The sequence below is a fragment of the Arthrobacter sp. TJ-217 genome (genome assembly GCF_058269255.1).
On the sequence record NZ_JBZCNJ010000005.1, the window covers coordinates 1 to 46,341 of the forward strand.

General features: G+C 64.2%; 39 protein-coding genes, 1 tRNA gene and 1 rRNA gene. 20 read left to right on the forward strand and 21 right to left on the reverse strand.

Going from position 1 to position 46,341, the window contains the following annotated elements; translation table 11 throughout:
* The 4 genes from AC4D2R_RS10050 to AC4D2R_RS10065 form a co-directional block, all read right to left on the reverse strand.
* Positions 1–64, reverse strand: a 16S ribosomal RNA gene (locus AC4D2R_RS10050); the annotation flags it as partial.
* 436 nt (positions 65–500) lie between these two features.
* The gene (gene glgB, locus AC4D2R_RS10055; protein WP_490939845.1) at positions 501–4,208 is read right to left on the reverse strand and encodes a 1,4-alpha-glucan branching protein GlgB; all 3,708 of its coding nucleotides are present in this window, start codon (positions 4,206–4,208) and stop codon (positions 501–503) included.
* Positions 4,208–5,974 (reverse strand): maltose alpha-D-glucosyltransferase, encoded by a 1,767-nt coding sequence (treS, locus tag AC4D2R_RS10060; RefSeq protein WP_490902412.1) that lies wholly within the window; start codon positions 5,972–5,974, stop codon positions 4,208–4,210. Before treS ends, glgB begins: the two co-directional genes overlap by 1 nt.
* The gene (locus AC4D2R_RS10065; RefSeq protein ID WP_490939847.1) at positions 5,974–8,013 is read right to left on the reverse strand and encodes an alpha-1,4-glucan--maltose-1-phosphate maltosyltransferase; all 2,040 of its coding nucleotides are present in this window, start codon (positions 8,011–8,013) and stop codon (positions 5,974–5,976) included. Before AC4D2R_RS10065 ends, treS begins: the two co-directional genes overlap by 1 nt.
* Positions 8,014–8,146: 133 nt before the next feature.
* Here AC4D2R_RS10065 and glgP point away from each other — a divergent pair, with 133 nt between their 5' ends.
* Positions 8,147–10,759: an alpha-glucan family phosphorylase gene (gene glgP, locus AC4D2R_RS10070; RefSeq protein WP_490939849.1), complete on the forward strand. Its 2,613-nt coding sequence runs from the start codon at positions 8,147–8,149 to the stop codon at positions 10,757–10,759.
* Between the two features lie 254 nt (positions 10,760–11,013).
* Here glgP and AC4D2R_RS10075 read toward each other — a convergent pair whose 3' ends face one another.
* From AC4D2R_RS10075 to AC4D2R_RS10105, 7 genes are all read right to left on the reverse strand, one after another.
* Entirely contained in the window at positions 11,014–11,526 is a 513-nt protein-coding gene (locus tag AC4D2R_RS10075) for a hypothetical protein (RefSeq protein WP_490939851.1), read from the reverse strand.
* A gap of 134 nt (positions 11,527–11,660) precedes the next feature.
* Complete coding sequence (gene glgX / locus AC4D2R_RS10080) at positions 11,661–13,745, reverse strand: glycogen debranching protein GlgX (RefSeq protein WP_490939853.1); 2,085 nt, start codon at positions 13,743–13,745, stop codon at positions 11,661–11,663.
* 13 nt (positions 13,746–13,758) lie between these two features.
* A complete protein-coding gene (gene rlmB, locus AC4D2R_RS10085; RefSeq protein WP_490939855.1) occupies positions 13,759–14,739 on the reverse strand; it encodes a 23S rRNA (guanosine(2251)-2'-O)-methyltransferase RlmB in 981 nt (326 codons plus the stop codon).
* Positions 14,740–14,847: 108 nt separating this feature from the next.
* Positions 14,848–16,293 (reverse strand): cysteine--tRNA ligase, encoded by a 1,446-nt coding sequence (gene cysS / locus AC4D2R_RS10090; protein ID WP_490939857.1) that lies wholly within the window; start codon positions 16,291–16,293, stop codon positions 14,848–14,850.
* Between the two features lie 39 nt (positions 16,294–16,332).
* On the reverse strand, positions 16,333–16,830 hold the full coding sequence (gene ispF, locus AC4D2R_RS10095; RefSeq protein ID WP_490939859.1) for a 2-C-methyl-D-erythritol 2,4-cyclodiphosphate synthase: 498 nt from the start codon (positions 16,828–16,830) through the stop codon (positions 16,333–16,335).
* A gap of 11 nt (positions 16,831–16,841) precedes the next feature.
* Positions 16,842–17,645 (reverse strand): 2-C-methyl-D-erythritol 4-phosphate cytidylyltransferase, encoded by an 804-nt coding sequence (ispD, locus tag AC4D2R_RS10100; protein WP_490939861.1) that lies wholly within the window; start codon positions 17,643–17,645, stop codon positions 16,842–16,844.
* 68 nt (positions 17,646–17,713) lie between these two features.
* Complete coding sequence (locus AC4D2R_RS10105; RefSeq protein ID WP_056546372.1) at positions 17,714–18,196, reverse strand: CarD family transcriptional regulator; 483 nt, start codon at positions 18,194–18,196, stop codon at positions 17,714–17,716.
* 267 nt (positions 18,197–18,463) lie between these two features.
* Here AC4D2R_RS10105 and AC4D2R_RS10110 point away from each other — a divergent pair, with 267 nt between their 5' ends.
* On the forward strand, positions 18,464–19,018 hold the full coding sequence (locus tag AC4D2R_RS10110; RefSeq protein ID WP_490939863.1) for a hypothetical protein: 555 nt from the start codon (positions 18,464–18,466) through the stop codon (positions 19,016–19,018).
* Positions 19,019–19,030: 12 nt separating this feature from the next.
* Here the strand turns inward: AC4D2R_RS10110 and AC4D2R_RS10115 are convergent, their stop codons facing one another.
* Positions 19,031–19,711, reverse strand: coding sequence for a response regulator (locus tag AC4D2R_RS10115; RefSeq protein ID WP_490939865.1), 681 nt, complete (start codon positions 19,709–19,711; stop codon positions 19,031–19,033).
* Positions 19,708–20,916 (reverse strand): sensor histidine kinase, encoded by a 1,209-nt coding sequence (locus AC4D2R_RS10120; RefSeq protein WP_490939867.1) that lies wholly within the window; start codon positions 20,914–20,916, stop codon positions 19,708–19,710. Before AC4D2R_RS10120 ends, AC4D2R_RS10115 begins: the two co-directional genes overlap by 4 nt.
* Before the next feature lie 170 nt (positions 20,917–21,086).
* Between AC4D2R_RS10120 and phoU the strand changes: the two genes are divergently transcribed.
* Complete coding sequence (phoU, locus tag AC4D2R_RS10125) at positions 21,087–21,746, forward strand: phosphate signaling complex protein PhoU (RefSeq protein WP_490939869.1); 660 nt, start codon at positions 21,087–21,089, stop codon at positions 21,744–21,746.
* Positions 21,747–21,845: 99 nt separating this feature from the next.
* On the opposite strand, the gene AC4D2R_RS10130 is transcribed toward phoU, so the two are convergent.
* Entirely contained in the window at positions 21,846–22,595 is a 750-nt protein-coding gene (locus tag AC4D2R_RS10130; protein ID WP_490939871.1) for a phosphoglyceromutase, read from the reverse strand.
* 73 nt (positions 22,596–22,668) lie between these two features.
* Between AC4D2R_RS10130 and AC4D2R_RS10135 the strand changes: the two genes are divergently transcribed.
* Positions 22,669–23,484 carry a class I SAM-dependent methyltransferase gene (locus AC4D2R_RS10135; RefSeq protein WP_490939873.1) on the forward strand — a complete coding sequence of 272 codons (816 nt, stop codon included), beginning with the start codon at positions 22,669–22,671 and terminating at the stop codon, positions 23,482–23,484.
* A 54-nt stretch (positions 23,485–23,538) separates the two neighbouring features.
* Here the strand turns inward: AC4D2R_RS10135 and AC4D2R_RS10140 are convergent, their stop codons facing one another.
* Positions 23,539–23,859: a DUF2516 family protein gene (locus AC4D2R_RS10140; protein WP_490902437.1), complete on the reverse strand. Its 321-nt coding sequence runs from the start codon at positions 23,857–23,859 to the stop codon at positions 23,539–23,541.
* 4 nt (positions 23,860–23,863) lie between these two features.
* The gene (locus AC4D2R_RS10145; RefSeq protein WP_490939875.1) at positions 23,864–25,039 is read right to left on the reverse strand and encodes a trans-sulfuration enzyme family protein; all 1,176 of its coding nucleotides are present in this window, start codon (positions 25,037–25,039) and stop codon (positions 23,864–23,866) included.
* An 83-nt stretch (positions 25,040–25,122) separates the two neighbouring features.
* Here AC4D2R_RS10145 and tmk point away from each other — a divergent pair, with 83 nt between their 5' ends.
* The 4 genes from tmk to AC4D2R_RS10165 all read left to right on the forward strand — a co-directional run bounded on the left by tmk (position 25,123) and on the right by AC4D2R_RS10165 (position 28,674).
* Positions 25,123–25,770, forward strand: a complete 648-nt coding sequence (gene tmk / locus AC4D2R_RS10150; RefSeq protein ID WP_490902439.1) for a dTMP kinase — start codon at positions 25,123–25,125, stop codon at positions 25,768–25,770.
* Positions 25,767–26,930: a DNA polymerase III subunit delta' gene (locus AC4D2R_RS10155; protein ID WP_490939877.1), complete on the forward strand. Its 1,164-nt coding sequence runs from the start codon at positions 25,767–25,769 to the stop codon at positions 26,928–26,930. The genes tmk and AC4D2R_RS10155 overlap by 4 nt, the downstream gene beginning before the upstream one ends.
* Positions 26,927–28,501 carry an alpha/beta hydrolase gene (locus AC4D2R_RS10160; protein ID WP_490939879.1) on the forward strand — a complete coding sequence of 525 codons (1,575 nt, stop codon included), beginning with the start codon at positions 26,927–26,929 and terminating at the stop codon, positions 28,499–28,501. Before AC4D2R_RS10155 ends, AC4D2R_RS10160 begins: the two co-directional genes overlap by 4 nt.
* Before the next feature lie 100 nt (positions 28,502–28,601).
* Positions 28,602–28,674, forward strand: a tRNA-Thr gene (locus AC4D2R_RS10165).
* A gap of 849 nt (positions 28,675–29,523) precedes the next feature.
* Here the strand turns inward: AC4D2R_RS10165 and AC4D2R_RS10170 are convergent.
* Positions 29,524–30,495, reverse strand: coding sequence for a DUF4365 domain-containing protein (locus AC4D2R_RS10170; protein WP_490939881.1), 972 nt, complete (start codon positions 30,493–30,495; stop codon positions 29,524–29,526).
* Positions 30,496–31,357: 862 nt separating this feature from the next.
* On the opposite strand from AC4D2R_RS10170, the gene AC4D2R_RS10175 reads away from it, so the two are divergent.
* Complete coding sequence (locus tag AC4D2R_RS10175; RefSeq protein ID WP_490939882.1) at positions 31,358–31,507, forward strand: hypothetical protein; 150 nt, start codon at positions 31,358–31,360, stop codon at positions 31,505–31,507.
* Positions 31,508–32,004: 497 nt separating this feature from the next.
* Here AC4D2R_RS10175 and AC4D2R_RS10180 read toward each other — a convergent pair whose 3' ends face one another.
* Positions 32,005–32,472 carry a hypothetical protein gene (locus AC4D2R_RS10180; RefSeq protein WP_490939883.1) on the reverse strand — a complete coding sequence of 156 codons (468 nt, stop codon included), beginning with the start codon at positions 32,470–32,472 and terminating at the stop codon, positions 32,005–32,007.
* Positions 32,473–32,809: 337 nt separating this feature from the next.
* Complete coding sequence (locus tag AC4D2R_RS10185) at positions 32,810–33,511, reverse strand: DUF3800 domain-containing protein (RefSeq protein ID WP_490939884.1); 702 nt, start codon at positions 33,509–33,511, stop codon at positions 32,810–32,812.
* Positions 33,512–34,444: 933 nt separating this feature from the next.
* Here AC4D2R_RS10185 and AC4D2R_RS10190 point away from each other — a divergent pair.
* From AC4D2R_RS10190 to AC4D2R_RS10200, 3 genes are all read left to right on the forward strand, one after another.
* Positions 34,445–34,993, forward strand: a complete 549-nt coding sequence (locus tag AC4D2R_RS10190; RefSeq protein WP_490939885.1) for a hypothetical protein — start codon at positions 34,445–34,447, stop codon at positions 34,991–34,993.
* The gene (locus tag AC4D2R_RS10195; protein WP_490939886.1) at positions 34,994–35,608 is read left to right on the forward strand and encodes a hypothetical protein; all 615 of its coding nucleotides are present in this window, start codon (positions 34,994–34,996) and stop codon (positions 35,606–35,608) included. It abuts the gene before it with no gap.
* Between the two features lie 445 nt (positions 35,609–36,053).
* A complete protein-coding gene (locus AC4D2R_RS10200) occupies positions 36,054–37,277 on the forward strand; it encodes a hypothetical protein (RefSeq protein ID WP_490939887.1) in 1,224 nt (407 codons plus the stop codon).
* A gap of 276 nt (positions 37,278–37,553) precedes the next feature.
* Here AC4D2R_RS10200 and AC4D2R_RS10205 read toward each other — a convergent pair whose 3' ends face one another.
* Positions 37,554–37,904, reverse strand: a complete 351-nt coding sequence (locus tag AC4D2R_RS10205; RefSeq protein WP_490939888.1) for a hypothetical protein — start codon at positions 37,902–37,904, stop codon at positions 37,554–37,556.
* Between the two features lie 710 nt (positions 37,905–38,614).
* On the opposite strand from AC4D2R_RS10205, the gene AC4D2R_RS10210 reads away from it, so the two are divergent.
* The 7 genes from AC4D2R_RS10210 to AC4D2R_RS10240 all read left to right on the forward strand — a co-directional run bounded on the left by AC4D2R_RS10210 (position 38,615) and on the right by AC4D2R_RS10240 (position 43,717).
* Positions 38,615–38,797: a helix-turn-helix domain-containing protein gene (locus AC4D2R_RS10210; protein WP_490939889.1), complete on the forward strand. Its 183-nt coding sequence runs from the start codon at positions 38,615–38,617 to the stop codon at positions 38,795–38,797.
* A 70-nt stretch (positions 38,798–38,867) separates the two neighbouring features.
* Positions 38,868–39,143: a hypothetical protein gene (locus tag AC4D2R_RS10215; protein ID WP_490939890.1), complete on the forward strand. Its 276-nt coding sequence runs from the start codon at positions 38,868–38,870 to the stop codon at positions 39,141–39,143.
* Positions 39,144–39,608: 465 nt separating this feature from the next.
* Positions 39,609–39,992 carry a hypothetical protein gene (locus AC4D2R_RS10220; RefSeq protein WP_490939891.1) on the forward strand — a complete coding sequence of 128 codons (384 nt, stop codon included), beginning with the start codon at positions 39,609–39,611 and terminating at the stop codon, positions 39,990–39,992.
* Between the two features lie 368 nt (positions 39,993–40,360).
* Positions 40,361–40,627, forward strand: coding sequence for an FDXHR family putative zinc-binding protein (locus AC4D2R_RS10225; RefSeq protein WP_490939892.1), 267 nt, complete (start codon positions 40,361–40,363; stop codon positions 40,625–40,627).
* A 112-nt stretch (positions 40,628–40,739) separates the two neighbouring features.
* Entirely contained in the window at positions 40,740–41,435 is a 696-nt protein-coding gene (locus tag AC4D2R_RS10230; RefSeq protein ID WP_490939893.1) for a hypothetical protein, read from the forward strand.
* Between the two features lie 91 nt (positions 41,436–41,526).
* Positions 41,527–43,362 carry a hypothetical protein gene (locus AC4D2R_RS10235; protein ID WP_490939894.1) on the forward strand — a complete coding sequence of 612 codons (1,836 nt, stop codon included), beginning with the start codon at positions 41,527–41,529 and terminating at the stop codon, positions 43,360–43,362.
* 10 nt (positions 43,363–43,372) lie between these two features.
* On the forward strand, positions 43,373–43,717 hold the full coding sequence (locus AC4D2R_RS10240; RefSeq protein WP_490939895.1) for a hypothetical protein: 345 nt from the start codon (positions 43,373–43,375) through the stop codon (positions 43,715–43,717).
* Positions 43,718–44,169: 452 nt separating this feature from the next.
* On the opposite strand, the gene AC4D2R_RS10245 is transcribed toward AC4D2R_RS10240, so the two are convergent.
* Complete coding sequence (locus AC4D2R_RS10245) at positions 44,170–44,367, reverse strand: hypothetical protein (protein WP_490939896.1); 198 nt, start codon at positions 44,365–44,367, stop codon at positions 44,170–44,172.
* Positions 44,368–45,094: 727 nt separating this feature from the next.
* Here AC4D2R_RS10245 and AC4D2R_RS10250 point away from each other — a divergent pair.
* Positions 45,095–45,265: a hypothetical protein gene (locus tag AC4D2R_RS10250; protein ID WP_490939897.1), complete on the forward strand. Its 171-nt coding sequence runs from the start codon at positions 45,095–45,097 to the stop codon at positions 45,263–45,265.
* Positions 45,266–46,341: the final 1,076 nt, after the last annotated feature.

Genomic DNA, 46,341 nt, shown 5'->3' on the forward strand with positions numbered 1-46,341 from the left:
CGACTTGCATGTGTTAAGCACGCCGCCAGCGTTCATCCTGAGCCAGGATCAAACTCTCCGTAAATGCATTACAGACACAACACAGGCCCCCGGGAAAACGGGAACCCCTGCTGCACAAAATTCGAAACCAGCCAAAAAAACCGGCCCACCACACCAAGGTGCGGCAAACCAGCCAATTCAACCAATCAAAAAACAATCGGTATCAACAAACTTGGCACACTATTGAGTTCTCAAACAACAGGCACTACCGGCACCACACAACCCGCAAAAACCAGGCCATCCTCGCTCCGGAGCAACTTTACAATCCTACCCGCACCAGCCAGACTCTCCAAATCGGCCGACTCTCACCGTCTCCGCTGCTTCCAGCGGGAACCACGATCTACCGTTTATGTGAGCGTCATCCGACCGGAATCATCGATCAGCGCGGATATAAACTCTAGCACCTCTGGGCCCGGGAAGTAAATCCCGCCGGGCCCTCTGCAGGGCCCGGCGTCCAAGTATTACGCCTTCGGAGCGAGGTAGAGGACTCCCAGGGGTGGCACCCTCAGGTCCGCGTACGCCGGCTGGCCATTGTGGGCACCTTCAACGGCGGTCACGGTGCCCGGGTTTCCGACTCCCGAACCGCCGAACTCCTCGGCGTCGGTGTTGATGACCTCGGCCCACTCCCCCGCCCAAGGCAGGCCGATCCGGAATCCCTCGTGGGGTCCGCCGGCGAAGTTCGCAACGCACACCAGGGGATTGCCCTGATGGTCCCATCGGATGAAGGACAGGGTGTTGCGTGCGCCGTCGCTCTCGTCGATCCACTGGAATCCCGCCGGCTCGTTGTCCCGCACGTAGAGCGCGGGCGTCTGCCGGTAGACGGTGTTCAACGACCGGACCAGTTCCTGGACCCCTCGGTGCGGCGGGGTGTCGCACAGCCACCAGTCGAGTCCGTGCTGCTCGGCCCACTCGGATTCCTGGGCAAATTCGGAACCCATGAAGATCAGCTGCTTACCCGGGTGCGCCCACTGGAACGCAAGGTAGGCACGCACGTTGGCCAGCTGCTGCCACCGGTCACCCGGCATCTTGCGCAGCAGCGAGCCTTTGCCGTGCACAACCTCATCGTGGCTGATCGGCAGCAGGAAGTTCTCGGTGTACGCATAGACCATCGAGAACGTGATCTTGCCGTGGTGGTATGCGCGGTTGACCGGATCCTCGGCCATGTACTGGAGGCTGTCGTGCATCCAGCCCATGTTCCACTTCAGCCCGAATCCAAGGCCGCCCGAGCTCGTGGCGCGGGTGACGCCGTCGAACGCGGTCGACTCTTCGGCGATCATGACGATTCCCGGCACCCGCTTGTACGCCGTGGCGTTGACTTCCTGGAGGAAGGAGATCGCCTCGAGGTTCTCCCGGCCGCCGAAGCGGTTGGGCCGCCACTGGCCCTCTTCGCGCGAGTAGTCGAGGTACAACATCGAGGCGACGGCGTCGACGCGCAGGCCGTCGATGTGGAATTCCTCGAGCCAGTACAGTGCGTTTGCGACAAGGAAGTTGCGCACCTCGCGCCGCCCGTAGTCGAAGATCAGGGTTCCCCAGTCCATGTGCTCCCCGAGCAGCGGGTCACCGTGCTCGTAGAGCGTCCCGCCGTCGAACTTGGCCAGGGCCCACGCGTCCTTCGGGAAGTGCGCGGGAACCCAGTCCATGATGACGCCGATGCCGGCCTGGTGGAGTTGGTCCACGAGGTACTTGAAGTCATCAGGGTGGCCGAAGCGCGACGTCGGAGCGTAGTAGGAGGTGACCTGGTATCCCCAGGACCCGCCGAACGGGTGCTCCGCGACGGGCATGAGTTCAATGTGGGTGAATCCCTGCCACTTCACGTACTCGACGAGTTGTTCGGCAAGTTCCCGGTAGCTCAGCCCCACGCGCCAGGAGCCGAGGTGAACCTCGTACACGCTCATCGGCCCGTTGTGCGGGTCGGTAGCGGCGCGCTTCTGCATCCAGTCGTCGTCCTCGAAGACGTAGCGGGATTCGACGACGCGCGAACCGGTCAACGGTGGCACTTCGGTTCCGCGGGCCATGGGATCGGCCTTTTCGCGCCAGTGGCCGTCGCTGCCGAGGATTTCATACTTGTAGCAGGCTCCGGCCTGGGCGCCGGGGATGAAGATTTCCCACACACCGGAGCTGCCGAGGGCGCGCATCGCGTTGATGGTGCCGTCCCAGCCGTTGAAGTCGGCCTTGACGCGCACTGCGCGTGCGTTGGGTGCCCAGACGGCGAAGGAGACGCCGTCGATTGCTCCGAGCACTGACGAGTAGTGGCGGACGTGCGCGCCAAGGGCGGTCCACAGCGTCTCGTGCCTGCCTTCGGCAATGAGGTGGATGTCGATTTCGCCGAGGGTGGGAAGGAAACGGTAAGGGTCGTCGACCAGCTGGGGTTCACCGCCGTAGGCAACCTCGAGCCGGTAGTCGGGAACGTGCCCGGGGTTCTCGGCCGGCAGCGTGCCGACCCAGATGCCGTTGTGCTCGTGTTCAAGCTCCACCCGGCCCTGGCCGGTGACGACGGTGACGGAGCTCGCCAGCCGCCGGAGCGTCCGGATGGTGACGAGGCCCGAAGCGTCGAGGTGGGCACCCAGCACCGCGTGCGGCTGGTGGTGGATTCCTTCCGAAACCTGCTGGAGCAGCTCGCGGGAGACCTGGACGGGGCCGGTGCTCGCGGCGGGAACCTTCGGCGACTGGGCCGCCGGTCGGACGGCTGCCGCCTGCCCGCCCGGGAGGGTGTCAGCGCCGCCGGCTGCAACAACGGCAACCGGTTCGGCTGCTGTTTCCGCTGCTCCGGACGCGGAAAGCGCCTTCAGGGCGCGCCGGACATCCCGTGCCGGCAGCTCCACCCAGTCGGGCCGGTTGCGCAGGTCGTAAACCACCTCATAGAGGGCCTTGTCCAGCCACAGCGCCTGGAACAGGGTCGACGTCGTATCGACCGGGATTCCGGCTTCCGCAGCGTAACCCTCAAGGAACGCCGTGCGGGCATCGTCGGCCCACTGGTCGCCTACGCGGGCCTCTTTGGAACCCTCCGCTGAGGCGCCCCGTGACGCGGCAGCGTATTCGAACGAGCGCACCATGCCCACGACGTCGCGCACCGCGACGTCTGGCACGCTGCGCTCGGCGGTGGGGCGCAGCGGCTCCCCTTCAAAGTCGAGGACAATCCACGATCCGTCGGGCGCCCGCAGCACCTGGCCGAGGTGGAGGTCCGAGTGGATGCGCTGCAGGTCCGGAAGGCTGGGGATCGAACGCACGCGCTTGACGATCGCTGCGATCTCGGCGTCGAACGAACCAAGGGTGGCCGAGGCCTCATGCCACGCCCAGGTGATCCGTCGAACAATGGATTCCTTGAACTCCGCCGCCTCATCCTCGGTTGCCGCGCGGCTGCCGAAGGCGGAGCGGAGCTGGGCGTGGATGCGGCCGACGACACGGCCAAGTTCCCGGGCCTCGCTGCTGAAGGAGGCGCCTTCGGAAGCCGCGAGGAAGGCCACCCGCCAGGCATCGGTGCTGTCTTCGACGAAGTCGCGCAGCACGCTCAGGTGGCCGGTGACGTGGGTTCCGGGAGCCGCGTGGGCTTCCTGCCACTCTCCGGTGACCCACCCGTAGGTCGCCGGGACGTCGGTTGAACCGGCCTCGGTGAGCCGGGCGCTGATCTGTACGTCGGGGCTCTCGCCCGCGGCCAGGACGCGGAAGAATTTGACGATCATCGAACCGGCACCGGCCCCAACGACGACGGAGGTGTTCGACTGTTCCCCCTGCAGCACGCGGACCGCAGGCGGCGCAGCCGCGTCGTCGGCGGGAAGGGAATCGAGCGAGACTCCGTGGATCCGCCCGTCGGCACTCGATGAATTCGAGCGGATCAACTGCAGCCAGGCGCCGATGAACGCGGGATCATGGGTGGCGTCGTAGACCCACCGCGATCCGAGGTCCGGGTGGTCGACCTGTCCAACGAGGCCGGACGCGGCTTCCGGCAGCGGCACCGAGCGGTAGCTCAACGGCACGCTGACGACGTCGGTGCGCCGTCCCGATTCGACAGCGAGCAGGTGGACCTCAAGCGCCGCCTCGCCCGTCGGGTCCTCCAGGACGCTGCCGCCCACAACCGTCAGGGAGACGTTCGTCCCCTTCGCCGGGAACCAGCGCTGGTTTGGGAGCCACTCGTTGAGGATTTCTGGGATGAAGGGCGTGTGGTTTCCCATTATCTAATTGCCTCCGAAATAGGTATCACGGGCAGTGCTTCGGTGTGGGGGGACGCGGAATTCGAGCTGGCCGAACGCAGGCGGAGCCAGAAGAAGTCGTGGCTCCCCAGGGTCAGCGTGATGTTTCCGTCCTCGCCGAAGGCCGGGAAGGGTGTGCCGCCGAACAGGTCGCGCAGGCCCCTGCCCGCGTACTGGGGAAGGTGCATGTTCGCCGCGACCGGGTGCTGGGAGAGGTTGAAGATGCACAGCACTACTTCGGGGCGCTCACCTTCCGAGTTTCCCTCGGGGACCTCGCGAAGGAACGCGAGGACGGACTCGGACTCGGTGGCCACGTTGCGGTAGTCACCAAGGCCGAAGGCCGGGTGGGCCCGGCGCACGGCAAGCATCTGGCGCATCCAGTGGAGCAGCGAGCTCGAGGTGGCAAGCTGCGCTTCAACGTTCACGTGGTTGTAGTGGTAGACCAGCGACTGGACGACGGGCAGGTAGAGCTTGCCCGGGTCCGCGGTGGAGAACCCGGCGTTGCGGTCGGGGTTCCACTGCATTGGCGTCCGCGACGCGTCGCGGTCCTCGAGCCAGATGTTATCGCCCATCCCGATTTCATCCCCGTAGTAGAGGAAGGGGCTTCCGGGGAGGGAGAGCAGGAGCGCATGGATCAGTTCCACCTCGGCGCGTGAATTATCCAGCAGCGGCGAGAGGCGCCGGCGGATGCCGACGTTCGCGCGCATCCGCGAATCGGGGGCGTACCAGCCCAGCATCGCCTCGCGTTCCTCATTGGTCACCATCTCGAGGGTCAGCTCGTCGTGGTTGCGCAGGAACGTTCCCCACTGGGCGCCGTTGGGGATCTGCGGCGTTTCGTTCATGGTCTCGATGATCGGTGCGGCCTTCTGGTCACGCAGGGCGTAGAAGAGCCGGGGCATGATCGGGAAGTGGAACGCCATGTGGCACTCGGGGCCGTCCTCGTCGCCGAAGTATTCGACAACCTCCTCGGGCATCTGGTTCGCCTCGGCGATGATGACCCGGCCCGGGTAGTTCTCGTCGACCATTGCGCGGAGGTCCTTGAGGAACTCGTGCGTCTTGGGCAGGTTCTCGCAGTTGGTGCCCTCCTCTTCGAAGAGGTAGGGGATGGCGTCAGCGCGGAAGCCGTCGATTCCCTGGTCCAGCCAGAACCGGACCACGTTGAAGAGCGCCTCGACCACCTTGGGGTTCTCGAAGTTCAGGTCAGGCTGGTGGCTGAAGAACCGGTGCCAGAAGAACTGGCGGCGCACCGGGTCGAAGGTCCAGTTGGATTCCTCGGTGTCCACGAAGATGATGCGGGCGTCTTCGTATTTCTCGTCGGTGTCGCTCCATACGTAGAAGTCGCCGTACGGGCCCTCGGGGTCCCTGCGGGATTCCTGGAACCAGTGGTGCTGGTCGGAGGTGTGGTTCAGGGGCAGGTCGATGATGACCCGCACGCCGCGTGCGTGCGCTTCGGCCACAAGGCGCTTGAAGTCGCTGATCGTACCGAACTCGTCGAGGACATCGTAGTAGTCGGCGATGTCGTACCCGCCGTCGCGCAGCGGTGACTTGAAGAACGGCGGCAGCCACAGGCAGTCGATGCCGAGCCACTGCAGGTAATCGAGCTTTTCAATGAGTCCCGAGAAATCTCCCGACCCGTCCCCGTTGGCGTCCGCAAACCCACGGACCAGAACTTCGTAGAACACCGCCTTGCGGTACCAGTGGGGGTCGTGCGCGAGACCAGGCGCATTGAGTTGGAAGGGGTTGGGCACTAGTGCTGCCTCCTGACAGAAAGGATGTGTGCCGGCTCAACATGGGCGTCCAGCCTGACGTAGTTATGTTCTCCCCAGTTCCAGCTTGAGCCGGAGATGAGGTCATCGACCCTGAACGTGCCGTCCTCGTTACGGTCGGCCGCGCCGATTGACAAGGCGGAAAGGTCGAGGGAGACGGTGGACTCCCTGGCGCTGTGCGGGTCGAGGTTGACCACGACGATGATCGTGTCCTTCCCCTCATCGGTTTCCTTGTGCTTGGAGAATACGACCGTTGCCGCGTCGGTGCTGGAGTGGATCGTAAGGTTTTCGAGGTCCCCCAGCGCCGGGTGCGCCCGCCGGATGGCATTGAGGCGCGTTAGGTATGGCGCGAGCGACCTGCCTTCGGCTTCGGCCGCCGAGTAGTCCCGTGGCCGGTACTCGAACTTCTCGTTGTCGATGTACTCTTCGGCACCAGGTCGTGCGACGTGCTCAAAGAGTTCGTAGCCGGAGTAGACGCCCCACAGGGGGCTGCCCATCGAGGCGAGGACCGCCCGGATCTTGAAGGCCGCAGGGCCCCCGAACTGCAGGTATTCGGTGAGGATATCCGGCGTGTTGACGAAGAAGTTCGGCCTGAAGTACGGCGCCGAGACCTTGCTGATCTCGGTGAAGTACTCCTCAATCTCGGTCTTCGTGTTGCGCCAGGTGAAATAGGTGTAGGACTGCTGGAACCCGGCCCGGCCGAGGGCGTGCATCATCGCGGGCCGGGTGAAGGCCTCGGCGAGGAAGACGGCGTCGGGGTGCCTGCGGTTGACCTCGGCGATCAGCCATTCCCAAAACTGCACGGGTTTCGTGTGGGGGTTGTCGACCCGGAAGATCTTCACGCCGTGGTCGATCCACATCAGGACGATCCGCAGGATTTCCTGCGAAAGGCCCTTCGGATCGTTGTCGAAGTTGATCGGGTAGATGTCCTGGTACTTCTTCGGCGGGTTTTCGGCGTAGGCGATCGACCCGTCGACCCGCGTGGTGAACCATTCCGGGTGCGAGGTGACCCACGGGTGGTCCGGTGACGCCTGGAGGGCGAAGTCGAGCGCCACCTCGAGGTTCAGTTCCTGCGCACGCGCAACGAACGCGTCGAAGTCGTCGAAGGTGCCGAGGTCCGGGTGGATGGCGTCGTGCCCGCCGTCCTCGGAACCGATCGCCCACGGCGACCCGGGATCCCCGGGGCGTGCGGTCAGCGTGTTGTTCGGGCCCTTGCGGTGCGTCTTCCCGATCGGGTGGATGGGCGGGAGGTAGACAACGTCGAAGCCCATCTCGGCGACTGCATCGAGGCGCTTGGCCGCGGTGCGGAAGTTGCCCGACGTCCAGGACCCGGTTTCGGGGTGGTACACCGCACCCTCGGAGCGGGGGAAGAATTCGTACCAGGATCCACGCCCGGCACGTTCGCGCTCAACGAGGATGGGGTACGGCTGGGAGGCGGTGACCATGTCGCGCAGCGGCTTGCGCCGGATCGCATCGAGGACATCGGCGGTGCTTCCGGCGGCGAGCCGCTCCTCGACACTGCGTGAGGTATCGGCAAGCGTGGCGGCGGCGCGCCGGAAAACGGCGGCGTCGCGGGAGGTCCTGCCCTGGGTGGCCCGGGTGAACAGCGCTGCACCCTCGGCGAGCATCAGTTCAACGTCGACTCCCGCGGCAATCTTCACCGTCGCGTCGTGCTCCCAGGTCCCGTAGAGGTCAGACCAGCCCTCGATGGTGAAGGTGTGGAGACCCTCAATCCGGGGGCTCAGCATGCCCCGCCACCGGTCGAGGCCGGCGCCGACCGGTTCAAGGCGGATGCGCTGCACCTCCTTGCCGCGGGGGTCGTAAAGCACAGCCGAGACGCCGAGCTGGTCGTGGCCTTCACGGAAGACTGTCGCTCCAATGACGATGTCCGAACCCGGCACGGCCTTCGCGGGAAATTTCCCGTCTTCGATCACAGGGCTGACCGCGGTGATGGGGATGCGGCCGAAGCGTAGTCCGTCAGCGTACGTACCGGGGGAAGTTTGCTCGCTAGATAAGGTCACTCACAGCACGTTAGCGAGAAAAAGTTGGAAATGCTAAGGGAGCTTTGCGTAACATCGCGATATTTTGCCCGTTTACGCAAGCGGTTACCTTCCTGGCTCCCTTGCCGAAGACAAGTGCGCTAGCGTAACCCGAGTGAAGGCAATCCGTAGATTTACAGTCCGAACCGTCCTCCCCGAAAGCATCGCGCCATTGGCCAAGCTCGCGGGCAACCTGCGCTGGTCGTGGCACCTGCCCACCTCGCGCCTTTTCGAGGACATCGACCCCGCCGCGTGGGAGGCAAGCGACCGCGATCCGGTGACGTTCCTCGGCTCCGTGACGCGGGAGCAGCTTCAGCACCTCGCGGCCAACGAGGACCTCGTGCAGCGCATTCAGGAGCTGGGAGCCGACCTCGACTCCTATCTCAATGAGCCCCGCTGGTACCAGTCCCTCGGCGACGACGCCCCCCGCTCCATTGCCTACTTCTCCCCCGAGTACGGCATCAGCGCGGTCCTGCCCCAGTACTCGGGCGGCCTCGGCATCCTCGCCGGCGACCACCTCAAGGCTGCATCGGACCTCGGCGTGCCCCTGATCGGCGTCGGCCTGCTCTACCAGGCCGGCTACTTCATGCAGTCCCTCTCCCGCGACGCATGGCAGCAGGAGACGTACCCGGTGCTTGATCCCGACGGCCTTCCCCTGACGATGGTGCGCGAAGACGACGGCACCCCGGCGAAGGTTGTGCTGCCGCTGCCCAACGGCCGCAAGCTCTCCGCCCACATCTGGCGGGCCGACGTCGGCCGGGTGCCCCTGCTGCTGCTCGACTCGAACGTCCCCGGCAACGACGAAGCGGCCCGCAACGTCACCGACCGCCTTTATGGCGGCGGCGGAGACCAGCGCCTCCAGCAGGAGCTCCTGCTCGGGATGGGCGGCGTCAAGGCTCTCCGCATTTTCGAGCGGCTGACCGGCACCCCCGCGCCCGAGGTGTTCCACACCAACGAGGGCCATGCGGGTTTCCTCGGCATCGAACGCATCCGCGAACTGATGGATTCCTCCAACGACATCCCCATGAGCTGGGAGGAGGCGCTGACCGCGGGACGCGCCTCGACGGTCTTCACAACGCACACCCCGGTTCCCGCAGGAATCGACCGCTTCGAGCGCGCCCAGATCGAGTACTTCTTCAATGCCGGACTCGCGCCGTCGGTCCCCACGGACAAGGTGCTGGCCCTTGGCGCGGAAAACTACGAAGGCGGCGACCCGACGAAGTTCAACATGGCGGTAATGGGCCTTCGGCTCGCCCAGCGTGCCAACGGCGTTTCGAAGCTCCACGGCGAGGTGTCCCGCGGCATGTTCTCGGGGCTGTGGCCGGGCTTCGACACCCGCGAAGTTCCGATCACTTCGGTCACCAACGGCGTTCACGTTCCGACTTGGGTTGATCCGCTGATCGCCGACTTCGCACGGGAGAACTTCGGAGCCGAGTCGATCCTCGACCCGCAGTGGGCACGTGTTTACGACGTTGCGGACGAGGACATCTGGGCGCTGCGCCGGAGCCTGCGCTCCAATCTCGTCGACGACGTCCGGGAGCGCCTGCGGTCCTCCTGGAAGAAGCGCGGCGCAGCCGATGCCGAACTCGCCTGGACCAACACGGTCCTCGACCCGGACGTCCTGACAATCGGTTTTGCCCGGCGCGTTCCGACCTATAAGCGCCTTACCCTCATGCTCCGCGACCCAGCACGGCTGAAGGCGCTCCTGCTCCACCCGGAGCATCCGATCCAGTTGGTTGTGGCCGGCAAGTCGCACCCGGCGGATGAGCAGGGCAAGCGCATGATCCAGGACCTCGTGCGCTTCACCGACGATCCGGAGGTGCGCCACCGCATCGTGTTCCTGCCCAACTACGACATCGGGATGGCACGGACCCTGTTCCCGGGCTGCGATGTGTGGCTCAACAACCCGCTGCGTCCACTTGAGGCGTGCGGCACGTCGGGCATGAAGGCGGCAATCAACGGCGGCCTCAACCTTTCGGTCCTCGATGGCTGGTGGGACGAGATGTATGACGGCGACAACGGCTGGTCGATTCCCACAGCCAACAATGGGGCAACCGCCGAGGAACGGGACGACATCGAGGCGGCGGCCCTCTACGACCTGCTCGAAACCCAGGTGGGCCCGCGCTTCTACGGCTCGGTCTCCGCGGTCGGCGCGGGTTCCGCAGGCCCGTCGGAGCCCTCGCACGACGGCGTCCCCCACCAGTGGATCGCCATGATCAAGCACACCATGGCGACCCTGGGTCCTGCGGTTTCCGCCGAGCGGATGATCCAGGACTATGTGGGCCTGCTGTACCAGCCGGCCTGGCGTTCGGGACGGGATGCTATGAGCGACGGTTTCGCCCAGGCCAGGCGCACCGCCGCGTGGCGCACCCGCATCCAGGGCGGCTGGCCGGCCGTGCAGGTCGAGCACGTCGATTCGCTCGGTGTGTCGGAGGATCCGCAGATCGGCGACAGCCTCACCGTGAACGCGTATGTGGCCCTTGGCAACCTCGACCCCGCCGACGTTTCAGTTGAGGTCGCCTATGGCAGGGCATCGAGCACTGATGAACTCAGCGACGTCGCCCTCGCGGAGCTGAACGTTGCGGAGAACCTCGGCAGCGGCCGCTACCTGTTCACCGGGGAAACCCGCATCGACCACTCAGGCTCGTTCGGCTACACCGTGCGCGTGCTGCCGCGGCACGTGACGCTCGCTTCGAAGGCCGAGCTCGGACTGGTGGTCAACGCCTAGCACCCCGGGGCTGGCTTTCGGCCCGCGTTGCCGCACTGTGGACCGGTTCCCCGACGGGGGCCGGTCCACAGTGCTTTTCAAGGGTAGGGCGGGCGGCACGGAGTGCCTGGGCCAGCCCCTTCTGCCCACCGGACCTGCGCCGTCGGTGGGCATGTCCGGACATGCCCATTGACCGGCAGGACTCACAGGGCGGAGGCGGCCCGCGGACCGGTTCGCTGGGCAGCAGCGATTCGGCGCGCATGCACGAGGAACTTCTAAAGGGCCGATACTGCGTTCTCAAGCTCGGAAACCGGGCCCGCAAGTTCAACTGATCCCTCAGGCGTCGAAAGTTCAACAACCCGCCAGGTGGGCCCCATCCGGAAAAAGCCCTCGGTTACCGTGATGTCGCGCGTGCGGCCGACGGCGTCCACCCACAGCGTCAACAGCTCACCCTCGTCGCCCCCGCTCACTCGTCCCCGCGGCTGAAAGTCGAGCCGGCCGCTCGCACCAGTCGCAAGACCCGGCTTCCAGGAGCGGGGCACGCCGGAAACTCCTCCGCTCCGGGCGCGCAGGAGGCACTCGACCTGGTTCTGGACAGCGCGGCGACGCCGCTGGATATTCGACTGGCGGAGGCCTTCCGACAGCAGGACCCCGGCCACTGCCGCGGTCGGCCAGCTCAGCAGCTCAAGGGTCAACGGCTTGCCGGCCAGGACATACATGCTCAGAACGGCGGCAAGGCAGAAAGCGACTTTGACGCTGACGGCGATGAGTCCATTACGGCAGGGCATAAGGCACCCTACGCCCTGCCGTATGGGGCGATCCCGTCACTGGGCATATCCGGACATGCCCACCGACCGGGCGGAGCCGGTGGGCAGGAGCGTGCCGTGGGAATGAACCCGTGGACGGGGGTAAGGCCGGGACGTCAGCAGCGGTAGACGACGACCGAGTTCGCTGTAGCGCGGTCGAACTCCCCCGATGAGATCCGGGCGCCCCTGCGCCTGCGCCGGGGATCCGCGGAGTCGAAGGCGAGTTCGAAGGACGACGGCTTGGCGTCCTCGATGCCCTGTCCCCCAAGGATCCAGGCCGCCGGGAGATGGATGTCCTGATCGGAAAGGGATCCGTTAATCACGATCAGCGTCCGTCCGCCGCCTTCGGGTGCGCTCAGCAGGAGCTGCACGGTCCGGGTCTCGGAATCGTGCCAGTCCTCCGGCGTCATGGGCACCCCGGACGCGTTGAACCACAGCAGCGCCGAACTTCCCACCCGGCCCGGAAAGAGCGGGGGCTGGCTGGCGAGGCAGGCCCGCCGAATGGCCAGGAGGTCGCGGGTGGCCTCGAGCATGCGGGAGGCCGCGGGATCGCGGGACCAGTGCACCCAGGCAAGTTCGTTGTCCTGGCAGTAGGCGTTGTTGTTGCCGCGCTGGGTGCGGCCCAGTTCGTCGCCGGCCGTGATCATTGGAACGCCGACCGAGAGCACGAGCGAAGCCATCAGGTTCCGTGCTGTCTGCTCCCGGGCCGCGACGATGCCCTCGTTCTCGGTGCGGCCCTCGGCGCCGTGGTTGTAGCTGCGGTTGTCGTTTGAACCGTCGCGGCTCTCCTCGCCGTTCGCTTCGTTGTGCTTGCGCTCGTACGAGGTGAGATCCGCCAGGGTGAACCCGTCATGGGCGGTGACGAAATTGATCGAGGCAAGGGGCGTGCGCCCGGAGTGTTCGAACATCTCCGCGGACCCCGCAAGGCTGCGGGCAAGCCGCGCGGCCGAACCGGCCTGTCCACCGGAGCGGAGCGACTCTTGGTCGCGGAGCCAGAAGTCCCGCATTGTGTCGCGGAAGTTGTCGTTCCAGTCGGCCCAGCCGTGCGGGAACTGCCCGGTCTGCCAGCCGCCCAGTCCGAGGTCCCAGGGTTCGGCGATGAGTTTGGTTCCCCGGAGCGCCGCCGAGGCTCCGACGGCGACGAGGAAGGGATGGCGCGGCGTGAAGTTGTTGTGCTCGTCGCGGGCAAGGGTGACGGCGAGATCGAAGCGGAAGCCGTCGATGTGGAATTCCTCGACCCAGTACCGCAGCGAATCTAGGGCGAACTGGATGACCTTCGGCTGCGAAAAGTTCAGCGAGTTGCCGACGCCCGTGGTGTCCAGGTACCTGCCGGCCTCGTCGTGCCTGTAGTACTCGGCATCGCCGAGGCCGCGCCAGCACAGGGCAGGGCGGTCCTTCCCTCCTTCGGCTGTGTGGTTGTAGACGACGTCGAGCAGCACCTCGAGGCCAGCCTCGTGGAGGCGCTTCACCGTCGTCTTGAGTTCGGCGATCACGGCAGCGGGGCCGGCGGCCCGGGCGGCGGCGGTGGCATAGGCGGCGTGCGGCGCGAAGAACCCGAGGGTGTTGTAGCCCCAGTAATTGGAAAGGCCCAGCGGTTCGAGGTGCGGCTCGTCGATGAAGAACTGGATGGGCAGCAGCTCAACGGCGGTGATCCCCAGCCCGAGCAGGTGCTCGATCATGGCAGGGTGGGCAAGGCCGGCGTACGTGCCGCGCAGTTCCTCAGGGACGTCGGGGTGGAGCTTGGTGAGGCCCTTCACGTGGGCCTCGTAGATGACGGTGTCGCGCCACGGGGTTGCCGGCCGGGAGGAGGCACCCCAGTCGAAAGACTCCTCGACGTAGACCGACCAGTAGACGGCCCGCTCCGAGATTCCCACCGCCTCCTGCGTCTCGACAGCCCGGGCGTAGGGGTCAAGGAGCAGCTGCCCGTCCTCCGGCAGCGCCTTCCCTGTGGGCCAGAACCCATACCGGGTGGTGTCCGGAAGCGGGCCGACGACGCCGTGGTGCACTCCCCCGTCGAGCCCTGGCAGCGTCTCGCGCGCCCAGCGCCCATCCTCCAGTTGAAAGTGAACGTCAATCGAGGGGATGGCCGGGGCCCAGACGGCGGCGTTGACGTGCCCGTCGACGGCCCACCGGCTCTTCAGCCGGTGAAGGCCAAGCGGGAACTCACGCGAGGCCGCATTGACCGGCAGGGAGAGACTCATGGCTGGCGGAGGATCAGGCCGAACGCTGGCGGGAAATTTCGTAAAGGCTGATTCCCACCGCCATCGACGCGTTGAGTGACTCCATTGCGGAATCGATGGGGATCGAGACGATCTGGTCGCAGTTCTCACGGACGAGCCGGGACAGGCCCTTGCCCTCCGAACCCACAACCAGGCATACCGGATCTTTCCCGAGGGTCAGTTCAGGAAGGGAGATGTCGCCGTCGCCGTCGAGTCCGAGCACGAAGATGCCCATGTCCTTGAAGGATTTCAGCGCCGAGTTGAGGTTGCCGACCCGGGCGACGGGCACCCGCACCGCAGCACCGGCGCTTGTCTTCCACGCCGACGCGGTGACGCCGACCGAGCGGCGTTCGGGGACAACGACGCCGTGGGCGCTGAAGGCCGACGCGGAACGGATGATTGCACCAAGGTTGCGGGGGTCGGTGATGCCGTCGAGCGCAATGAACAGCGGAGCGTTGGAGATGTGCCCGCGCTTGAACTTGTCGACCGTTTCGGCGACGAGGTCGATCGCGTCGGCGTACTCATAGGGCGGGATCTGCAGCATGAGGCCCTGGTGCACCGCACCCTCGGTCATGCGGTCAAGTTCGGGCTTGCCGGTCTCCATGACGGGGACGCCGCGTTCGGTGGCGAGCTTGAGCGCCTCGCGTACGCGGTCGTCCATCTCCACGCGGATCGCGACGTGGAGGGCCTTGGCGGGGATCCCGGCACGCAGGGCCTCAACCACAGAGTTGCGGCCGGTGACGATTTCCTCGGTTGCCTTGCCCTTGCGGCCCGAACCGGGGTTCTTGCCGCCGGCCCGCTTGGCGGCGGAGCGCTCGGCCAGCTCCTTGCTCTTGTACGCCTTGTGGTAGGGGCGGTCCTCCGCCTTCGGGGTGGGCCCCCTGCCTTCAAGGGCCTTGCGTCCGTGCCCGCCGGTGCCTGTGGTGGGGCCCTTTTTCAACTTGCGCACCGCGCCTGGACGTCCGTGACTGGCCATGGGGAAACACCTTCGAATAGAGGAAAAGTCACCTCCAGTTTACGCGGACGACGCCCGCCGGCATTCCCGCGCTCGAATCCGTCCGCTCAGTGCGCCCCGAAGTCCACCTCAGCGGCCCGCGAGACTCCATTCCGCGCCATCTACGGAGTCCTCAACGAGGATGCCCGCGCTGGCAAGTGCGTCGCGGATGGCATCGGCACGCGCCCAGTCCTTCGCGGCACGCGCGGCTGCGCGGTCGCGCAGCTGGGACCGGATGAGCGAGTCAAGGGCAGCGGTCTGCTGTCCGTCCGCGGGGCCGACGGCGTCCGTTGCGTCATTGAGCCCGAGCACCTCGACCATCGCGGCAACCGCGGCCTGGGCGGTGCGGGCCCCGTCCGGGTCACCGGCCGCGAGCGCGGTGTTGCCGGCCCGCACTGTCTCGTGGAGGACGCCGAGCGCCTGGGGGATATTGAGGTCGTCGTCCATCGCAGCGCCGAAGGCGTCCGGAAGGTTCGCGGGCTCCGGCGCCGCGGACCCGAAGCGGGCCTCGGCCTTTGCCAGGAAGCCGTCAATGCGCTCGACGGCGGCAGCCGCCTCGTCAAGAGAGGACGGCCGGTAGTCAAGGACCGAACGGTAGTGGGCCTGCCCCAGGTAGTACCGCACGACGCGGGGCCGGGCGACGGCGAGCATTTCCTCGGGGCTGACGGTGTTGCCGATGGACTTGGACATCTTGTCGCCCTCGTAGGTGACGAGGCCGTTGTGCATCCAGTACTGGGCATAGCCGCGCTTGACCGCGTGCGCCTGTGCCATCTCGTTTTCGTGGTGCGGGAAGCGCAGGTCGAGCCCGCCGCCGTGGATGTCGAACCGCGGCCCGAGGTACTTGTTGGTCATCGCGCAGCATTCGGTGTGCCAGCCGGGGCGCCCAGCGCCCCAGGGGCTCGGCCAGGACGAGGAGGCGGGGTCGGTGCCCTTGTGGCCCTTCCACAGCGCGAAGTCGCGCGGGTCGCGCTTGCCGCGCGGGTCGGCATCGGTTGCGGCCTGCATGTCGTCGATGTTCTGGTGGGTGAGGGAGCCGTACTCCGGCCAGGAGCGGACGTCGAAGTACACATCCCCCGATCCGTCCGGGGCGGGATACGCATAACCGGCGTCGATGAGTTCCTGGATGAGCGCCTGCATCTCCGGGATGTGGCCCGTTGCGCGCGGCTCATACGTTGGGCGGCGCACCCCAAGGGTGTCGTAGGCCTTGTTGAATTCAAGCTCATAGCGGTAGGCGAGCGCCCACCACTCCTCGTTCGGTATGCCGCCCGGCGCCGGTTCGGCGCCGTCGAACGATGCCTTCGACTTTTCGAGGATCTTGTCGTCGATGTCGGTGACGTTCCGGACCGAGGTCACCCGGAAACCGCGGGCCTCAAGCCACCGGGTCAGCTGGTCAAAGACAATGGCGGAGCGGACGTGGCCCACGTGCGGCATCCCCTGAACCGTCGCACCGCAGTAGTAAAGGCTGACGGCCCCCGGAGTCAGGGGGACGAAGTCCCGTACCTCGGCAGTGGCGGTGTCATAGAATCTCAGGCTCACTGCTCCAGATTAGCCGAACCGGGGGCACCGGCCGGGCTGTTACCCGGCAGAAATGACGACGGCGGTCGCCACCGCGGCAATCCCCTCGCCGCGTCCCGTCAGGCCGAGCCCGTCGGTTGTTGTCGCAGAGACGCTCACCGGCGCTCCGGCCGCCTCCGAAAGGGCCGCCTCGGCTTCGGCGCGGCGCGGGGCGAACCGGGGCCGGTTGCCGATCAGCTGCACGGCGATGTTCCCGATTTCGAACCCGGCGCCGCGGACGATTGCTGCGGCTTCCCCGAGCAGCCGCACTCCGGAGGCGCCGGCGAGCTCAGGGCGGTCGGTGCCGAAGTGCGTGCCGAGGTCGCCAAGCCCGGCGGCCGAGAACAATGAGTCGGCGGCGGCGTGCGCGACGACGTCACCGTCGGAATGCCCGGCCAGCCCGCGTTCGCCGTCCCACAACAACCCCGCGAGCCACAGGGGTGCGGGTGCCTCTTCCGGGGCGAAGGCGTGGACATCGATGCCCAGCCCGGTGCGGGGCAGGTGCGCGTGCTGGGTCATGGTGAGGTTTCCTAGCGGCGGTCGGAGGGGACTTGGATTGTTGACTGCCCGGGTGTGGCAGCGAGGGGTTCGGCGAGGAGGGCCTCGGCGAGCAGCAGGTCGAGCGGCGTTGTGATTTTGAAGCCGGCGGCGTCCCCGTCGACAACGAGGACGGCGGTGCCCTGGGCCTCGACGAGCATCGAGTCGTCGGTGATGAGCGGATCGCCGGCTCCCGGCCGCGCGTGGGCCGCCCGCAGGACGTCGGCGGCGAAACCCTGGGGTGTCTGAACGGCGCGCAGTTCGGCCCGGTCCGGGGTGCCGGCGACCTGCCCACCCCTGACGGTCTTGACCGTATCGGCAACCGGCAGCACCGGCAGCACGGCGGGCGCCCCTTGGATCAGCCGTCTGGCGACCCGGCGGAAGACCTCCGGTGGTGTGAGCGCGCGGGCCGCATCGTGGACGAGGATCAGGGGGGCGCCTCCGGAGAGGGCTGCAATACCTGCGGCGACCGAAGCGGAGCGGCTTTCCCCTCCGGGAACGATGCGGACCGGGACGGGGCTGGGAACCGCTGCGGCCGCGTCGGCCAGCGCTGTGTCGCCCTCCGGGATGACGACGGCGACTTCGGCGGCAACGCCGCTCGCGAGAATGCCGCGCAGCGCCCGCTCAAGGAGGGTCATCCCGCCGCAGAGGACGCGGGCCTTCGGAATGCCCTGCCCCAGGCGTTGCCCGGAGCCCGCGGCAACCAGGACTACCCCGGCGGTGCCGCGGGTGTCTGGGGGACTCCCGGGCTCGGTCGACGGCGCAGGCTGGGCGTGGGCGGGAAGGGGCGAAGACACACGAATACCCTACGGCACACAAAAAGAGGGGCCCCTTCCGGGTGCCCCTCTTCTTGTGTTGAACCCGCCTAGGAGGCGAGGACCTCGTCGAGGACCGTTGCGGCCTTCTCTTCGTCGGTCTTCTCCGCCAGTGCGAGTTCGGAAATCAGGATCTGCCGGGCTTTGGCAAGCATCCGCTTTTCACCCGCCGACAGCCCGCGGTCGTGGTCGCGGCGCCACAGGTCGCGGACGACCTCGGCAACCTTGATGACATCGCCTGAGGCGAGCTTCTCAAGGTTCGCCTTGTAGCGGCGCGACCAGTTGGTGGGCTCCTCGGTGAACTCGGCGCGGAGTACATCAAAGACGTGCTCCAGACCTTCCTTGCCCACCACGTCCCGTACTCCGACTAGGTCAACGTTCTCTGCTGGTACTTCTATTGTCAGATCACCCTGTGCCACCTTGAGCTTGAGATACATCTTCTCTTCGCCCTTGATAACGCGCATCTTGATCTCTTCGATCTTCGCTGCGCCGTGGTGAGGGTAAACAACTGTCTCGCCGACCTCAAAAACCATGTGGACTTTCCCCTTTCCCGCAAGTCAGTTTATCACGGCAACGACACGCCCGACTTCGCGTTTTCGCAGGTCAGGGCACTCAACCCGCGCGTCCGAACTATGATTCGCCTCTTGACTGGGCAGGCTTTTGATGCTGCCGCCGTGTCACGCCGGCGAATCGTCTCTCCAAACTTCCGCTTTGCCGTTAGTCTGGTTCTTGTTTCACCGACATGGTGGAGACCGCAACCGAACCGATCGCCTTATCGGAGAACCCCAGGAGTTTGTGCTGTGAGAAGTGCACCGAACAACCGAGTGCAGCAGGCCGTCGCTGCCGGCGCCGTGCTGGCCATGCTGGGAATCTCCGGCTGCAGCACCATCAATGAGCAGTCGACCACGCGGCAGTACTCGGCATCGGACGGCATCGTCGAGGACCTCGGACCGCTGAAGCTGCGCAACATCCTCATCATTTCCACGGCCGAGGGCGAGCCGGGGACGCTCCTTGGAACAGTGTTCAACCCCACCGACTCACCGGTGCAGTTGACCATCGAGAGCCAGAACACCACCACTGACATCCGCATCGATGCGCGTGACAAGTATGTCTTCGAGGACGAAGCCAGCGACGACGGGACCATCCAGGGCGTCTCCCAGATTCCCGGCTCCCTTGTCGACCTTGATTTCACGGTGAACTCGGAAACCGCCACCTACGCCGTGCCCGTCCTCAGCGGAACGCTGCCTGAATACCGTGAGTTCGTTCCCGGAGGCTACACCCCTGAGCCCAGCGAACCTGCGGCAACCGAGGGAGCAGGCGGCGGAGAGGCCGAAGGCGGCCACGGAGGCGGATAGCCTCCGGCAGCCTCAGGGCTCGAACTTGTAGCCGAGCCCGCGCACCGTGATGAGGTAGCGCGGGTTCGACGAGTCGGGCTCGATCTTCCCCCTCAGGCGTTTGACGTGGACATCGAGGGTCTTGGTGTCCCCCACATAGTCGGCGCCCCAGACCCGATCGATCAGCTGCCCCCGGGTGAGCACCCTTCCCGAATTGCGCAGCAGCATCTCGAGCAGCTCGAACTCCTTGAGGGGAAGAGGCACCTGGGTGCCATCGACGCTGACAACGTGGCGTTCGATATCCATCCGCACCGGGCCGGCCTGCACCGTTGGCGAAACCAGCTCCTCGGGTTCGCCCTGGCGCCGCAGCACAGCCCGCACCCGCGCCACCAGTTCGCGCGAGGAATAGGGCTTCGTCACGTAGTCGTCTGCGCCCAGCTCGAGGCCCACAACCTTGTCGATTTCGGCGTCCTTCGCGGTCAGCATGATCACCGGGACGCTGGAGCGCTGCCTCAGCTGGCGGCACACCTCCGTACCTGAGAGGCCCGGCAGCTGCAGGTCGAGCAGGACGAGGTCCGCCCCGGCACGGTCGAATTCCTTAATTGCTTCAAGCCCGTTGTCGACGACGGCCACCTCGAACCCCTCCTTCCCCAGCAGGTAGGACAGCGGGTCGCTGAAGGACTCCTCGTCCTCGACTATCAAAATGCGGCTCAAGCAGTCACTCCCTGTTCGTGGGCGTCGGTTCCGCCCTTGTGCTCTGCCGGGTGCGCGGTCAGCCCCGGGTTGCCGGTATCGGCGGTTTCCATCTCGGGAAGGCGCACAGTGAAGGTGCTGCCCTGGCCCGCCATTGACCACACTGTCACTTCGCCGCCGTGGTTCGAGACGACGTGCTTCACGATGCTCAGCCCCAGCCCGGTGCCGCCGGTCTGCCGCGACCGGGCGGCGTCTATTCGGTAGAACCTCTCAAAGATGCGTTCCTGCTCTTCGGGGGTGATTCCGGTTCCCTGGTCCTTCACCGAAATCTCGGCGAGCCCCTCGCGCGAGCGCAAGCCGATGCCCACGTGGGTTCCTTCGGGCGAGTAGCGGATGGCGTTGTCGATCAGGTTGCGGAACGCCGTCATCAGCTGGTCCGGGTCCCCGAAGACCGGTTCGGTGATCGTTCCCTTCACCACGATCTCGATGGAGTTCGCTTCGGCGGGCAGCCGATTGCGGTCAACTGCCTCGGCGATCACCGCGTTGATGTCGACGGGCTTGCCCTTGCCCACGATGTCGGTGCCCTGGAGGCGGGACAGTTCGATGATGTCCTGGACCAGCGCCGAGAGCCGGCTTGATTCCTTGTGCATGCGCCGGGCGAACCGGCGAACCGCAACCTCGTCCTCGGCGGCGTCGTCGATCGCTTCGGCGAGCAGGGAGATGGCGCCCACGGGGGTCTTGAGCTCGTGCGACACGTTCGCCACGAAGTCGTTGCGGATTTCCTCGGTGCGGGTGATCTCGGTGCGGTCATCGGCGAGGATCAGGATGTATTCGGCTCCCAGGGACGCGACGCGCACCTGCAGGACCATCGTGCTGCCGCCGACCGGACCCCGGAGAAGCTCGAGCTGCTTCTGCTCGATCACCCCGTCGCGGCGGACGCGGGCCGTCAGGTCCAGCAGTTCGGAATGGACAACGGTATGCCCGCGCACCAGCCCGAAGGCGTAGGCGGCGGGGCTGGCGCGGACGACGCCGTCGATCGCGTCGACGATCACGTACGCCCGCCCAATGATCGAGAGGACCTCCGCTGCGCCGTCGGGAAGGGTCAGCTCGTCCTCGTACAGCAGCTGGGTCCGTTGCGCCTCACTGACGCGGTGCGCCACGGCGCCGAAAACACCGAGCGCGAGGCCCACGAGCCCTGCGATGAGGCTAAGCAGTACGGGATCCACGCTCCTAGCTTATGCGCAGAACTCCGGGCCCATCCCGCATCCGGTGGCAATAGACCAGTGGTTCAACTAACGTTCACCTAAAGCCGAGGAAGCGTTAACGGGCCGCTGAGAAACTGGCCTGCGGACCGCTCACATCGGCGAGTTTCTCCACCAACGGAAAGGACGCCCACGTGCGTAAGGTTTTTCAGGCCGAGCTTCACCAGATTGGCGAGGAATTGATTGAGATCTCGCAGCTGGTGTCGGAGGCCATCCAAAAAGCCAACAGCGCTTTCCAGGGTGCCGACACCGAACTTGCCCAGGAAGTAATCGCCGCTGACGCGCGCATCGATTTCCTCCAGAACTCCCTCGACGAGCGCGCCATCGACATCCTTGCCCTCCAGGGGCCGGTTGCCAGCGACCTGCGGATGATCGTTGGCGCCCTGCGCATGAGCGCTTCGCTGGAGCGGATGGGCGACCTCGCCCGCCACGTCGCGCAGCTGGCGCGCCTGCGGTACCCCGCCAATGTGATTCCCGAGAAGATCCGTCCCACGTTCGACGAGCTTGCCTCGCTGGACATCCAGATCGCGGGCAAGGTGACGGAGCTGCTTGAGACGCGGAACCTTGAGCTGAGCAACGAAATCAATGCCGCGAACGCCCGGGTCAATGAACTCCATGCAAGCGTCTTCAGGGCCGTGGCGGCCGCGGACTGGAACGAAACCGCGCCAACAACCGTCGACGTCACCCTTGCCAGCCGGTACTTCGAACGCTTCGCCGACCACGGCGTGTCCGTGGCACGGAAGGTCACCTACCTGGTGACCGGCGAATGGCAGCCCAGCGCGCCCCTGAACTAGGCACAGGATCGGAGGGGCCTACAGCCGGAAGGTCCACGCCAAAGAACGACGGCGGCTTCCCGAGGGAAGCCGCCGTCGTCGTTAACGGGTCCGCCGCGCCTAGTGCTTGCCCTGGTTCGCGACCGCCTTGATGGAGGCCGCCGCCGCCTCGGGGTCGAGGTAGGTGCCACCGGCCTTGACCGGCTTCAGGTTCTCGTCGAGTTCGTAGACAAGCGGAATACCTGTGGGGATGTTCAGGGCCGCGATGTCGGCGTCGCTGATCCCGTCGAGGTGCTTCACCAGTGCCCGCAGCGAGTTGCCGTGTGCTGCGACAAGGACGGTCTTGCCCGCTGTGAGGTCCTTGCTGATGTCGGTTTCCCAGTAGGGAAGGAAACGCTCAAGTACGTCCTTGAGGCACTCGGTGCGGGGTAGGTCCGGGCCCAGGTCTGCGTACCGGGGGTCGTGGGCCTGCGAGTATTCGCTTGAGTCCTCGAGGGGCGGCGGCGGGGTGTCGTAGGAGCGGCGCCACAGCATGAACTGCTCTTCGCCGAATTCGGCGAGGGTCTGCGCCTTGTCCTTGCCCTGGAGTGCACCGTAGTGGCGCTCATTGAGGCGCCAGTTCCGCTTGACATCGATCCAGGTGCGGTCGGCGGCTTCGAGGGCGAGGTTTGCCGTGATGATCGCGCGCTTCTGCCGTGACGTGTAGACGACGTCGGGAAGCAGGTCGTGTTCGACCAGGAGCTGTCCGCCGCGGGTGGCTTCCTCCCGGCCCTTTTCGGTGAGCGCCACATCGACCCAGCCCGTGAAGAGGTTCTTCTCGTTCCACTCACTCTGCCCATGGCGCAACAAAATCAATTTGAAGGAAGTCATGAACCCTAGTGTGCCGTATCGGAGGGCGTGCGGGCATCCGGGGAAGGCATCTGTTACCAGTACCCTTGATACGGTGCCATACCTCAAACGCAGCGGAAAACCCGTTGGGAGCATCACCCGTGGAACCACCAACCCGAACCGCCTGCGGCGGGTTGACCGGTGGTTGGCCGGCACCCAGGCCTGGCGGCTGCGCCATTCGGCCGACCCGCTTGTCGTCGATCTCGGCTACGGAGCGGCCCCGGTGACGGCGGTTGAACTCTTCGAGCGGCTGCGCCGGGTGCACTCCGCAAGCGAAGTGATCGGCATCGAAATCGACCCGGCAAGGGTGGAGGGGGCGCTGCCGTTGGAGCGGCCGGGCCTCAGCTTCGTGCAGGGAGGGTTTGAGCTGCCGATCCCGGGGCGGCGGCCGGTCGTGGTGCGCGCCTTCAATGTGCTCCGGCAGTATGACGAGGACGAATACCTCGCCCACTGGGACCAGGTGCGCTCGCGCCTCTCGCGTGACGGATTGTTCATCGATGGCACCTGCGACGAGATCGGGCGCCGTTCAACGTGGATCGCCATTGACCGGGACGGCCCGGTGTCATTGAGCATCTCGCTGAAATTCGGATCCTTCACCCTTCCCTCGGACGCCGCGGAACGGCTTCCCAAGGCCTTGATCCACCGGAACGTGCCGGGCGAGAACGTGCACCGGTTCCTTGGCGCGATGGACCGCGCCTGGCTTGACGCCGCACCGCTTGCCGCGTTCGGTGCGCGTCAGCGGTGGAGCGCCATGTGCCGCGCGCTGGCCGCGGACGGCTGGCCGCTGGTCAATTCGCCGTCGCGCTGGCGCCTTGGTGAGGTCACCGTCGCATGGGACGCCGTCGCGCCCGTTCCGGCCGCCGTGCCGTAGGGCGGGCTTGAAGATCGGGTCCAGCCCCTGCGGCGCGGGAACTGCCTGAGGAACTTACCAGGGGCCGTAGGGGCCCTGGTTTCCGCGCCCGCGGACTTCGCTGACGGCCGGTTTGACGTCGGCGAGGTAGACGCAGGCCGCAACGACGGCAACCAGTTTGAACAGGCCGAATCCTGGGCTGAGGGCGCTGAACACGCCGACCACGACGGCACCGCCGGTCACCGCCGTCCAGAAGCCCTTGGTGCGCTTGAAGGAGGCTTCGAAGGAGGCAGAGCTGCGGCGCAGGCAGTCAGTGAACGCCCATATTTCGATTCCGAGCGCGAGGTAGCCAAGAGCGAGGTAAAGGTACGTCTGAAACTCCAGGATGATGCCCACGCGTTTAGCTTAGCGGCTGGACGGCGTGGAGGGCTCCAGCGAGGTCGGCCCAGAGATCCTCGACGTTCTCAATGCCGACCGATAATCTCACCAGCGCTTCCGGCACCGTGGCGGGCTCCCCCGGCTGCCGGCGGCGCCGTTCGATCAGTGACTCGACTCCGCCGAGCGAGGTGGCGGGCATCCAGAGCCGCACCGCCTCAACCAGCGCATCGGCGGCGCGCACTCCACCGGCGGGTTCGATGCTGATGATGGCGCCGAAGCCGTTGAGCTGCGCCTTGGCCCGTAGATGGCCGGGATCCTGCGGCAGCCCCGGAAATCGGACGCGTTCGATTGCCGGGTGCCCGGCGAGGCGTTCGGCGAGCACCGCGGCGCTCGCCTGGGCGCGCTCCATGCGCAGCGCAAGGGTGCGCAGCCCGCGCAGGGCAAGCCACACCTCAAACGGTCCGGCGATTGCCCCGCGCAGGGTGCGGTGCGCCAGGAGCTGGTCGCGGCGCACGGGGTCCGAGGTCACGAGCGCACCGAGGACGACGTCGGAGTGGCCGGCGAGGTACTTCGTCACCGAATGCAGGACGACGTCGGCCCCGAAGTCCAGAGGACGGCAGAGGATGGGTGTGGTGAACGTGTTGTCAACGACGACGAGCGCTCCAACGGCATGCGCGGCCTCCGTGAGGCGGGCCGTCTCGGCCACCTCCAGCATGGGGTTCGTCGGGCTTTCAAGCCACAGCATCACCTGCCCCGGCTGCCTGTGCGTTCCCAGTCCCGCCAGTTCCGCCAGCACCGTTTCCGTGTCGGCGACGTCGATCGGTACCAGGGTGAACCGGCCCAGGGCTGCCTCCGCTGCGGCAAGGCTGATCGATCCGGCATACGCGTGCCGGGGCATGAGCACCACACCTCCCGTCGGCACGAGCGCGAGCGCGGCGGCGGCGGCACCGAGGCCGGAACTGAACACCAGGGCGGGCAGCGCCGCGCCCTCAAGCCGGCCCAAAGCCTCTTCGAAGGGGTCCCAGGTGGGATTGGACATGCGCCCGTAGACGCGGTCGCCGGGCTGCGGCGCGCGGGTCTCGTGGAACGTCGTCGAGAGTTCGATCGAGGGATTGACCGGTGAATCGTGTGCCCGCTCGGGGCGGCCGGCGGCCACGGCGAGGGTGTCGGGTGCCAGGGCGGGAGAATCTGTTGCCATGGCCTAAGGGTAGCGTCCCGGGCGTTTTCCCCGGCCGATCCGGGACGGCGGCAATAGTCACCGGCACTCGGTAGTCTGGAGGCGTGACGCTCCATAAACCGCACGGCCTTCCCGGGCTCTTTGTTGCCTTCGAGGGCGGCGACGGGGCCGGTAAATCAACCCAGGTCGGTGCCCTGTGCCGCGCGCTCGAGCAGAGCGGCCGGACAGTGGTGCGCACACGGGAACCCGGAGGCACTCCCGTTGGGGAGAAGCTCCGTGCCCTGGTGCTCGAACACGGGCAGGGGGAAATCGATGCGCGGACCGAGGCCCTGTTGTTCGCCGCTTCCCGTGCCGCCCATGTCCAGCAGGTGATCCTTCCGGCCCTGAGGCGCGGCGAGGTCGTCGTGTGCGACCGCTACGTCGATTCCTCGGTGGCCTACCAGGGTGCAGGGCGCGATCTGGGAGCCCAGAGCGTGCTGGACCTCAACCTCTGGGCGGTGGAGAACCTGCTGCCGGACCTCACTGTGCTCCTCGATGTTTCACCCGAGGTGGGCCGCAGCCGGCGCACCGCCGGTGATGCGGCCGAGGACCGGATGGAGTCCGAGCCCGACGACTTCCATCAACGCATCCGCTCCGCGTTCCTTGGGCTGGCCGGGCAGGCACCCGGACGGTACCTCGTCCTCCCGGCCGGTGGCGCGGTCGACGACCTCGCCGCGGACATCCTGGCTGCGGTGCTGGAGCGGCTGCAGTGAGCGTCTGGGCCGATCTGCGGGGGCAGGAGCCGGTGGTGGAGCAGCTTCGAAGGGCGTCGCAGTCGGGCGCTCCGACTCACGCATGGCTGTTCACGGGTCCGCCGGGATCGGGCCGTTCAAACGCCGCCCGAGCCTTTGCCGCGGCACTGCTGTGCGACCGCGAGGCGCTCTCCGAACGCGGCTGCGGAACGTGCAAGGGCTGCCGCACCGTGCTCGCCGGGTCGCACGCCGACCTGACGAACGTGACGACTGAGAAGGTCACGATCACCATCGAAGAAGCCCGTGAGCTGGTGCGGAAGGCCCAGGACAAGCCGTCCACGGGCCGCTGGCGGGTAATCATCGTCGAAGACGCCGACCGGATGCAGGAGCGCAGCACGAACGTGCTCCTGAAGGCCATCGAGGAGCCGCCGCCACGCACCATCTGGCTGCTTTGCGCGCCGAGCCCCGGGGACGTCCTTGTCACGATCCGTTCCCGCTGCCGGATGGTCAGCCTGCGCCTGCCCCCGGTGCGCGACGTGGCCGAGCTGCTCGTGGCGCGCGACGGCATCGACCCGGCCACCGCCGAGGCTGCGGCCCGCGCCGCCCAGAGCCACATCGGGGTAGCAAAGCGGCTCGCCACCGACGAGGGCGCCCGAGAACGCCGCAACCAGATTGTGCGCCTGCCGCTGACCCTGCGCTCCGTCTCCGGCGCCATGAAGGCAGCGGCCGACCTCGTGAAGCTCGCCGAGGCCGAGGCGACGAGTTCCTTCGAACAACGCGACGCGAGCGAACGCACCGCCCTGCTCACCGCCCTCGGCGCCCCCGAAACCGGAACCCTTCCGCCGTCAATGCGCAGCCAGGTCAAGCGCCTTGAGGAGGACCAGACCCGGCGCGCCAAACGCTCGAAGAACGACTACTTCGACCGGGCGCTGACCGACCTCATCTCCTTCTACCGCGATGTGCTCATGCTTCAGGTGTCGAGCGGGCGCGAGCTGGTCAACGAACCGCTGCGGCCCGAGCTTGAGGAGTTCGCCCGGCGCGAGTCGCCCGAGGACACCCTGCGGCGCATCGAGGCGATCAACGAGGTGCGCACCCGCCTGGTCGGAACCAACGTGTCACCGCTGCTGGCCATCGAAGCCATGGCCGTGAGCCTGCTGTCCCGAAAGGACCTCGCCCGATGACACTGCCCGCCGGATCCGCTCCGCACCGGCGCGGAGCACGCCGCCGGCTTGCAGCCGCTGGCGCGGCCCTGCTCTTCGCCCTCTCGGGGTGTTCGCTGCCCTTCCTGCAGCCCGACCGCACCCCGGAAACCGGAGCGGTGACGGCGGATCCGGAAGTGATTGGAGCGGTTCCCCCCGACCTTGAGCCCTTCTACAGCCAGGAAGTGAAGTGGGAGCCGTGCGAGGAGGACTTCGCCTGTGCCCGGGTGGAGGTGCCGATGGATTACTCCGATCCGGGGCGGGCGACAATCGAGATCCAGGCGATCCGCGCCGACTCCACCGGTGAGGCGCAGGGGACGGTGCTGGTGAATCCTGGCGGGCCGGGCGGCTCCGGCTACAACATCGTCCGGGACTCGCTCGACCGGGTGGTCAGCGAGCGCCTTCGGGAGGCCTACGACATCGTCGGGTTCGACCCGCGCGGGGTGAACAGGTCCACCGCCGTCGAGTGCCGCACCGACGCGGAGCAGGACGCGGCCCGCGAGGAGTTCATTCCCGCGGCCACCCCCGATGCCGAAGCGCTTGAGCTGCTGCGCGCCGATGCCCGGGAGTACGCGGACCTTTGCGCCGAGCGCACCGGCGAGCTCCTGGGCTTCGTCGACACCGAAAGCGCAGCACGCGACATGGACATCCTGCGCGCCCTGTCCGGGGACCCCAAGCTGAACTACCTCGGGTTCTCCTACGGTACGCAGCTCGGAGCGGCGTATGCCGGGCTCTTCCCGGGACGCTCAGGCCGGCTTGTGCTGGACGGCGCCATCGACCCGGCGCTCACCAGCGAGGAAGTGACACTGGGCCAGGCCGTGGCGTTCGAGAAGGCGGTGCGGGCCTACGTCGCCGACTGCCAGTCCCGCGACGAGTGCCCGCTGTCGGGCAGCGTCGATGAGGGTGTTGCGGAGCTTCAGGAGCTCTTCGCGTCGGTGGAAAAGGAGCCACGAACCGCCGCCGACGGCCGACTGGTGACGGTCGGGGCGTTCGTCCAGGGGTTCATCCTCCCCCTGTACGACGACGCGAACTGGCCGGTGCTCACCGAGGCCGTCGACAGCGCCCTGCAGGGCGACGTGGATCCCATGCTGCGCCTAGCGGACTTCGCCTATGAGCGCGAGCCCGACGGCACCTACGCCTCGAACGCGACCGATGCCTTCCTCGCGGTCAACTGCCTCGACTACCCGATGGTCTCGAGCCCCGAGGGGATGCGCGCCGACGAGGAGAAGCTCGTTGCCGCGTCGCCAACCTTCGGGGAGTTCCTTGCCTACGGCGGGGTGACCTGCGAGGCATGGAAGTACGGGCCGGTGGACAAGCCGGCTCCCGCCAGCGCGCCGGGAGCGGAACCGCTGCTCGTCATCGGCACAACGGGCGATCCCGCCACACCCTACGAATGGTCACTCTCCCTTGCGGAGCAGCTCGATTCGGCCGTCCACGTCACCTGGGAGGGCGAGGGCCACACCGCCTACGGGCGTGCCGGGGACTGCATCGAGGACATCGTCGATTCCTACTTCATTGACGGAAAGGTGCCCGAAGACGGCGCCCGGTGTTGAAACGGGTGTTGCTTCCCCCGCTTTGACCAGCGGGCTCAGGCTCTTATAGAGTTGGTCCTTGTGGAAGGGCCCGCCTCCCGGGGCGCCGGCCAGGAAGCGTGCCTCCTTAGCTCAGTCGGTAGAGCGTCTCACTCGTAATGAGAAGGTCGCCAGTTCGACTCTGGCAGGAGGCTCAACTAAAACCCCCTAGAAACCGCTGATTCTAGGGGGTTTTCTGTACCACAAAGGCTTTGAGAGGCATCCTCTAAACCGGGCGTATTCCCGGTGAAACCCTCTACTACCACGTGCTTTCGTCACTTTTTCGTCACTTCTCAAGCCCGATGGTTCCTCGGTGCTCGGCTTTCACGTCAGGTGCCTCGTGCGATGTTCCCGGGCCTTTTGGAATACGGAAACGACCAGGGCAGACATTTAGGCGGATAGCCGCCGATTGGAAGTTTCGACCCATGAAGCGGAGACATCATCGCTAACAGCCGGCAAGGTCGGAAGCTGCCCCTCGGTACCTCGCAAGGGCAACGGTGGCCGCAACAACTCGCGTAGAAGTCGGACGCAGCGTGCTGCGCTTCGAGCACCAGCGGGCTACGGGGCGCCCCAAGCCGTCGAAAGCAGAAGGTGGGGCCTGCCCGCAGCTGTGCCCTAATCACCGTCCCTGTAGGGCGCAGAAGGCCCCAACCCCGCTACCTTGGGCAACCTGCGGCTCAAACATTCTTGGATGCCTGGCCAGGCCGCTGGGCCGCAGAATCTCAGCGCCGCCGTTCACCGCACGGAGCCTCCCCGCACCGGTTACCCTCCGTGCGGTTGTGGCGAAGGGGCTGGCGAATGTGGCAAAGGGGCTGGCGAAGTGTTCAACGCCGAGGAGGGACTCTGGGCGTCTGTTACGGAGGCCAACGCAGTGTCGCGGGCAAACAAGGTCGTTGCCTTCCCGAGGCCGCTCCAACCGCCTCTCGGTCGGACAGGGAGGGCGCCCTGTGCCCGCCGTATCGCGGTGCACTTTAGGCGGGATACCCGTCGTGGAAACAAGTCAGTTACAACGGTTTCAACTGGAGCTGCCGGCCCTGCCGGGCATACTCGTCCAAAAGCAAGAAGGCGCGACCGATCTCATTTAAGTGCAGTTCGAGGCTCCAGTGATGGACCTCGTCTATTGAGTTCGCGTATGGACGTATGGAGTCACCTCTCTGATCGGCGCTGAATTCATCTTCCGTCTCCCACTCGACATCAGGATTCATCTCAAGGTCCGCCCATCCGAACAATGCGGGTAGGGCGGTGTCGTAGAGTTCCCCGCCCAGGGCGACACCCCATCTTCCGAGTTCCTGCCGCGTTCCGTCTTCAAGGACGGCAGAAATCTCAAGATCACCCTTCCCCCATGTCTTATTGACCCACTCATCAGCCTTCAGGATGAGACGCTGACCCTGACTGATCCTTTGCATCCACGGCAGGAGAAGCCGTAGTTCGCGAAGACGCAAGTCGTAGGTGGTGCCCGCCGACAAACGATTCAATATTGGTAGCGCAGCCTCGGTGAGTAGATCGCCGTCCCGGAAGTGCAGCCGCCACCCACCAGTCTTCGTCTGCTCAAGTGTGTGAGGTGAGGCTTCCCGAAAGAAGAGCGTGTCAGTGCTCTCCTGCCAGACAACAATGGCAACCGGGAGTGAATGGTTCTGCCAGTAAGCGACATGTTTCTTGTCCGGGTAAAAGTACCAACCTCCGTTTGCGGCGGGCTTTAGCCAACTATCTCCGGATTTGATTTGCAGTGCGACGAGTCGGCCCTTCACGTTCCCGCGCTCCACCACTTCCACATGGGCATCTATGCCGTAATCCTCAAGCGGCTGTTCGCGAAACAGCCACTTGGCCGTCGCTTGGAAAAAAAGTTGGGCCTTCGTCACCCCGACTGCAGCGGTGGTTGCAGTCGGCTTGTGGCGGGGCCACTGATCTTCGTTACTCAACTTTTCATCCATTCCAAATTGGGCCGGCGGGGGCACCTCGAACTCGATTCCGCTCAATCGTTGCATATTGGGAGAACTTGCCAGAGGGAGCGGAACCCTTGCACCGTCACGGTTCTGAACCCCGTCAGCGCTTCCTGCCGCGCCTGAAGGCTCGGAGGATTATCGCGATGACGAAGGTTCTAAAGCCAGATGGTCCAGCCCGCGGTTCTTGGCGTCGTCCTGACTGAAGCAAAACCATCGACCCCGGCACCCTGCGACAAGCCTCCCGCCGTCGCGATCGCAAGGTGCGTCGATGAGCGCAGTTGCGGGCGGCGTTCTTGCGTCAGTCAGCAGCAGTGGAGAGGCTCGGACCGCTGAGGACGGTCGATACCTTGCGGCGGCCGAACGGAGGCCCCATCGCAAGGAGGTCCTCGCGATGGTCAACTCGCGCCACTGATGGGCAATGGACGCCAAATTAGTCGGCCGATAGCGTGAGTCATATAGGGATAGCCAAGCGGGTTGCCCTGCTATCCGGAGGTTTCGCCTTGTTCAAAATTCTTATCGACGTTCCTGGATTCGCAGCCATTTACGATCGAGGCCAGTTGAAGGTGGACATTGTTGATGGTGCGATTTCCAATGAGGAAATCGTCGAGGAACACATGAAATATCGCCAATTCTGACGGACTGCAGGAGGTCGCGCACTAACAGGTGCGCGACTCTCTACTCGTGACAGGTTGTTCTACGCGAAAACATCTGCTCACCGGGTTCGGTGCGAAGCCAGACCTCAGCAGGCGGGACCAATCCCTTCTGGCCTTGGGTCGACTCACCCGCTAGAACTAGTCGCAGAGCTGGTCGACGCGGTGTTCTAACTAGGATTCGTGGACGGCCTGGCGGAGTGGCATGACGTAATCAGCGGCGGAGGAGGCATACACTGCGGCCCATGACTACTTATCCAGAAGGCAACGCAATCCGACTTCCTCTTACCAAGGATTCCGAACAGTGGGAGATTGACGCCGTGCAGGAAGCGGCAGCACTCGAACCGACCGATCCGCACGACCACGAGGCTTTAGCTAACGAGCCGAACCACTAACGAAGCTTCACCGAATCGAGGAAAGCCCCCACCTGGATGCGTTCCATGTGGGGGCTTCGCAGCGTTTAAAGCCGCCTCAAGTCAAGTGCCGGCATGAATGTTAGGGGATATCCGGCCGACTCCTGACCATTAGTTAGTTTACGGGAGGCTGGCTGTGCGGACCACGGTGACCCCCGACTGGGCGGGGGCTGCGCCGACTGCGAGTCCCTGGCCGTTCCACAACTTGATGCGCTTCCCGACCAAGATCAATCGTTCTCCGCTGAGGCGCGCGAGAAATCGACCCACTGGACCGTCACAAGCTTGTCCGTCCAGGCTATGGCAAAGCCTTTTACTGTCTTCGTGTCACCGTCCGGATACGCCAGCTCCGCCCAAACTGGCGGGGCCTTCTCCGTGGTCACCGTGACCCCCTCGGCGTGGGGCTCGGGCCGAAGTGGCGCAACGAATCTGTCAACGGAGGGCGGGATGCCATGCCAAGAAGAGGGCGCGCCCATGGCTAGCTAGTGGGGAACATCTTCGGGGAGGATGTACCGAGGCCCCATGCCATGCACCATCCAACGCCCGAACTTTTCGCGCCACACAAGGGTGATGACGCTGGCGAGGCTGACTGGCTGCGAGTCGATGACCTGGAAGCTTTGCGAGACGTCGGAGAGGATCTTGACGTAGCGAACATTCGGATCGCCATGCGCCTCGTTGGCGACCGACCCGGTGCCCCGATCGTTTATGGAGCGCAAGTGCTCGGCCACCACCGAGAAGTCGCCCCACGCATCCAGCGACTCGGGCGTGACCAGGAACCGTAGCGCCTTCTGGTGGGTTCGATAATCGTCGAGGGCGTTGCAGAAGGTGATGCCCACTGACACCGGGTCCTGCAGTGAATCATCCGGCAGGTTCGCTTCCGCCTCGTCATCATCTGCGAAGCGGCGCCACTCCGCCGGCGGCTGGTCTTCCTTCGGTTGTTTGTTGGTCATGGGACGGAGGCTAGCTGCCAGCACGGACATTACGATGTAGCCACAACGCAAAAAGCCCCATAGCCTGTCTCATGCGAGATGACCCGGGGCTTTTTCTGTGTCACGGTCGCAGCGCGGCGCCCCACGGATGGTACGCCCGAATCTCGCTTGGCCGCGTCCGTCCTTCGTGCATCCTCCCTCTCATGCCCGAGTCGATGGGGCAGATGAGCAATTAGGAGCCGGTGCTGAGTTCATTGCTGGCTAGGACGAACCCCGGTATGGTTCGGAGTGAAAAGGTTCCACCCCGCCAATAAGAACTCCTGAGTTCTGCCGTAAGGCTAGGCGGGGTGGTCATTTTTCACCAGTACCTCGTATGGCCATTCTGGAAGATGTTGAACTTCGTGTGAGAGACTCCCGCCAAGGCGCTGAGCGGTTGAGTGTCGTTCACCTCAAGCCACCTGAAGGTCGACCATGCGAAGTAGTCCGCGATTTGGCCGTTGAGGTCAGACTTCACGGGGTGAAATGCAACGTGGAAAGGCTTTCCTAGTCCCTTCATCGCGGGCTTGACTGCCTTGAGAAAAGCATCGCGCTGTTTGCCCGTTAACACCGAATCGAAGACCATTACGATCTGGTCGTACTCCGAACCGGCAACCGAATATAGCCACTTAGCCATCGCCATACCGAACAAAGTGAGCATCGCGGTCGCGCTGTGTTTGGAAGGGTGGGCAAGGTGCTTGTCCGCGTAGATTGTATGAACCTTCATCAACGGATGAAGGGTACGGATGACTTCAGCAACGTTGGCCCGTGTCCCACGAGAGTTCTCAGTGGCGTGGAATTCAAGCTGGTCACTCCTCCTGGCAAGCAGGTTGTATTTCAGCTGCTGCAGTGGCGCCGCGGTCGCGCAGGGATCGTCCGTAAACATCGCGGACAGCACGAGATGATTGGTCCCCTTGGCGGTGAAGTCGAAATTCCCCGACTCATCCATGAATACATACAGGGTTTTCCGGACCGGCGGTGAAGGGGCTGATCCTGCGGGCTCAGCCCCCTGGCTAATCGTCATACGGGTAGTCTCCACCCCGATCCCGACAATGCCTAAAGGGTTATTCACACCACCTGTGCATTACCTGTGGATTAGACGGCGTGTCCTGTGCATTCTGTCGGGATAACCCTGTGGACCCAAAAATACTTTCAGCGCGCCCCTCCGTTAGAACCCTGTGAACACGCGGGTCTGCGCCGGTTCAACCTGTGGAAAAGAAAAAACTTTGTCCACATAGATCCACAGGGGTTTATCCACGGCCCAAGATGCAGGAGATATGGCAGGGCGGCCCGCCTACGAAGGGGCGGACCACCGTCGTCCTGCACCTACCCGAGGTCACCCAAGCTCTTTGGCTCGCGCCACATGATCGGACGCCACCGATGCCCCGTCGGTTACTTCATGCACTATTCGGTCCACCCTGGCTGTGCCGGCGGCCGCATCGAGCAGGCAGTCATATTGGCGAGGGGGGGTAGAAGGCGGCGTACCGCCAGTAGAAGCACACAGGGGGCAAGCCGCCACTGCTCCGAGTCAAAGAGGAGCGCGCGAAGTCATCGGCGACGCGTGCGCGGTTGATGAACCGGTCGATCTGGACGCTGACGCCACGACCACCCGAGGAGACGCGAACCCCGTTGATGCCGCCGTCCGCGTGCTTGCTGACCAGATAGCCGAAGCGGCTAGCCTCCCCTCTGAGATGTCGAAGAGTCGGCTGCGTCTGGATGCGCCCAGCGGAATGTGGGCCCAAGTTGCAAGGTTCACGGTAGAGGAAGCCATGCAGAAGGTCGAGCTACGGCGGACGCGGTAAAGTTGACACGGACGGCCGACGTGCGTTGGCGAGTGAGTGGGCGGGCAGATAGTGCGCAGCCCGCGCCGAGAAGTGCCAGGAGCGCCCTGCGGGAGATTCGGGGGTGCGAGGTGGTTCAATGGGACGTAATTCGACGGCATTGATTGGAATCCTAAGTGACTGAGCCTCTGGAGTTCGAGGTGGACGACGCAGTCGTCCTTCTACTCGGCAGCGATGCCGGCAGAAGGGAAGAGACTGGGGAGGTGCGGGGGATAACCCGACTCGAAAAGCTCGTGTTTCTCTTGGAGCGCGAAACCGACGCGGGAAAGTACCTGACGGAAAGCCCCGCTTTCGAGGCTTACAACTTCGGCCCCTTCTCCCAGAAGGTGTACCAAGCAATCGACACCCTGGTCTCTGCGGGCTTGGTTGAAGATTCCGCCCAGCTCAGTCAGAACAACGAGGACACCTGGGAACTGAATCGGGTCATTGGGGATGATTCCACCTCGCCCAGCTACAGCACTCGCAATTTCAAACTCACGAATCTGGGGGAAGAGTACTTCGATGCGTTGCGAAGCGAGCTTCCTCACCCAGTCGTCGTCCAGGTTGGAGAGCTGAGGAAGAAGTTTTCCGGATGGCCCCTGCGCGAGTTGGTTCGGTACGTCTATGAGCGCTATGACTCCTTCACTGAAAAATCTCTCATCCGCGATGAAATTCTGGGCACATAGGTGGACATAGATCAAACGCTGATGCTGGGCATTTCAATACCCTTCGCTCTAGCCAGCTATGTGGCACTCTTGCCTGCCGTGCTGATGGGTTCTACGCTGAACACCCGCCTTTCTGAGAAGGAAACTCAGGCCAGACGCCGGCTAGTGACAGGCGCGATCAAGGAGTTGAAAGGGTTACGAGTTCTCCTAGATGACCTTTTCCGCGACTATGACGACGGGAACGACCCCTTCTTGACGAAGGCACGCCCATCCGAAGTTCTAGGGCCTGCAAGGGAGTTCGTCCGCTTGTCGCAGGCCCAGGAACGAATGAGTGCGGACTTGGCTCGGGCGCTGAGCCTGAACAGATCAGCGTTTTGGTTCCTAGTGGCGTTCTCACTGTTGATGACGATCACAGTAGTTACGAGCATCTTCGACCCGGCGATCGGCGACGCTCCATGCCACCTAGCCCTTCTCGGGGCTGCTCTTGCATTTGCAGGTGGTGCTGCCATCTATGTTTGGTTCTTACTCCTCCTCAGGCGCCTTGACATCGCGCACACTGAAGCCGGAAAAATCAATCGGGCCGAAGAGGCGGACGAAGCTGAAGACCTAAATAGCCTCAGTGGAGGCCGGCGGTGAGTCAAGTAGCGACGTGGGCACCCCTCCCAAGTGCGAAAAATCAGGAGGAGGAAATACTCCTTCACCCGCTGCTCGACCTGATGTGGAGGAGGGGTTGGGTAAACGCGGACTCCCAGCTTCGTGTCGAACTGGCATGGAACGGGCGCCGAGTCGATGTTGCAACCTGCACCAAGACTGGAATCACGAGCGCGTATGAGTTGAAAATCGGCTCTTTTCAGCGCGTCTTGGAACAAGCAATGTACAACCGCCTAAGCTTTGACAAGAGCTGGGTGGTTGTGACGGGAACGCCGAATCCGTCGAGCATGCTTCAGGCAGCAGAGAATGGCGTCGGGATCATTGCCTGGGATGGATCAACCATGCGGGTGGCCTCATTAGCTCGACGTCAGGCAGCTAACCCGAGAATAAAGGCGCGGTTGCGGATGGCATTCAAACGGGGGGTTAAGTAATGTTCGATGGGTTTTCGCATTTTCTGGCTTATGGCTCGACGGACCAGCAGACTCTCACCGCCCTTGCGCCCAATTATGACGGACTCGTCGTTCCTGGAACGGTGGCGGCGTTCCAGGCGGAGGGGACCCAAGGTTTCGTCCTTACGCTTTCTGCCTCGCAAAAAAAGCCCTACCTGATTGACCCCAGATTTCCTCTCTTTCAGAACGATCTGCGACTGCCCAAGAAGTCACACCTGTCTTTGGCCCGGGTATTCGGGCTTGAGGGTGTGATTCAGAGTCATGGCGGCGCTCCACTGGAAATCGTTGAAGAGCGGATTGAGGAAATATGCCACAGATGGTTTGCGTTCAACACGGCCTTCCGTGATGTGGCTCCCAAAGCCTTCAATAAGTACGCTCGTCGTCTGAAGCGCGCGCTTCCAGTTGCAGATGCGCAGGGGCCGACGTGGATTATCCCTCCCTACCTTATGGCGGACGAATCCCCGGCGGCTGCCCGCATATCGAAGGAAGCCTGGCGTCGAACGTTAACCATCGCGAGCGACGCTGGGCATGGAGACAGGGTCCGACCAGTGGTTGCTGTAGGCAATCCGGAGAATCTCTCTCAGGCTGCTATGGATCTGGGTGCGAGCGAGGTGCTGATCTGGGTTAGCGACTTGGATGAGACAAAATCCGCTCAGCACTCACTGGCCGCGTATGCCAGGCAGGTATGGATTTTGTCTGCAGCTGGAGTCAGGCCGTTCGCTTTGTACGGTGGTTATTTCGCCACCATGCTCCGGAGTGTGGGCCTTCGAGGCGTTTCGCACGGTGTGGGATTTAGCGAGCACCGTAACCATATTGAGCTGAAAAGCTCCGGCGGCGCTCCAGCGAGGTACTACGTGCGGAGGATTCACCGATATCTGCCTGTGGACCTTGCCTCGGAACTATGGAGACGGGACCGGGCGCTCGTGGAAGATTTGGAGACTCCGTTCGGTCAAGCTGACCCTGCGGAGTTGGACTACCACTCTCTAATGATGCATTCCGTGTGGGCGCGAAAAGCCGAGATTGATGCGGCAGAGTCACTGACCGTTCCTGACCACATAAAGCATCTTGAGATGGCTCGCATAGAGTTCTTGAACGGAATCAAGGAAATCAGATTGACTGAGGGATTGAAAAAACGCTCCTCGGCACTGGTTAACCACTTGACGCTCTGGGAAGGTGCCCTAACCCAAGCTGCGATCGGTCAATAGGCGTGGTGGCGCGTGGGGAACTCGCTTGAGGGTGCGACATATGCACAAGGGTTCGAATCGGCGGAAGTTTATTACCGAAAGCTCCCGCCTAGGCATCCTTTGCCACGGCTGTCGCCCCCCTGCCTCCTTGTCGACTTCGGCACGAAACGGTGCAACATTGCCGGGGTCGGTGCCCCTCTCGCGCTGCTTGTGGGCAGCATCGTGAATGATGACAGAGCTGAGAGTGACCTTTACTCCAGCGGAGCGGGCCGCGGCGAGGGTGAGACTTTGGGCGGTCTAGGACTCGAAGCCGCAGGCGTTGTTGAGTTCCTTCTCGGCAGCGAAGCGGGCATCGAGTGCGCCGCTTGGCGCCTCGGTGGGCCGCCAGTTTTCGACGTCGTACTCCCCCATGATCCGCAGGTTTTCGGCCATGGTGTCGGACGCTTTGTCGGCCAAGTCCAGGAGCTGCGCGCCGCCCGGCGTATAGCTGGTGTCGGTGACCGTGTTGGCCCTGATCGCCCGCAGTTCGGCGCAGGTGTCGGCAGTCGACAGCTGGCTCCCGGCGCAGCCGCCCAGGGCGAGCGTGGCGACGGCAGCGACGAGCAGGATCTTCTTCATGGTCCCCCATTTGTGGCGTACTTGACTCACGACCCTACCGTGGTGACCGAGAACACAAACTCCCCGTGTCCGGTTTCCAGCAATCGGACAGTCTTATATGTATGAGAGCAAGTTACGGGGGATAAGGGGGCGACGTTGTTAACACAGCAACATAGCTACCTTGTTCACACAGTGATTAGCCCGTAGGGCTTATGACTTAGTAACTGTGTTGACTATAGAGGGGGCCTCCGGCCCCCACCACTTGGTCAGGTACAGGGTTTTTTGATCTTTAAGGCTGGTATAGGCCCAGCGGGGCGAAGCCCCCGCAGTAAATTCCCAATTGATCCTACGGGTTATCGGCCGCCTGCGGCGGGCATCGAAGCGCCTATGTCCGGCCCGCGACAACGAGGCGCCCTCATCTATATGGCGCGATCGTCGCAGATTCGCATTCAGATTCGGCAAAGTCACACTCTTATACCTGATGAGGTCAGGATCACTTACCGGGTTAGTGAATGGACCGCCAAACTCACACCCTTCGTTAGGTGAGGGGAGAATCACTGACAAGCCGCGTGAGTGCACGCTCAAACTCACACTCTTATCTGTATGAGAGCAGGATCACGGCTTGCCCGTGTCCCGATCCCGGCAACCGGACACTCTTATCTGTATGAGAGCTTCGCCGAGCCGGCCGAGCTCGATCAACCTGCTCGACGCACCCACTTGCACCCACTTGCACCCAACAGAACTGAAAAGGACCAACATCAATGCCACTACTCATCGGTGAGCAGCACTATGCGCACCGCCTCACAAACGAGCAGGTGAACGAGATTCGCACTGCCTACGTACCCGGCCATGTCACGCAGCAGGAGTTGGCGGAGCAGTACGGCGTTACCAGGCAGCAGATCGGCCGCATCGTCAATCGGGACCGGTGGCAACACCTCGATTAGCCTGACCAGCATCATCAATTCAAGCCGGAGCCCTTGAGGCCTCGGCTTTTTTCATGCCCAAAGGACGAAAATGAATCAACACCGTGAACCTTGGCTTCGAGCCATTGCGAACTCCAGCACTATCAGTGGCGAGGCCCAACTGGTTGCGGCTGCGATTGCCGATGCAATGACAGGCCTCTCCCCCGTCGCCTACACCTCCCGCTTCAGGCTCCAAGGAGCAACCGGCTTGCCACGCAAGGTGTTCACGGAGGCTCTGGAGGAACTGAGGGGCAACGGTTATCTCGCGCCCCCCGCCACCGGTGCCTACAGCAGCGGTGGCGGCCGCATGAGCATTACTTTCCCGTGAGTCACGCAGTCGGCCAAGTGACCAACGGGCGCGGGGAAACGATTAAGGAAGATCCACAGGCCCTGCTCATGCTCCGACCCCCGCTGGAAAACTTCTCTTCACGGACTGCCGAGCGCACAGGGAACGAATCTCTACCAAGCCTGCTATATCGACGCCCGGAAATTTCGATCGAGAAAGGAACAGAGCGGGAGTGGAAGAACTCCGGCGGCGTCCCGTCCCGTAAGCATTTTCAGGACGCGGTGGAGGAGCACGGCCACCTTCTAGCCGGCTGTTGGCGGGATGTCACCTTGGACCTTTCGACCCACCTAGGCCCCGATGCGGTTTCCCGGACGAGCGTCAAGGCCATTGCACAGCGTCTCAACCTCCCCCCTGCTCGGGTGGGCGAGGTGATGGATCAGCTGAGGCGGCTTGGATTCGTCGGCTCCGGGCCTCGGTCACTGGGCATCATCTGCAAGGTCCCCACTCGTGGCACAGACGTTCATTGACCAGTATCGGGACCACTTGGAGCGAGCGAACATTCCGGCACCTGTGCGGCGGACCATGCACGCCACGGCGGACCACGCGAACAAGCACACCGGCGAAACCATTGTCGGCCGACCCCGTCTTGCCGCGGCGCTTGGGGTCGATGTGAAAACCATAGGCCGTCACTGGGAGGCAGCAAGAAGGGCACGGCTTATGCGCAGCACCCAACGGTTCAACACCAGCAACACCACCCAACTAACCGTCGTTGGGTCCGACCTGCCAGGCGCCTGCCCGGGGCTCGCCTACCTTGCAACGCTGCCCGACGAGTGGTTCGAATTGATCGCGCACGACTGCGTTCCGTGGAACCAAAGCGAACCGCCGTTCTAAGAATGTCCTTCTATCTATTAAGAACTGCCTAGGCCGGATCACTGGATCAACAGGCGAGGCGCGCCAGCGCCCTCGGGCCTTGACCAGACAAGCCAATCGATCCAGCTACTAGCAAACAGGTCAACTTAGTGGGGGGCGGAGCCCCCTTCCTGACTGCCGTCACGGCCTTGGCTGAGTTTCTGAGTTAACAACGGCTACTGCCCGGACGGGATCTGTGCAGGCCCTCCTTGACCTGGTACAGGCAGCGGCTCCTGCCGGTCCCTTCAACTTTTCGCCGCACCAGTTCCGCTGCACCCTCCCCACGTACCGGCGACCGCCCGATAGGCCCTCCTTACACGGCAGGGTCACCAAAGAAAGGCACTCCCGCCATGCCCACAGCAGTACCAACCCCATCCGGCCACGTCTCCCACTCCTGTGGACAGTCGTGGCCCAACAGTGATCGTAACTCCCACTGCCCCGCCTGCCATCAGACGTTTAGTAACCATGGCCTGGCGGACCGGCACCGGCAGACGCAGAACGGGCAGCGCGTGTGCGTGGACCCCTCCGACCTCCGATACCAGGGGCACGCTCCGGTTCTTGCCGGCGGCATGTGGCGGTCGGGCAAGCCCCGGGCCACAACCGCCGCTCGTCGCTGACCCGGTAGCACCGCTAAGCGCCTATCAGGGCCGCACCGGGTGAATGTCCCACCCGGCCACTTGCAGCCCGCAAAACTCCACTGGGACACCAACCGATCCAGAAGGGATCACCATGAGCAAGACCACCATCATCAAGACCTCCGAGGCTGCCGCCGCTGAGGTGGAAGAGCTTGAAGCCCGGCTCATCCAAGCCATCAACGACGCGGACACGGCCCGGCAGTTCTCCGACTCCCTGCCGGCACGACTGGCCGCCGGCGATACCAGCGTAGATGTGCCGCAGATCGCCGCTGCCGAACCAACCGCACTGGCTGCCAAGGCGATCGTCGTAGCGCTGGAGAACGAGCTCGACGCCGCCCGGCAGCGGCTCCGGAAGATCCGCGGTCAGGAGCTCGCCGAGCGGGTGAGCCGTGCCAACGGGTCGCTGATCCAGGCCGCTGATGTTGAGGCGGAAGTCGAGAAGATCGCCAAGACTGCCTTCGCATCCCTGCGGCGGCTGGCCTCACGCATCGAGACGAGCAATAAGGAGTTCAATTTGCTCCTTTCCGCCCTGCCCTTCGCCGACATCACCAGCACCGGCCTGGCTTTCGACAAGAACGGCCTGTACGGAAAGACCCTGACCACGGGAGGTTCGACGCTCCATGCCCATGACCCAAGCGGGTGGGAGGTGGACGTCATGGGCCGGATTCAGATGTTGGCAGCGCAGCAGCGTGACGCCACACGGGAAGCCGCGCCGGTTTACGTCGCCGAGGCCGAGCCCCTGCCCCGCATGTCCCCTGAGCTGGCTGCGAGCATCGTCGGTGATCGCTGATGCCTGAGCTGAATGCCCGGCTGGGCGCCACGGAACCAGAACGAGGGATGGCCCGCCTGTCCCTCACCCGCACCGAGAAAGCGAGCCTTCAGTGAACAGCGTTGAGCGCCTAGCGCGCGAAATCAGCAGGATGGACAGGCGCATCTCCGGCCTTGGCACCACCCCCCAGCTTGCTGACTCATCCATCGAGGACGGCGCCATTGAGGCCTACGACGAGGCCGGCCAGCTGGTGATGAATATTGGCCTCCAACATGACGGCACCAACGCGCCCGCTACGCTCTCCGGGCCGCCCCCGCCGCGCCCGGTAGCTGCAACTGCAGTTGGAGAGTGGGCGCGGCTGAAGATTCGCTGGGATGGGACGTTCCTCGACCCCGAGGGCGCCCTCGACGAGACAATCGCTGCACCCATGGATTTCGCGAGGGTCGAAGTTCATGCCTCCCAAGACCCGCTCCTCTCCGCCGAATTTGCAGACACCATTCGCGCGACCATTGAAACTCCCCGCGGGTCGGAGGTTTCATTCTTCGCGTCACCTGGCATTTGGTACATCCGCCTCGTATCGCGGTCCCTTTCGGGCAAGCGGTCAGAAGCCTCGCCGGTCACCCAGGTCACGTCCAAGGCGCTTGAGGTGGACGAGGAGTTTCAGTCAGCGGTTGTGGGGCGCATGGCGGTCTATCTCACCAACGCGAACGGTAAGGGCGAAAGGTCCACCATTACCGGTCAGGGCGTGAAGGTCACTTACACCGATCCGGCGACCGGCGAGTCCAGCGACCGCATCAGCCTCGGCACGTTCGATGGAGAGGAATATCTTGGCCTGACTGACGACGATGGGCTTCCTAGCGTGTCCGTCAACAAGGACGGGGGCATAGTCGGTCGCGACTTGGTGGCAGAGCAATCGTTCACCTACAAGGGTGAAGAGCTTCAGGCCATTCTCGATGTCCGCCCCCGGGGGCTGAAGGCGTGGGCGTCCCGGTCCAGCAGCAGCACCTACTGGGCGAACGCGCTGCAGCCCTACCTGCACCTGCGTTTCGAAGCGGAGGCCGGCCGGAGCTACCTAGTGCAGTCGACCCCCATCCAGACCGACGGCGACACTACCAGCGCCGATACCCGGGTCCACCTGCAATACGAGGTCAGCGGGGCCAACGCCACCACGGCCTCCCAGGTTATTGCCGAGGGCATCGCGCCGATGTCCAACTTCCCCACCCGGAGGGCCCCTGTCACCATCAACCGCCTGATCACTCCTCCTGCGGGGGACGTGAGCTTGCTCATCTCCTACTCGTGCCTGGGTGGGAGGGCGAAAATTTCGGCCAACGGCAGCCGGGCGGTTGTCTTGACGGTCACCGACATCGGCCCGGCACTTCCCGAGACCGGGGAGCACCGCGACGGCACGGCGGACGCCCCGACCGGGACGGCGACCCAGCCGCCCCAAACTGACCCCACCCCGCCGCCGGTGCGCAAAACCTACACCAAGGAATGGGGAGCCACCGCCCGCCGGTCCTACACCGGAACCGGCGAAACATACGCCTACAAACCCGAGAAGGGCTACCAGGGCCTGCAGCCGCACACCACTAACGGAAGCCTGAAGTCGATATGGGCCTTCCCCTCCGTCACGGCCGAACTTTCCGGGGCGACGGTCAATGACATCTGGGCGTACTTCTACTTCGAACACTGGTACTCCGGGACTGGAGGCACCGCCCGTATCCGCATGCACGGCAACCAGTCCCTGCCAGGCACCTACAACGGGACGAGCAACGGCATGAACTCCGGCGCGTGGCCCCGGGCCGCCGGCCGCTGGGTGCGAGTACCGGACAGCCTCTACGCCGGGTGGAAAGCCGGCACCCACCGAGGCTTCGCCCTCGAAGGGGACGGAACCTACAACACCTACGGGATCGCCAACGCGGCCCGCCTCAAAATCCGCTACACCAAGTAAGGAAGCCACCATGTCGGACCTGTTGAAATACGCCCGAGCCCGCGACGACTCCGAGTTCACTGCTCGCATTGCCGCAGCCATGACCGTCTACGCCCAGGAGGTGGAGCGTTGGGAGCTCAACCCGCCTTCGCGGGCACTGTGCACTTGGGTGCTGGAAAACCCGATGCAGGTGATCGATCGGATGGTCGCCCACGTCTCGACAAACCCTGCCATTGCCGCGAACGTCACCGTCTCCAACGGAACCGTGAGCGCCAGCGCCGTCCCTGATGGGGACATTCAGTACACCGTGAACCAGAAATGGGACGCAGTTGCTGGATACATGTTCAAACCCCTCGAACGAGCGAACCAACCGTGAAAGCCCTTATGCTCGCGCACGCCGCGAGTCTTCTGAGAACGATCCGTCCCCATGGATCTGGAGTTCCTGCGTAGCTCGCAATCGCCCCTCGTCGTCAGGGTGCTTTTTGTCCTAGGCATCATCCTCCAAACGATTTTCCCGTTCATTTGCAAGCTCACCCAACCGCTTGAAGACTTCATTAGCGATGCGGTCCGGCCCGAAATTCCATAGCACCCCGGCGTGATCTAGCGACTGTCCGGAATCGAGTCGACTCAGACCGCCCAGCACGCGTAAGTCGCCACAAGGTCGAATTCAACGGCCTCAGAGTGAAGCGCGCGGGAAAATTCGGCACAGAGGCCCCGGCGCCGTCCGTCACGCCGGCCCCACCGGGGAAGCGGTCAGTGCCTGCATCCACCACATTGGAGCAGCCATTCGAGGCTGCCCCAATGTGGTGGATAACGCTCCATTGGCCTTCAGAAAGCGCGATATTTCATCAATTCCTCAACGATGTCCTCGTTCGACATCAAACCATCAACGATGTCGACCTTCAGCCGACCGCCGTCCACGGCGAGAGTAAGGCCAGGAACATCAATCAGAACTTTGAACAACGCGGAACCTCCAGAGCGCAGGGCAGCCCGGTTGGCTATCCCTCTGCGCTCAACGTTATTCAACGGGCAATTTTGGTGTCCATTGCCCTTCAGTCCCGCGACTTGACGATCGTGCGTGGTCGGCCCGGTGGTGTGCATCAAATGTGGGACCAGGCGTGGCGTACGTGAAGGCGGGACCATCCGAAAGATGGTCCCGCCTTTCCGCGTTTAAAGGCCGGGATATCCGGACAAAAGGTTTGACCCGTACGCGGTGGAAAAGAGGCTCTCACCTGCGACTATATTTGACTGAGCTGACCAAAAAACCTTTGACCCGTACGCAAAATAAGGCGCTAAGGACTAGCGGGGCCACGCGGCGCCGGCAAGGGGGCACCCCCCACCCCTTCGACTGCCCGGAAGCCTGACCAGCTCCGCAGCCATCCATCACGCCGCCCCTTCGTGCCGGCTCAGTGGACACAGCAGCACGGGCCACGGGTGGGCAGCGCATGCCAGCTAGCAGGGCCATGGTGGAAACGCAGCAGGCGCGCAGCACACCAGGCGCAGGTTGAGTGCCGACCAGGCCAAGAGCCAGAACAGGCAACTGGGATGACCACACCCTCATCTAGATCAAGGAGCGCCGACGCATGCCGTCAACCTCCGATGAAAGACCGGGTGCGCCATCACGGTTCAAAAGGTGCACACCATTATTTGTGTCCCGAAAGTGCTTCACGTGTTGCATTATCGAGATACTTGAACTAATGTTGGTTCTATTGGAAGCGCGGTGAGATAGCCGCCCAGAGAAAAGGATTACGAAATGTTCGAAACGCTCTTGGATATTCCCGGACTCGCAATCGTAAATGACGGCGGCATCATCAAAATCGACCACGTACCCGCCTCAATGCCTGTCGGGCTGGCAATGATTCGCATCTCTGAATTCTTCGCAAGCTGGGCCTGCATGGAGGGTGTAGCTACACCGGCACTCTGATCTGTAGATTCCCGAGCAGGTGAGCCGAATTCCGCTTACAAGCTCGGGTTTTTAGGGCTCAGAGGGTCCTGATCGACATACCATGAGAGAGGAGTCGCCCAAGTGTCTCGCATGACCGAGACGCCGGCGCAGGGTCGGGCACCACACTTAGAGTTACTCCGGGCGTGCCCCAGCCGTCTGGCTCGATCCCTGTTGTTGAGCGTCCACATGTCCGGATAGTCAACTATTCCAATACGGTTGAGCATCAGGGCCGGCGTTGCCAATTCGGGATGCCTGCCTTGATGCTCAGTCGACCCCGCTGCCTTGCACTCAACCCTCTCCTCATAACAAGACTCCGGCGTGCTGCTCGGTCGAGCCCGGCATGGCTGCTACCGGCAGTCATTCATCGTCCGGCGAGGCGGCTGCGCCGCAGTAAATCACTGAGATGGTCACGACGACGCGCCCTAATGAGGTGATCCCCACGCTACTTCGGTGCACTAGCCCGCATCGACAATGTGGGATGAACCAGGAACGGGCGTCGCCCCCCCTCCCTGCTGGCGAAATGAAGTAGCGAGAATCCCCGCAGGCCTTTGGGGGGTGTTTATGATGAACCGGCCTTTCGCGATTGTGGCATTGCCTGTCGTGGCGGCCGGAACGTCCGCGCGGCCCAAGCGCGACCTCCCGGTCCAGGCGTTGTACCCGATTCATTCGTACACGCCTCGCCCCGCTGCAGTTCTGGTCCATCATAGGGTCGTGGACGAGCTCGCGACCCCAAGGTGCGCGACAGTAGCTCCGCGAGAGACGCTGGCATGCTGAATCCACTGACGCCGCTGACGCCGCGAGAGACGCTGGCATGCTGAATCCACTGACGCCGCTGACGCCGCGAGAGACGCTGGCATGCTGAATTCACTGACGCCGCTGACGCCGCGAGAGACGCTGGCATGCTGAATTCACTGACGCCGCTGACGCCGCGAGAGACGCTGGCATGCTGAATCCACTGACGCCGCTGACGCCGCGAGAGACGCTGGCATGCTGAATCCACTGACGCCGCTGACGCCGCGAGAGACGCTGGCATGCTGAATCCACTGACGCCGCTG

What these genes read in the sequence shown, in the direction of transcription:
- glgB (WP_490939845.1), bottom strand. Translation starts at nt 4,208, where the DNA reads ATGGGAAACCACACGCCCTTCATCCCAGAAATCCTCAACGAGTGGCTC.
- AC4D2R_RS10075 (WP_490939851.1), bottom strand. Translation starts at nt 11,526, where the DNA reads ATGCCCTGCCGTAATGGACTCATCGCCGTCAGCGTCAAAGTCGCTTTC.
- glgX (WP_490939853.1), bottom strand. Translation starts at nt 13,745, where the DNA reads ATGAGTCTCTCCCTGCCGGTCAATGCGGCCTCGCGTGAGTTCCCGCTT.
- rlmB (WP_490939855.1), bottom strand. Translation starts at nt 14,739, where the DNA reads ATGGCCAGTCACGGACGTCCAGGCGCGGTGCGCAAGTTGAAAAAGGGC.
- ispF (WP_490939859.1), bottom strand. Translation starts at nt 16,830, where the DNA reads ATGACCCAGCACGCGCACCTGCCCCGCACCGGGCTGGGCATCGATGTC.
- AC4D2R_RS10105 (WP_056546372.1), bottom strand. Translation starts at nt 18,196, where the DNA reads ATGGTTTTTGAGGTCGGCGAGACAGTTGTTTACCCTCACCACGGCGCA.
- AC4D2R_RS10130 (WP_490939871.1), bottom strand. Translation starts at nt 22,595, where the DNA reads ATGACTTCCTTCAAATTGATTTTGTTGCGCCATGGGCAGAGTGAGTGG.
- AC4D2R_RS10145 (WP_490939875.1), bottom strand. Translation starts at nt 25,039, where the DNA reads ATGGCAACAGATTCTCCCGCCCTGGCACCCGACACCCTCGCCGTGGCC.
- AC4D2R_RS10160 (WP_490939879.1), top strand. Translation starts at nt 26,927, where the DNA reads ATGACACTGCCCGCCGGATCCGCTCCGCACCGGCGCGGAGCACGCCGC.
- AC4D2R_RS10175 (WP_490939882.1), top strand. Translation starts at nt 31,358, where the DNA reads ATGACTACTTATCCAGAAGGCAACGCAATCCGACTTCCTCTTACCAAG.
- AC4D2R_RS10180 (WP_490939883.1), bottom strand. Translation starts at nt 32,472, where the DNA reads ATGACCAACAAACAACCGAAGGAAGACCAGCCGCCGGCGGAGTGGCGC.
- AC4D2R_RS10185 (WP_490939884.1), bottom strand. Translation starts at nt 33,511, where the DNA reads ATGACGATTAGCCAGGGGGCTGAGCCCGCAGGATCAGCCCCTTCACCG.
- AC4D2R_RS10200 (WP_490939887.1), top strand. Translation starts at nt 36,054, where the DNA reads ATGTTCGATGGGTTTTCGCATTTTCTGGCTTATGGCTCGACGGACCAG.
- AC4D2R_RS10210 (WP_490939889.1), top strand. Translation starts at nt 38,615, where the DNA reads ATGCCACTACTCATCGGTGAGCAGCACTATGCGCACCGCCTCACAAAC.
- AC4D2R_RS10215 (WP_490939890.1), top strand. Translation starts at nt 38,868, where the DNA reads ATGAATCAACACCGTGAACCTTGGCTTCGAGCCATTGCGAACTCCAGC.
- AC4D2R_RS10225 (WP_490939892.1), top strand. Translation starts at nt 40,361, where the DNA reads ATGCCCACAGCAGTACCAACCCCATCCGGCCACGTCTCCCACTCCTGT.
- AC4D2R_RS10230 (WP_490939893.1), top strand. Translation starts at nt 40,740, where the DNA reads ATGAGCAAGACCACCATCATCAAGACCTCCGAGGCTGCCGCCGCTGAG.
- AC4D2R_RS10240 (WP_490939895.1), top strand. Translation starts at nt 43,373, where the DNA reads ATGTCGGACCTGTTGAAATACGCCCGAGCCCGCGACGACTCCGAGTTC.
- AC4D2R_RS10250 (WP_490939897.1), top strand. Translation starts at nt 45,095, where the DNA reads ATGTTCGAAACGCTCTTGGATATTCCCGGACTCGCAATCGTAAATGAC.